Genomic DNA, 55335 nt, shown 5'->3' with positions numbered 1-55335 from the left:
CCGCCAGGTCGTGCATGACACCGACTACCTGGAGCTGGCGCAGCTGCGCTGGGAGATCGCCTTCGGCGACGCGGCCGCCTGCCTGCCGCGGCTGCGCGACGAGTTCGAGGAAGCCAAGAAGAGCCGCCTGCACCGCCGCGCGCTGAAGCTGATGCTGCTGATGGCGCTGGCCCGCGAGCGCGCCGGCGAGGCGCAGCGCGCCACCGAGGTGATGCGGCACACGCTGGAGATGTCCAGCCAGGAGGGCTTCATCCGCCTGATCCTGGACGAGGGCCCCGCCGTGGCGCCGCTGATCCAGCGCGTGCTGGCCGAGGTGGACGGCCCCGAGCACGACGGCGATCCGATCTTCATCGACTACCTGCAGCGCCTGCTGAAGCACCTGGGCCCGCAGGCGCTGGAAGCGCTGGACCACGAGGGCGCCGATGCGGGCGCCCTGTCCGCCCCGGTGGAGCCGCTGACCCGCAAGGAGCTGCGCGTGCTGGAGCTGCTGGCCGAGGGCTATTCCAACGGCGCGATGGCGGAGAAGCTCTTCGTCTCGGACAGCACGGTGCGCACGCATCTGCGCAACCTGAACATGAAGCTCGACGCGAAGAGCCGGACGCAGGCGGTGGCCATTGCCCGCCGCCTGCGCCTGATCCGCTGAACGAGTTCAGTCCAGCGCGCGGATCAGGTCGGCCGCCCGCCAAGCCAGCGCCAGCGTCGGGCCGTGGGTGTTGCCGGCAAGCACGAAGGGGGCGATGGACAGGTCCACCACATGCAGGCCGTCAACGCCGCGCACCCGGGTCATCGGGTCCACGACGGCAACCTCGTCCGAGCCCATTCGGCAGGTGCCGACGGCGTGGTAGCCCGGTGTCACGCAGCGGGCGTAGCCGGCCAGGATCTGCTCGTCGCTTACGCAGTCCGCGCCGATCCGGGTCTCGTGCTCGACCAGCTCGCCGATCGGTGACCGGGCCATCATCCGGCGCGTCCAGCGCACCAGGTCGACCAGCTGGCGGCGGTCCTCGGCATCGGCGAAGTAGTCCAGCGTCACGTCCGGCAGGGCCAGCGGATCGCGCGAGGTGATGTTGATCTCGCCCTGCGAGTTCGGCCGCAGCGGGTAGATCACCATCTGCATGCCGGGCAGCTTCTCGACCGCCGGCTTGGTCGCGCTGTAGTCCGCCGTATATGCCGATGCGAGGAACTGGGCGTCGGGCCGCTCCAGGTCGGGCCGGGTCTTCAGCCAGCCGCCGACCTCGAAGGTGGCGTTGGACATCACGCCGTCCCTGCGCAGCAGGTAGCGCAGCAGGTTCTTCACCAGGCGCAGACCGCGGTATTCGCGGTTCTCCGAGGGCACCGGGCCGCGAGTGCGCCACTGCATGACGGTGCCGCAGTGCTCGCGCAAGTTCCGGCCGACCTGCGGCCGGTCGGCCACGACCGGAATGCCGAGGTCTTCGAGCAGCTTGCGAGGGCCGATGCCCGAGCGTTGCAGGATGCCCGGCGAGGCCATCGTGCCGGCGCTGACGATGACACGGCGCGCGCGGAATTCCTCGGCCGCCGGGCCGGCGCAGCGCACGCCGACCGCGCGCTTGCCCTCGAACAGCACCCGGTCCACCGTCTTGCCTGAGAGGATCGTCAGGTTAGGCCGCTTGCGCACCTGCTCGTTAAGGAAGCTCGTGGCGGCGCTCTGGCGGCGGCCCTTCCAGATCGTGCGTGGCGCGTAGCCGACCTTCTCGGCGTTGTCCGGCGCATTGACGTCGCGCTGCTCGGGCAGGCCCATGGCGGTGGCGCTCGCGATCAGGCGGTCCAGCAGCGGGTCGCGCCGGGCCGGCATCGAGATGCGCTGCGGGCCGGCATCGCCGCGGGTGTCGCCCTTGCCGAGCTCGTGGTTCTCCATTGCCGCGTAGGCGGCGCCGATGCGGGCCCAGTTCCAGTCGGCGCTGGTCGTCGAGGCCAGCAGATCGAAGTCCGCCGGCTGGCCGCGCACCCACATCAGCCCGTTGATGGACGTGGAGCCGCCCATCACCCGGCCGCGCACCCAGGGCGCCGGCGGGTTCAGCCCGTGCTTGTCGCGCAGCTGGTAGGGCCAGGTCAGGCGCGGGTCGAACATCGCCTCGCCGATGCCCTTGGGCATGTGGATCATCGGGCTCGTGTCGGCGCCGCCGGCCTCCAGCAGCAGCACCTTGCAGTGCGGCGATTCGGACAGGCGGTGGGCCAGCACGCAGCCAGCGGCGCCGGCGCCGACGATGATGAAATCGAAATCCTTGTCGCTCATGGGACCTTGCGCAGCAGGAAATGGGAGAGGGCAGGAATCAGCACGAGCGCGCCGACCATGTTCCACAGGAACATGAAGGTCAGCAGGATGCCCATGTCGGCCTGGAACTTGATCGGCGAGAGCACCCAGGTCACGACGCCCAGGGCCAGCATCACGCCGACCAGCGCGACGATCTTGCCGACGAACTGCAGCGAGCGGCCGTAGGCCTCGGCCAGCGCGAGGCCCTGGCGCTGCGCGGCGAGCTGCACGCTGAGGAGATAGAGCGCGTAGTCCACGCCGATGCCCACGCCCAGCGCCACGACCGGCAGCGTGGACACCTTGAGCCCGATGCCCAGCAGCACCATCAGCGCCTCCGCCAGGATCGAGGTCAGCGCCAGCGGCAGCACGGCGACGACGACGGCGCGCCAGCTGCGAAAGGTGATCGCGCACAGCAGGATCACCGCACCGTAGACGTAGAGCAGCATGCGGCGGTTGGCCTCGCGCACGACGATGTTCGTCGTCGCCTCGATGCCGGCCGAGCCCGCGGCCAGCAGGAACTCGCGCTCCGGCCCGTTGTGCTGCGCCGCGAAGGCGCTGACGGTCGTGACGATGCGGTCCAGCGTGGCCGAGCGGTGGTCGCCCAGGTAGGCCACCAGGGGCACGATCGAGCAGTCCGCCGACAGGAACTCCGAGTTCCAGCGCCCGGCGTTGGTGACCTGGCTGTTGACGATGTCCTGGCTGGTCGGGATCGTCAGCCACTTCGGATTGCCTTCGAAGGAACCGATCGTGTAGGCGCGCACCGTGTCGGCCAGCGTGGCGGTCGTCTGCACGCCGGGGAGCTGGCGCAGCGCCCAGCCGAGCCGGTCCGCCTCGACCAGCGCCTCGTAGCTGCCGCAGCCCTCCTTGGGCGTCCTGACGATCACCGCGAACACGTCGCTGGAGGTGTTGTAGTGGGCCGAGATGAAGGCGTTGTCGCGGTTGTAGCGCGAGTCGGGCCGCAGCTCCGGCGCGCCGGCGTCGAGGTCGCCGACCTGCAGCCGCTCGGACACGACGAAGCCCGCCACGCCCAGCGCCAGGGCGGCGGCCACGACGGTGGCGGCCGGGCGCGGCCGGGTCAGACCTTGCAACACGTGAGCAAGACCTGACCCCGCTCCGGCCTGCGCATCGAGGCTGCGCCGCGCCGAGCGCTCGCTGACGCCGACATAGGACAGCAGCACCGGCAGCAGCACCAGGTTCGTGAAGATCAGCGCGCCGACGCCGAGGCTGGCCGCCAGCGCGAGCTCGCGGATCACAGGGATGTCCACCACCATCAGCACAGCGAAGCCGACCACGTCGGCCAGCAGGGCCGTGAGCCCGGCCAGGAACAGGCGGCGGAAGGTCAGCCGCGCGGCGCTCAGCTTGTCCAGGCCGCGGCCGATGTCCTGCATGATGCCGTTCATCTTCTGCGCCCCGTGGCTCACGCCGATGGCGAAGACCAGGAAGGGCACCAGCACGCTGAACGGGTCCAGCGCGTAGTGCAGCAAGCTCACCGCGCCGAGTTGCCAGACGACGGCGACCAGCGAGCAGGCGATCACCAGCAGGGTGGAGCGCAGCGAGCGGGTGTACATGAGCAGCACGCCCGCCACGATGGCGGCGGCCACGCCGAAGAACATCGCCACCTGCATCAGGCCGTCGATCAGGTCACCGACCAGCTTGGCGAAGCCGACGATCTGGATGCCGACCTTGCCGGTCCCCTCGTGCTTCTGGCGGATCTGCTCCAGGCTGGTAGCCAGGCGGTGATAGTCCAGCGCCTTGCCGTCGGCATCGGTGCCGCGCAGCGGCACGACGATCATCGTCGAGCTGAAGTCCGTGGCCACCAGGCTGCCGATCACGCCGGCGCGGCCGATGTTCTGCCGCAGCTGCGCGATGGCCGCCGGCGAGCCGTCGTAGTCGACCGGCATCACCGGGCCGCCGACGAAACCCTCCTCGGTCACCTCGGTCCAGCGCACGACCGGCGTCCAGATGGACTTCATCCACGTGCGGTCCACGCCGGGCAGCATGTAGATCTCATCGTTGACCTGGCGCATCGTGTCCAGCCAGGCGGGATCGAAGACATCGCCCTTCGGGTTGGCCACCACGATGCGCACCGCGTCGTCGAGGCCGCGCAGCTTGTCGCGGTTTTCCAGGTAGTTGCGGATGTACGGATGGCCCTGCGGCAGCATCTTCTCGTAGCTGGCGCTGATGTCCAGGTGGCGCAGCTGCGCCCCGAGGAAGAGACTCAGCAGCCCGCACAGCAGCAGGATCCAGGCGCGGTGGCCGAAGATCAGCCGTTCGACCAGGGAGCCCGAGCCCGCGGTGGGCGCGGGCGGGGCGGCGGGAGGGATCGTCGTGGAGGCCATCATGGAGCTTGATCCGTCGAACGTCAGAGTTAGGGCAGGGCCTGGCCCAGCAGGCCGATCGGGCCGCCGGTCACCACGCGGCCGGGCGCGCCGGGGCTGAGCGCGAAGATCGGCGCCGGCACCTGCGCCGCCGTGCGGCTGAAGCTGTGCCCGCCGTCGCGGCTGACCAGCAGATTGCCGGCCGAGTCGGCGAGCAGCAGGCGGCCGTCGGGCGCCTCGGCGGCCGAGGTCAGGCCGGCCGTCGTGCCGGCCTTGATGGCGGTCCAGCTCGCGCCTTCATCCAGGCTGCGCAGCAGGGCGCCGCGCATGCCGTAGGCGAGCAGCCGGCCCGGCTCGCCCACCAGCAGGCCGAACAGGGTGCCGGGGTAGGGCGTGCTGAGCATGGCGAAGCGCTGGGAATGAGGGTCGAGCCGCCAGACCTTGCCCTGTTCGCCGGCGATGAAGACGCGCTCGCCCTGGCCGCGCACGGCGAAGAGGTTCAGGCCGTCCGGGTTGTCCATGCGGTCCATCCAGGGCTGCCAGGACCTGCCGCCGTCGTCGGTGCGGAACAGGCTGCCGAAGGTGCCGGCGATGAAGCCGGACTTCTCGTTCCAGAAGTAGACGTCCAGGAAGGGCTCGCCCCGGCCCGTGGCGAGCTGCCGGTGCCAGGTCCTGCCCCCGTCTGCGCTGTGCAGCACGACGCCGCCGTGCCCCACGGCCCATCCCTGCGCCGGCGTCGGGAAGCTCAAGCCCACCAGGTCGCTGCTGACCGGCACCTGCGCCTGGTGCCAGGTCTTGCCGTCATCGTCCGAGAACAGGATGTGGCCGCGCACGCCCGCCGCCACCAGGCGCGCGCCGGCGCGGGCCAGCGCCATCACCGGCGAGCGGGCCGCCAGCGGGCTCATTTGCGCCTGCTGCTCGACCGGGTCGGTGAAGGGCTGCGGCGCGGCCAAGGAGGAAGCCGCCAGCAGGGCCAGCCCCGCCGCCCGGATGCAAGGCATCAGCATCGCCATGGCCGGCCTCAGAAGGTGGTCTTGAAGGTCAGCGACAGCCAGCCGCGGTCCCACTGCGCGCCGATGCCGCCGACGCCGGTCACCGAGGGCGCGCCGCCGAGCTGCGCATTGGGCCCGACGTGGTGCTTGGCGAAGGAGTCGTTGTAGGCCAGGGCCACCGAGTACTTCTCCTTCACCGACAGCGACAGGCCGACGCTGTACGAGCCGTTGCCCTCGTAGCCGCCGAACAGCACCGAGGACGTGCCCTTGATGCCGTCCGTCACGACGATGGGCATGGACAGGTCGGCGCCGCCGAAGACCTGGAACCAGGTCGGCTCGAACTTCACCGCCAGGCCCCAGGCGTCCTTGGTGGCGCAGCCCAGCGTGTCAGCGGTCGGGCAACTCACGGCGTCGTAGCCGAAGGCGCGGAAGTTGCCCGCGTTCTGCTTGACCTTGTCGATGCGGCTGTAGCTCAGCTCGGTCGTCAGCGCGGCGCTGTCGAAGACCGGCGTCTTGCCGATGAAGGCGATCGCATTGACCAAAGCGTGCCAGGTGTCGCCGACCGGCTCGGCGCCGACGAAGGTGGCGTCGCCCATCAGCAGGTTCGTGTTGCTGCGGTGGGTCAGCTCGCCACTGACGCTGAGGCCGGCGATCTGCGTGGTGACGCTGGCGCCGGCCAGCGTGGCCCGCGCGTCGCGGTAGCTGAGCCCGAAGGACGTGGGGACGACGTTCGGGTAGGCGGGCAGCGTCGAGGCCTGGATGCCGCCCAGCACCAGCTGCGGCAGCTTGTCGGTGTACTTGCGGTAGTACGCGCCGAAGGTGGTGGCGCCGCCCAGCGCGGCGGGTGTCCAGCGGGCCATCAGGCCCCAGTCGCCGCGTTTCTTCGGGTCGCCATAGCTCTTGACGAACGGAACCGCGGCGACCGGCACGCCCAGCGCGGCGGAGGTCACGGCCGCCGTCGCGGGGTTGATCAGCCAGGTGCCGCCGCCGCCGGAGATCGGGTCCAGAACGCCGAAGTAGGTGCCGCCGTCCGGGAAGACGCTGGGCCGCCAGTCGAGGAAGTACTGGCCGGCGAAGGAGAGCTGCTCATTGACCTGGAAGGTCGCCGAGATCTGCGGCAGCGGCTTGAACACCTCCTTGGCCTCGACGCCCGGGTTGCTCAGCGCCTTGCGGATGTCGATCGGCCCCTGGCCGTAGGACACGCCGTGCACGAAGGAGAACAGCGATTCGCCCCAGTACAGCGTGTACTGGCCCACGCGAACGTTCAGCGGCATGCCGGCGATGTCGGTGCCGGCGAAGACGAAGGCATCGAGGAACTCGCCTGACAGGCCGCGGTTCCAGCGCCTCGTGTAGTGCGTGTACTCGTTGTCCGGATAGGCCGAGCTGAGGTTGCCGATCGGCGTGTCGAACAGCGGGCCGGTCTTGACGCTGCTGTCGTGATAGGCCTGGTCGTACCAGGCGGCGGCGCTCAGCCGCGCGCCGAAGCGCTGCCTGTAGACCACGTCCAGCTCGGACAGCAGATCCACACGGTCCATCACGATGCTGCCGCGCTTGAACTTGGCGTCGGAGTCGTCGTAGCTGCTGCTGTTGAGGATCGCTTCGTCCTGCTTGTCCACGCGCACGCCGAGGTTGTAGCGCACGGTGTTGTCCCAGCGCATGCTGAGGTCCGGGTTGTCGGTGCCGATCGGGAAGGCTTGGGCGCCGAGGGCGCAGGTCAGCAGGCAGGCGCCGGCCACCGCGCTCCGGGTGAAGGATGAAAAGGATTGCATTGCTTCGTCCCTGTCAGATGGTGGATGCCGAGCTCAGCGCACGCCGCCGGCGGCCAGTGCGTCGCCGGTGAAGAACAGCGGCGGCTTCGGCTGTGCCGACGGGTAGAAGTAGCCGCCATAGGCCGTGTCGGAGTTGACGACGTAGGTGCCGGACTGCAGGTCGAAGAAGAAGTTCAGCTCGCTGTGGCCCTGGTCGGAGGTCTCGTACCAGGGCGTGTACACGCAGGTGGCCACGCGCCAGATCTTGCCGGCGGCGTCGTAGCCCTCGCCGATGCCGCAGCCGGGGCTGTCCTCGTCGAAGAAGAACTTGCGGGTCTTGTAGGCGTGGCGCAGGCCGGGCTTCAGTGTGGCCTCCACCTCCCACACGCGGCGCAGTTCCCAGCGCATCACATCGGGGTTGGGGAAGCTCTTCGTGTACTTCTTCTCCACGGGCAGGCTGCCGTCGGAGAAGCGGTACGGGTTCGCCAGGACCAGCAGCTCGCGCTTGCCGACCAGCTTGAAGTCGAAGCGGTCCATCGCGCCCATGAAGGCATAGGACTCGTCCATCAGCGCGCCGCCGGAGGACTGCGGGTTGGGCGTGTCGTAGGCGAGGTCGGGCGCCAGCTTCACGCGGCGCTGGCCGGGCAGGTATTGCCAGACCTTGGCCGGGTACTTCTTCGCATCGACCGAGGTAACGAACACACCCTTCTCGCCGACCTTGCGCGCCGGCGCCACGTTCTCGTAGAAGGTGCGCCAGACGACAGAATCGGGGCCGACCGGCTTGCCGATGTTCTCCGGCAGGTAGATCGGGTACTGGTAGAAGCCGGGCGACTCGCCCACCAGCGTGACGCCGCCGCCGGCATCCACCGTGTAGCTGCTCCAGCGGGCGTCCATCGACGGCGAGGTGTAGCGCAGCGTGTGGTTCCAGACCACCTCGGCGCCGGTCTTCGGAATCGGGAAGGGCACGCCGGGCAGGCAGCCTTCGAGCATCTGGCCGTCGGGCGTGGTCTTGCAGGCGGTGGCGTTCTTCAGCGAGTTCTCGATCACCGCCTTGGGGTAGCGCTGCATCCGGTGCGTCGGGTACACGTCCAGGCGGAAGCCCGGGTACTTGTGCAGCATCTCCTGGATGCCCGGGCTCACGACGTCCTTGTACTGCGCAAGATTGGCCGCGGTCACCGAGTACAGGGGCTTCTCGTCCGCGAACGGGTCCGGCCGCACGCCGGGCTTCTTCGCGTCATACGCGGGCGACGCCGGGCGCTTGGCGTCGGAGAAGGCCGGGATGGTGCCGGCCTTGTTGCCGGCGGCCTCGGCCCCCCAGGGCGTGAGCTGCCGGCCGAGCTGCGCGGCCTCGTCGGCGCCGACCGCCGCCGTGGCCATGCATGCATTGCACGCCAGGCCGAGGCCGATGGCGATGCGGGGGACTGCTGCGTTCTTTCTCATGCTTGTCTCCTGTGGGTCAATGTTCTTTGCGGACCGCGCCGGCTTCGAAAGTGGGCGAAGGATAGGAAGCGCCGATTCGTCGCGGCATCGTCGGAAGCGACGATTGCATCGAGGCCTACCGGCGATCAAGTAAACAGACGGTTATTTGATGGGCGAAGGCATTCCGCATCGGCGATTCGCGTCGATGCGGAGGGCGGGACGGCGTGGCTTCAGCGCTGCGTCGCGGGCACGCTGGCGGCGAGGCCGGCGAGCGAAGGCTCCATGCGGAGCTGGCAGGACAGGCGCGCGCGTGGATGCGGCTCGGGCACGCCCTCGAGAATCATCTGTTCCATCTCGCAGGGCGGCGGCAGCCGGGCGAACCACGCCTCGTCGACGATCACATGGCAGGTGCCGCAGACCATGCTGCCGCCGCAATCGGCCTCGACGCCGGGCACGCCGCCGGACTTGGCGGCCTGCATCAGGGTCTGGCCCGGAGGCGCCGCGATCTCGCAGCGTTCGCCCGAGGCCAGGCGCAAGACCACGTGGCTCATGACCACTCCAGCGGCAGATGCTTGAGCCCGAAGGTCGTGCCCGTCGTGTACTCCTGGCGCGCGCCGGACTGCAGGCGGAAGCTCGGCACGCGCTGGAGCCACTCCTCGGTCAGGATGCGGATTTCCGAGCGCGCGAGGAAGTGGCCGACGCACAGGTGCGGGCCCCTGGAGAAGGTCATGATCTCGCGCGGCTTGCGGTCGAGGTCGAAGCGGTGGGGATCGGGATTGGCGGCGGCGTCGCGGCTGGCCATCGGCAGCATGCACAGCAGCATCTCGCCCTGCTTGAAGCTGGCGCCGAATCGCTCGGTGTCCTTCGCGACGATGCGCGGCGTGTTGATGACGCCGAACAGCCGCGTACTCTCCTCGACGAAGTCCGGAATGCGCTCGGGATGCTGCACCAGCGTCCGCTGCAGCTCGGGATGCTCGGCCAGATGCCAGTAGGCGAAGCCGGCGAGGTTGGTCACCGTGTGCAGGCCGCCCGCGAAGAGCAGCAGGCACATGTTCTGGATCTCCTCCATCGCGATCGGCCGGCCCTGGATCTGCGCCTGGCAGAGCTGGCTGATCAGCGAATCGTCCGGTTGGCGCTGCTTGGCGACGATGTACTCGGTCATGATGCCGACGATCGCGCCGACCGCCTTCTCCATCTCGGGCGCGTTGTCGAGGTTCTCGAAGAAGTGCTCGGCCACCAGGCGGAACTCGCGCACGCGGCCGAGGTCCATGCCCATCAGCTCCATGAAGACCGAGACGGGGAACAGTTCAGTCACGTCGTAGACGAAGTCGCACTGGCCCTTCGGGCCCTTGGCGACGGCCTCGTCGATGATCGTGCGCGCCCAGTGGCGGATCTTGTCCTCCAGCGCGCGCACCGCCTTGGGCGAGAAGGCCGGCATCAGCGCGGCGCGATAGGGCTGGTTGTCCGGCGGGTCCAGGCTCAGCGGGATGAAGGTCGGCGGATGCGGCACGCGCGGGATCTGCATCTCGCGCACCGAGAAGTGCTCCGGGTCCATCACCACCTGCTGGATGTCCTCGGCCCGGGTGAGCACCCAGTGCCCGCCGTTGCGCGGCGTCCAGAACAGCGGCGGTGCCGCCTGCCCGAGGCGGGCCAGGCTCTCGTGCAACTGTTCGCCGAAGCGCTGGTCGCGGTAGATGTCGAAGTCGAAGACCTGGGCCGTGGCCACGTGGTCGGGGACGGGGGGCGGCAAGCTGCTCATGGTGAGTGTCCTTGGATGGGGTGATCAGGCCGCGGCCTTGGGCATGAAGACGGCCTTGGTCTGCGTGAACGCGAGCAGGCCGTCGAGACCGTTCTCGACGCCCAGGCCCGATTGCTTGTGGCCGCCCAGCGGCGTGGCCGGCGTCGATTGCAGGATCTGGTTGATCTGCACGGTGCCGGCGTCCAGCCGCAGGCCGATGGCGCGTGCCAGTTCGAGGTCGCGCGACCAGACCGAGCTCGACAGGCCGTAGGCCGTGCCGTTGGCGCGGGCGATCACGTCCTCGATGTCGGAGAAGCGCAGCAGCGGCACGATGGGGCCGAAGGCTTCCTCGGCGACGACGCGCGAATCCTCGGGCGGGTTGTCCACCAGCGTCAGCGGCAGGAAGTAGCCGTGCTCGGGCACCGGGGCGCCCTGCAGCATCGTGCAGCCCAGCGCGCGCGTCTCCTCGAACAGCGCCTTGACGCGGCGGTATTGCGGCTCGTTCTGGATCGGGCCGAACATCGTGCCGGGCTCGGCGCCGTCGCCGACCTTCGCGTCGAGGATCAGCGCGTGCAGCCGGTCGCGCAGCGGCTCGTAGATGTCCTCGTGGATGTAGATGCGCTTGGCCGCCACGCAGACCTGGCCGCTGTTGACGAAGGCGCCGAACAGCAGCTGCTGCGCCACGGCGTCCACGTCCACGTCGGGCAGCACGATGGCGGGATCGTTGCCACCGAGCTCCAGCGTCAGCCGGGTCAGCAGCGGTGCGGCCGAGGCCATGATGCGCCGGCCGGTGGCGGTGGAGCCCGTGAAGGTGATCTTGGCGAAGCCCGGGTGGGCGCTCATCAGCGGCCCGAGTTCATCGCCGCCCGCAATGATGTTGAGAACGCCGCGCGGGAACACGTCCTTCAGCAGCTCGCCCAGGCGCAGTGTCGTCAGCGGCGTGAACGGCGAAGGCTTGAGGACCAGCGTGTTGCCCGTCAGCAGCGCATGGGCGATCTTCCAGGCCGCCAGCAGGACCGGGAAGTTCCAGGGCACCAGGCCGCAGACGACGCCCAGTGGCTCGCGGTGGACCTCGACGCGACGCGCCGGCGAATCCTCTGTCACCTCGACGGGGATCTCGATCTTTGCCAGTTCGCCCATCCACCAGGCCGCGCCGAGGATCTCTTCCTTCGCGAAGGCGAGCGGCCGGCCGTTCTCGCGGGTGAGCAGCGGCGCCAGCGCGTCCGCGTGTTCGGCGATCAGGCGGCCCGCAAGCTCGACGCAGGCGCGCCGCTCGGGCTGCGCCGTCCTGCGCCAGGCCGGGAAGGCGCGCTGCGCGGCCGCCATGGCGCGCTCAAGGTCCTCGGGCGAGGCCGCTGGCGCCTGGGCGAAGGGCTCGCCGGTGGCGGGGTTGACGACGTCGAGCTGGCGCCGGGTCGCCACGGCTTCCCCGTCGATCAGCATCGTGCAGGGTGCATCCATGCTTGTCTCCTTGTCTTTTTGATGACCCAGTTTTGTACATTTGGCGAAATATGTAAAGCGTAAAGTATTGGATCGGGCCAAAGCAAGGGAAAGCACCGAAGGCGGCGGCCTTCGATGGACAGACGCAGGAACGCCCTTCGACACCGGCCGGGGCGGGCGACGAAGGGCGTTCGAGAGGGGCTTTGTAGAGGCGTGCCGCTCAGGACCTGTGCAGCAGCGGCACGATGATGAAGCGACGCACCAGGCGCTCGATCTCGCTCTTGTCGAGCTGCTCCAGGTCGAAGCGCAGCACCAGCATCATCTGCGCCATCGTCAGCCAGGCGACGATCTCGTCGAGCTGCAGGTCCGGCGCGATGCGGCCGTCCTCGATGGCAGGCACGAGCAGCGGCGCCCAGCGTTCGCGCTGTGCGGCGTGGATCGGGTCGCTCGGGTCGGTGGCGCGCTGGCGGATGTCGGCCGGCTCGATCAGGCGGCGGATGTAGGGGTTGGTGATGCCCAGGCGCAGCGTGGCCATGATGCTCTCGGTGATCTTGCCCTCCAGCGTGCGCTTGGTGCGCACGCTGCGCATGACCGTCTCGTTGAGCTTGGCCGCCTCGATCTCGCAGATGGCGGTGATGATGTCGGCCTTGGTGGCGAAGTTGTTGTAGACCGTCTGGCGCGAGCAGCCGGCCGCGACGGCCACGTCGTCCATCGTCGTCTTCTGCAGGCCGTAGCGGTCGAAGCAGCTGTAGGCGGCAGCGATGAGCCGATCGCGCACCGTGGCCTTCGGGGCTGCTGTTGCTTCCTTCTCTTGCTTGGTCTTCATCAACGCGGGTGTCAGGGCGTGCCGGGGTGGGCCATTCTTCCACGGGTCCATCGGCGGGTCGTCGCCGGGCGGCCCAAATCGTCGGTTCGGACGAACCGGCGCTGCGAGCCGCATGTGAGCATCAGGCCGCATGAACTTGCAGATCCACGTCGAAGGCCAGGTCGCCTGGCTCACGCTGAATCGGCCGGAGCGCCTGAACGCACTGGACCCCGCGCTGATCGCCGCGCTGAAGGACTACTTCGTCGGGCTGCACGCTCGCTCGCCCGAGCGCGTTGTCGTGCTGCGCGGTGCCGGCGCGTCCTTCTGCGCCGGCCTGGACCTGAAGGCGATGCAGGCGGACGGTGGCGCGGGCCGCGACGTCAGCGAGATGCTGGAGTCGCAGAAGAACGTGCGCGACATCATGCTGGCGATGCGTCGCTGTCCGCAGCCCATCATCAGCCTCGTTCAGGGCGCGGCCAGCGGCGGCGGCTTCGCGCTGGCGCTGGCCTCCGACATCCGCCTGGCCACGCCGGACGCGCGCATGAACGCCGCCTTCATCCGCATCGGGCTGAGCGCCTGCGATGTCGGGCTCAGCTACTTCCTGCCGCGTATGGTCGGCGCCTCGGTGGCGGCGGAATACATGCTGACCGGGCGCTTCATCGATGCTCCGCGTGCGGCGGCGCTGGGCCTGGTCAGCCGTGTCGGGCCGCTGGCCGAGATCGAGGCGCAGGCGCGCGAGATGGCCGAGGACATGCTGCGGGCCACGCCGCTGGGCCTGCGCCTGAGCAAGGAGGCGCTGGGCCTGGCCATCGATGCGCCGTCGATGGAAGCGGCCATCGCGATGGAGGATCGCAACCAGGTGCTGTGCCTTCAGGGGCCGGATTTCGCCGAGGGCGTGGCCGCCTTCCTGGAAAGGCGCCGGCCGCGCTACGCGGGGCGATGAGCGTGGAGATCGACACGCCACTGCTGCGCGTCGAGCGCCCCTTCGCCGGTTGCGTGCTGCTGACGCTGGACCGGCCCACGGCGCGCAATGCGCTGTCCCGGGCGCTGCGGCTCGCGCTGGCGGGGGCCTTCCGGCGTTGCCAGGACGATCCGGAGGTCCGCGTCGTCGTGCTCACCGGCGCGGGTGCCGCCTTCTGCGCCGGCCTCGACCTGAAGGAGCTGGGCGCCGCGGCCGAGGTCTCGGCCTCCATCATGCAGCCCGAGGCCGAAGACCCGGTGCTGGCGATGGAGCGTTTCGACGGGCCGATCATCGGCGCCATCAACGGTGCGGCGGTGACCGGCGGCTTCGAGCTGGCGCTGGCCTGCGACGTGCTGATCGCCTCCACGCAAGCGGTGTTCGCCGACACCCATGCGCGCGTCGGCGTGCTGCCCGGCTGGGGCTTGTCGCAGAAGCTGCCGCGGATGATCGGGCCGGGGCGGGCCAAGAGCCTGTCGCTGACCGGCAACTTCCTCGACGCCCGGCGGGCCGGGGACTGGGGCCTGGTCAGCGAGGTGGTCGACCCCGGGCAACTGCTGCCGCGCGCGCTCCAGCTGGCCGCCGACATGGCCTCCGTGCTGCCCGAGGCGCTGCCTGCCTACAAGCGGCTGATCGACGACGGGCTGCGCGGCAGCCTGGCCGAGGGCCTGCATCTGGAGAAGCAGCGCTCGGCCGAATGGGCCGCACAGCTCGCGGCTGCCGACATCGAACAGCGCCGCGACGCCGTGATGGCTCGCGGCCGACAACGGAAACCCGAGGACTACTGACCGTGAACGCCACCGAGCCCATCGTCATCGTGGGTGCCGGCCATGCCGGCAGCCAGCTCGCCTTCTCGCTGCGCCAGGCTGGCCACGCCGGCCGCATCGTGCTGCTCGACGCGCACGGGCATCTGCCCTACCAGCGCCCGCCGCTGTCCAAGGCCTACCTGACCGGCAAGCTCACGGCCCAGGACCTGGCCTTCCGCCCGGCGGCCTTCTACGAGGAACAGGACATCGAGCGGCGCGTCGGCGAGGCCGTGCGCATACACCGCGCCGACCGGCGCCTGCATCTCGCGGACGGCGACGCCATCGCCTACGGCCACCTGGTGCTCGCGATGGGCGGCCAGGCGCGCGCGTTGCCCCTGCCCGGCGCGGAGCTGGCCGGCGTACACGCGCTGCGCACGCTGGACGATGCGCGCCGGCTGCAGCCGCAACTGGCCGCCACCCGGCGCGTTCTCGTCGTCGGCGCCGGCTTCATCGGCCTGGAGTTCGCCGCCGTAGCCGTGCAGCAGGGCCTGCCGGTCACCGTCGTCGAGGCGCTGGCCCGGCCGATGGTGCGAGCCGTCTCGCCGGTGGTGTCGGCCTGGGTGCAGGAGGCCCATGCGGCGCAGGGCGTGCAGTGGCGACTGGGTTGTTCGCTCGCTGAAGTGATCGCCCGCGACGGGCGTGTCGCCGGCCTGCGCTGCGCCGACGGCACGGTGCTGGACGGCGACCTGCTCGTCTATGGCATCGGCATGCTGCCGCATCTCGACCTGGCCCGCGATGCCGGCCTGGACGTGGCGAACGGCATCGTCGTGGACGAGTACCTGTCGACCAGCGATGTCCACATCTCGGCCATCGGCGACGGTGCCGTCTTTCCCTGCGCCTACGCGGGCCGGGCGATGCGGTACGAGTCGGTGCAGAACGCGGCCGACCAGGCGCGCCACCTCGCGAAGCGGCTGGCCGGTGCAGAGACGCTGCCCTACACCGCCTGCCCGTGGTTCTGGTCCGACCAGGGCGAGATGAAGCTGCAGATCGCCGGCCTGCCGTCGCTGTGCGACGAGTTCATCGCGCCGACCGAGGGGCTGGTTCTGGGCTTCGCTCAAGGCCGGCTGCGGGCCGTCGAGACGATCGACCGGCCGGCCGATCACCTGATGGCCCGGCGCGTGCTCGCAGCGGGCAAGTCGCCGGCGCCGGCCGAGGCCCACGCACCGGGTTTCGACTTCAAGTCCTGGGCTCGCGCAGCCTGATCGAGGCGACGCAGGCGGCCGCGACGACCATCGGCAGAGCGAACACCTGCAGCATCGTCGAGGCGGACATGCCGGCGCCGATCAGCATGCCGGCGATCACCGGGCTGGCGACCGCGCCGCCCCGCCCCAGGCCGATGCACCAACCGAGTCCAGTGCTGCGCACCTGGGCCGGGTAGAGCGCCAGCGAGACCGAATAGAGATTCGCGAAGGCGCCGCTGAGCAGCAGGCCGATCAGGAAGATCAGCGACCACAGCACGCCCGGCGGCATGCCCCGCACCTCATGGATGAAGAGGCTGAAGGCGCCCATCAAGGCGGTGCCCAGGCCGAAGGCCAGCGTGATCAGGAGGTTCAGCCGCCAGCGGCGCGAGAGGCCCGCCACGAGCACCGTGCCGGCGATCGCGCCCGCCGTCAGCACGACGGTGCCCTGGATGCCCTGCTGCTGCGACAGGCCCGCATCCACCAGCATCTTGGGCAGCCAGCTCGAGAGGAAATAGATCGTCGCGTAGGAGAAGAAGAACGCCGCCCAGGCGAGCAGCGTGTTGAGCCGGCGCGCCGGCGTCAGCAGCGACATCACGCTGGCGGATTCCTGCGCCTGCGCGGCCGCGGCCGCGGGCAGCGACGACAGCTGCGGATGACCGAGGTACCTGAGGATGCGATTGATCCGGGGCAACGCGTCGCCGCTCCTGCTGCGGCCGCGCCCCGCGATGAAGGGCATAGACTCCGGCACGACGAGCTGGAACAGCGCGCCGATCACCATCGTCAGCACGCCGGCCCACAGGAAGATCGCGCGCCATCCGAACTGCGCCGCGAGCGAGGCTGTCAGCATGCCGCCGACGACGCCGCCCACCGAGGTGCCGGCCATCAGCAGCGCCACCGTCAGGTTGCGTTGCCGGGCCGGGCTGAATTCGCGCGTCAGTGTCGGCAGCGCGGAGAGCAGCGTGCCCAGGCCCAGGCCGGACACGAAGCGCAGCGCCACCAGCTGCTCGACGCCGCCCGCCCCATGGACGCCGGCGGTGCCCAGGCCCGCGAGCAGCAGCGAGGCGCTGCAGACGATGCGCCGACCGAACACGTCAGCCGCCGCGCCGAGGAACATCGAGCCCAGCGTCATGCCCAGCAGGCCTGCGCTGAAGATCACGCCCATCTGGCCCGGTGGCAGGCCCCACTCGTGGATGATCGCCGGCGCCGTGTAGGCGATCACGAGGATGTCGAAGCCGTCGATCATCGCGGCGCAGAAGCACAGCAGCAGGATCAGCAGCTGCACCGCGCTGAAGCGCGCGGGCGGAAGGAATTCTCCGGATGCGTCGTCGCTTGTCATGGGGTCCTCCGGGTCAGATCAGGGCCGCGGCCTGGCGCGCGAACGAGGCCGCCAGTGCGCCGACTTCATGGGCATCCTCGCCGGCTGCATTGCCCTCGCGCGCCCGCGCCGCGATGCCTTCGAGGATCACGGCGAAGCGGAACATCGCGAAGGCCAGGTGGAAGGCCGTCACCGGCTCCTCGCGGCCGCTGCAGCGCCGGTAGTGCGCCAGCATCTCGGCCTGGTCGGGCAGGCCCAGGGCGGCAAGGTCCAGTCCGCGCAGGCCGTGGAATTCATGCGGCTGCATGTGCCAGGCCATGCAGGCGTAGGCGACATCGGCCAGCGGGTGGCCCAGCGTGGAGAGTTCCCAGTCCAGCAGCGCCACCACGCGCGGCTCGGTCGGGTGGAACATCAGGTTGCCCAGGCGCAGGTCGCCATGGGCGATGCAGGTCTCGTCGCCGGGCGGGATGTTGTCGGGCAGCCAGGCGATCAGGCGCTGGATGTCGGCGTTGTCGGCCTGGGGGGAACCCTGGCTGGAGGCCTGCCACTGGCGCGTCCAGCGGGCGATCTGTCGCTGGTAGAAGTTGCCCGGCCGGCCGTAGTCGGCCAGGCCCAGCGCTGCCCAGTCCACCGCATGCAGTCGCGCCATCAGTTCGGCCATCGCCAGCAGGTAGGCGCGGCGCTCCGTGCGCGGCATCTGCGGCAGCGCGTAGTCGGGCAAGACCCGACCCTCGAGCCTGTCCATCAGGTAGAAGGGCGTGCCGATGACGGTGCGGTCTTCGCAGAAGGCGCGGGCCGTGGGCACGGGCACGTCTGTCGTGGCCAGCGCGCGCAGGATGCGGTACTCGCGGTCGATCGCATGGGCCGAGGGCAGCAGCTCGCCCGGCGGCTGCTTGCGCAGCACGAGGCTGCGGCCGGGGGCGGCGTCGAAGTCGACGAAGAAGGTCGGGTTGGACTGGCCGCCGCCGATCCGCTCCAGTCGCATGGCGCCACCGCCATGCAGGCCCTGGCCGCGCAGCCAGGCCTCCAGGCGTTCGGGGTCGAAACCGCCACTCATCGCCCGCGCCCGAAGTCCGGCTCGCGCTTCTCGCCGAAGGCCTTGACGCCTTCGGCGAACTCGGGCCGGTCGATCAGCTCGCGCTGCCGCTGGGCCTCGTAGGCCAGCTGCTCGGCCAGCGTGTGACGGCGGGCGGCGTCGAAGGCGCGGCGGGCTTCCAGCGCGGCATGGGCCGGCAGGCGGGCCAGGCGCCGGGCGAGCTTGAGCGCCTCGTCCATCAGCACGGCATCGTCGTGCGCGGCATAGGCCAGGCCCTGCCGGACCGCGCTGTCGGCGTCGATGCGGTCACCGGTCAGCGCATGGGCCAGCGCCCGGCTGCTGCCGACGAAGCGTTCCAGGAACCAGGTGGAGCCGGCGTCCGGCACGATGCCCAGCTTGGGCAGGAAGGGCAGGTAGAAGTAGGCCGAGCTGCCCATCAGCACGATGTCGGCCGCCAGCGCCAGGCCGACGCCGGCGCCGGCGCAGGGGCCGTTGACGGCGGCGAGGACCGGCATCGGCAGCGCGCGCAGGTCCAGCACGAGCGGGTTGGTCAGTTCCTGCATCAGGCCGGCCGTGCGTTCGCCCAGCGACTGGGTCTCGTCCGGCGCGGCCCGCATGCTGCCCAGGTCCGCACCCACGCAGAAGGCCTTGCCGGCGCCGGTGAGCAGCAGGCAGCCCAGATCCCGCTCCTCGCCCAGCCGCGCCAGCAGCGCGCGCAACGCCTGCTGCAGGCCGATGCTCAGCGGATTGAGCCGCGCGGGCTGGTTGAAGGTGGCGATGCCGACGCCGCCGACGCGCTCGAAGCGCAGGATATCCGTGTCCATCGCGTTCACAGCCGTTCGATGATCGTGACGTTGGCCAGGCCGCCGCCCTCGCACATCGTCTGCAGGCCGTAGCGCTTGCCCTGGCGATGCAGCGCATGGACCAGCGTCGTCATCAGCTTGGTGCCGGTCGCGCCCAGCGGATGGCCCAGCGCGATGGCGCCGCCGTGCACGTTCAGCCGCGCCGGGTCGGCGCCCAGCGCCTGCAGCCAGGCCAGCGGGATCGGGGCGAAGGCCTCGTTCACCTCGTAGAAATCGATGTCCTCGATCTTCAGCCCGGCCTTGCGCAGCGCGCGCTCGGTCGCGGGCACCGGCGCCTCCAGCATGATCACCGGGTCGTGGCCCAGCACGCTCATGTGATGGATGCGGGCCAAGGGTGCCACACCCAGCGTCTTCAGGCCGCGTTCGTTGACGACCATCACGCCGCTGGCGCCGTCGCAGATCTGGCTGGCGCTGGCGGCCGTGCAGAGCCCGCCTTCGGTGATCAGCTTGACGCCGGCGATGCCGTCCAGCGTGGCGTTGAGGCGCACGCCTTCGTCGGCGGTGTGCAGTTCACCGAGATCGCCGGCCTCGGCCGAGCGCGCCTGGACCGGCACGATCTCGGCGGCGAAGGCGCCCTCGCGCAGCGCCGCCGCGGCGCGCTGGTGGCTCAGCAGCGCGAAGGCGTCGAGCTGCTCCTTGCTCATGCCGTACTTGCGGGCGATGGCGTCCGCGCCGGCGAACTGGCTGAACTCGGCGCCCGGGTAGCGGCGCTGGATGCCAGGGCTGACGTAGTGGCCCAGCCCTTCCTTCAAGGGCAGCGCATGCGGCATGCCCATGGGTACGCGGCTCATGCTCTCGACGCCGCCGGCGATCACGATGTCCATCGTGCCCGACATCACCGCCTGCGCCGCGAAATGCAGCGCCTGCTGCGAGGAGCCGCACTGCCGGTCGATGGTCGTGCCCGGCACCGACTCGGGCAGCCGCGAGGCCAGCACTGCATTGCGCGCCATGTTCGTGCTCTGCTCGCCGGCCTGGCTGACGCAGCCCAGGATCACGTCGTCGACGGCGGCCGGGTCGGCGCCGCTGCGATCCAGCAATGCGTTCAGCACTTGGGCGCCGAGGTCGGCGGGATGCCAGCCGGAGAGCCGGCCCTTGCGGCGGCCGCCGGCGGTGCGGGCGGCGGCGACGATGAATGCTTCTGCCATGGTGGGTGCCTCAGCGAGGAGCCATGCGGATGGCGCCGTCCAGACGGACGCTCTCGCCATTGAAATACCCGAGCACGAGCATCGTCTCTGCGAGCACCGCGAACTCCTCCGGCTCGCCCAGGCGCTTCGGGAAGGGCACCGAGGCGGCCAGCGCGGCCTTGACGTTGTCTGGCGCGGCGGCCAGCAGCGGTGTGTTGAAGATGCCCGGCAGGATCGTGTTGATGCGGATGCCTTCGCCCATCAAGTCGCGGGCGATCGGCAGCGTCATGCCGACGACGGCGGCCTTGGACGCGGCGTAGGCGGCCTGGCCCATCTGCCCGTCCTGCGCCGCGACGGAGGCGGTGTTGACGATCGCGCCGCGCTCGCCGTCGTCCAGCGGCGCCAGCGACAGCATGCCGGCGGCTGACTTGGAGACGCAGCGGAAGGTGCCCAGCAGGTTGATGCGGATGATGCGTTCGAAGTCTTCCATCGGGAAGGCCTGGGCCTGGCCGGTGGCCTTGTTGCGGCTGGCCGTCTTGATCGCGTTGCCGGTGCCGGCGCAGTTCACCAGGATGCGCTCCTGGCCGTGGGCCGCGCGGGCCTTGGCGAAGCCGGCGTCGACCTGCGCGTCGGAGGTCACGTCGACCTTGCAGAACACGCCGCCCAGCTCGGCGGCCAGTGCCTCGCCCTGGGCCTCGTTGAGATCGAACAGTGCGACCTTGACGCCCTGCGCAGCCAGGCGGCGCGCGGTGGCGGCGCCGAGGCCGGAGGCGCCGCCGGTGATGACGGCGGAAACGGTGGAGTCGAGCTTCATGCTTGGGTGTCCTTGTGGTCGTAATAGCGTTGATCGGCGGCGGCCATCCGGCGCATCCGCTCGGTCGGGTGGTAGGCCGCGCCCAGCGCCTCGTAGCGGGCGCAGCGGTCGACGACATGGGCCAGGCCCAGCCAGTCGGCGTACTTCAGCGCGCCGCCGAGATAGGCCGGGAAGCCGATGCCCAGCAGCAGCGCCATGTCCAGCTCCACCGGCGTGGCGACGACGCCGTCCTCCAGTGCGCGGGCGGCTTCCAGCACCAGCGGCAGCATCAGCCGCTCGACGATTTCCTCGTCGCTGAACTCGCGCGGGCCGCCCGGCTGCACCGCGGCCAGCAGCGCGCGCGTGTCTTCGGCGGCGCTGCGGCGCGGCTTGCCCTGCGGATCGGTCTCGTAGCGGTAGAAGCCGAGGCCGGTCTTCTGGCCGAAGCGCCGTTCCCTCACCATCAGTTTCAGCGGATCGTGCGCGATCGGCGGCATGCGCTCCGGATAGCCGGCCGAGATCACGTCGGTCACGTGGCTGCCCACATCCATGCCGACGACGTCCTGCAGATAGGCCGGGCCCATCGGCCAGCCGAAGGCTTCCATCACGCGGTCCACGCGCTCGAAGTCCGCACCGTCGGCCACCAGTTGCAGGAAGCCGCGCATGTAGGCGGTGAGGATGCGGTTGACCAGGAAGCCCGGGCAGTCCTTGACGACGATCGGCGTCTTGCCCATCGCCACCGCCTGGCCCACGGCGGTGGACACCGCGACATCGCTGCTGCGGCTGCCGCGGATCACCTCGACCAGCGGCATCACCGGCACCGGGTTGAAGAAGTGCATGCCGACGAAGTTCTCCGGCCGGGCCAGCGGCGCGGCGATGTCGTCGATGCGCAGGCTGGAGGTGTTGCTGGCGAGGACGGCATCGGGCCGCACCTTGCCCTCCAGATCGGCCAGCACGCGCTGCTTGACGGCGAGGTTCTCGACGACCGCCTCGATCACGAGATCGGCCTCGTCGAAGCCGGCATGGTCCAGCTGCGGCGTGATCGCGCCCAGGATGTGGCCGGCCTGCGCATCGCTCTTGCGCCCGCTGCGCACCAGCTTGCCGAGCAGCTTCTGCGCCTCGCCGATGCCCAGATCCAGGGCGCCCTGGGCGATATCGCTCATGCGAACCGGCACGCCGCGCAGCGCGCTGGTGTAGGCGATGCCGCCGCCCATGATGCCGGCGCCGACGACGGCCAGCTGCTTCACCGCGCGGCCCTGCTTCGCGTGGCGCTTGAACAGCTTCTTCAGCTGCTGCTCGGACAGGAAGGTCTGCACCATCGCATCGGCCGCCTGCGTCTTGGCGACGCGGGCGAAGCCGCGGGCCTCTGCGGTCAGCGCGTCGGCGCGGTGCATCGTCGCGGCTTCGGCCATCACCTGCACGGCGATCAGCGCGGCCGGCTGGTGCTTGGGCGAGCTGGCCTGCACCTTGGCCAGTGCGGCGGTGAACAGCGCCTCGCGGGTGGCGGCGGCTAGCGGCAAGGCCTCGCGCTTGCGCTGCTGGCGGGCGCGCCAGTCGATGTCGCCGGTGACGGCCCGGCGCAGCAGCGCCAGCGCCTGGTCGCGCAGTTCCTCGGGCTCGCACACTTCGTCCACGACATGGCCGGCCAGCGCGGCCGGCGCGCCCGCGGGCTTGCCGCTGCTGACCCAGTCGATCGCCAGCTGCGCATCGGCCACGCGCGGCAGCCGCACGGTGCCGCCGAAGCCGGGGTAGAGCCCCAGCTTCACCTCGGGCACGCCGACCTGCGCGGCGGTGGACATCACGCGCAGCGCGTTCGCCAGCACGAACTCCAGGCCGCCGCCGAGCGCATAGCCGTTGACCGCGACGACGCTGGGAATGGGCAGGTCCTCGAAGGCATTGAAGATCTCGTTGGACTGGCGCACGTCGGCGGCCAGCACGGCCTCGTCGAGCTTGAAGCGCTTGCCGAATTCGGTGATGTCCGCGCCGACGATGAAGACCGGCTTGGCGCTGGTGACGAGCAGGCCGGTGGCGTTGCGGTCAGCCGCGATCAGCGCGGTGACTTCCTTCAGTTCGGCGACGGTGCGCTGGTCGAGCTTGTTGATCGTGTCGCCTTCGCGGTCGAAGACCAGTTCGAGCAGGCCGTCGCCGAGGGCCTGCAGGCGCAGGCTTTTACCGGAATACATGATGGTGGGGTTCCTTTGAGATCAGGCGGCCATGCGGGCCACGCGTTGCAACTGTTCGCGGCAGTCGCCGACCATGCGTTCGATCAGCGCGGCGCAGGTCGGGATGTCGTCGATCAGCCCGATGCACTGGCCGGCGGTGATGACGCCGCCGTCCACCTCGCCGCTGGCCAGCGCGGCCCGGCCGCGGGCGCCGGCCACCAGCGGGCGGATCTCCTCGAACTCGCAGCCGCCGGGGCGCTGCTCGGTGGCGACGACTTCCCGGGCGATCGCATTGCCGAAGACGCGCGCCGTGTTGCGCAGGCTGCGGAAGATCAGCCGCGTGTCGCGTTCGCTGGCGGCGACCAGCGCCTGCTTGATCTGCGGATGCATCGGCGCCTCCTGCGTGACGCAGAAGCGCGTGCCCATGTTCACGCCCTCGGCGCCGAGCATCAGCGCGGCGGCCATGCCGTGGCCGTCGGCGATGCCGCCGGAGGCGATCACCGGGATCTTCAGCGCGCGCGCCGCGGCGGGGATCAGCACCAGGCCGCCGACGTCGTCCTCGCCCGGATGGCCGGCGCATTCCAGCCCGTCGATGGAGACCATGTCCACGCCGCTGCGCTCGGCCGACTGCGCGTGGCGCACCGAGGTGCACTTGTGGACGATGGTCACGCCGGCCTCTTTGAAGCGCTCGATGAACTCGGCGGGGCTGCGGCCGGCCGTCTCGACGATCTTCACGCCGCCTTCGATGATGGCGCCGACGTACTCCGCATACGGCGGCGGCTTGATGGCCGGCAGGATCGTGAGGTTGACGCCGAAGGGCTGGTCCGTCATTGCGCGGCAGCGCTCGATCTCGGCCCGCAGCGCGTTGGGCGTGGGCTGGGTGAGGGCGGTCAGGATGCCCAGGCCACCGGCATTGGAGACGGCCGAGGCCAGCTCGGCCAGGCCCAGCCACTGCATGCCGCCCTGGATGATCGGGTAGCGAATGCCCAGGGCCTGGGTGACACGGTTGTCGAAGCCACGAGAGTGGGTGTCAGAGCGCACGGGCAATTACCTCCTTCATGATCTCGCTGGCGCCGCCGTAGATGCGCTGGATCCGCGCATCGCCGTACATGCGGCCGACGAGGTATTCGTTCATGTAGCCGTAGCCGCCGAAGAGCTGCACGCAGTCGTCGATCACGCGGCCCTGCGCCTCCGACACCCACAGCTTGGCCATGGAGGCGGTGGCGGTGTCGAGTTCTCCGGCGACGAGTTGCTCGATGCAGCGGTCGACGAAGGCACGGCCGACCTGGATCTGCGTGGCGATCTCGGCCAGCTTGAAGCGTGTGTTCTGCAGTTCGAAGAGTGTCTTGCCGAAGGCCCTGCGATCGCGCACATGGTCCAGCGTCGCCTGGTAGGCGCCCTCCATCGCGGCCATGCCGATGACGGCGATGGCGAGGCGCTCGTAGGGCAGGTCGCTCATCAGCTGGAAGAAGCCCTTGCCCGGCTCGCCGCCGAGCAGGTTTTCCGCGGGCACGCTGACCGCGTCGAAGAACAGCTCCGAGGTGTCCTGCGCCTTCATGCCCACCTTGTCCAGCAGGCGGCCGACGCGGTAGCCGGGCGTGCTCTTCGTCTCGACGATCAGGATCGAGATGCCGCGCGCGCGCTCGTTCGGGTCCGTCTTGCAGACGACCAGCACCAGGCCGGCCAGGAAGCCGTTGGAGATGAAAGTCTTGGCGCCGTTGATCACGTAGCGCCCGCCGTGCGGCTCGGCCTTGGTGCGGATGGCCTGAAGGTCGGAGCCGGCCCCGGGCTCGGTCATCGCGATGGCGCCGACCAGTTCGCCGCTGGCCATGCGTGGCAGGTAGCGGCGCTTCTGCTCCTCGGTGCCGTGGTTCAGCAGGTAGTGGGCGACGATGCTGTGCACCGAGACGTTCATGCCGCTCAGCGAGCGCTTGAACATCTCCTCGTAGAGCACGAACTCGTGGCGGGCATCGCCGCCGGCGCCGCCGTACTGCTCGGGAATGTCCGCGCAGAGCAGGCCCAGGGCACCGGCGCGGCGCCAGATCTCGTGGCCGACGTGGCCGCGCGCGCGCGAGGGCTCTTCGTTGGGCAGCACCTCGTCCTCGACGAAGCGGGCGGCGGTGTCCCGGTACATCGCCAGGTCGGCATCGGACCAGGAGCGCTTGAATTCGATGGGCATGGGGTCAGGTCTTTCAGGTGGAACGGGCGATGCGGTTGCCGATGCTCCAGCGATGGACCTCGGACGGACCGTCGTAGATGCGGAAGGCGCGCATATCCCTGTAGATGCGCGAGACGATGCTGGCATCGGTCACGCCGCTGCCGCCCAGCACCTGCACGCTGCGGTCGGCCACGCGCCACAGCGCCTCCGAGCAGAGCACCTTGGCGACGCTCGACTCGTGCCGGCCCTTGTGGCCCTGGTCCAGCAGCCAGGCGCAATGCCAGATGGCCAGCCGCGCCACGTGCAGGTCCATCTCGTTGTCGGCCAGCATGAAGCTCACGCCCTCGTGCGCGGCCAGCGGCTGGCCGAAGGCATGGCGCTGGCGGGCATAGGCGGCGGCTACGTCGTGCGCGCGCCGCGCCTGGCCGAGCCAGCGCATGCAGTGCGTCAGCCGCGCCGGCGCCAGGCGCACCTGGGCGTAGCGCAAGCCCTGGCCGATCTCGCCGAGCACATCGCTCGCCGGCACGCGCAGGCCGTCGAAGCGCACGACCGCATGGCCGCCGGTGAAGCAGGAATCCAGTGCCTCCATCTGGCGCTCGATGACGATGCCGGGCTGGTCCATGTCGGCCAGGAACATCGTGGCGGCGCCGTCATCGGTGCGGGCCATGATGATGGCGAAGCCGGCGCCGACCGCCCCGGTGATGTACATCTTCAGCCCGTCGATCACGTAGTGCCCGCCATCGCGGCGGGCGGTGGTGCGCAGCATGGACGGGTCGGAGCCGGCGCCGGGCGGCGGCTCGGTCATGCAGAAGCAGGAGCGCAGCGTGCCGGCCACCAGCGGGCGCAGCCAGCGCTCGCGCTGGGCCGGTGTGGCGACCAGCTCCAGCAGGTGGACGTTGCCTTCGTCGGGTGCGTGGATGTTCAGCGCCGTGGGGCCCAGCGGCGAGTAGCCGGCCTCCTCGAAGAGGATGGCCTTGTCCTGGTGCGACAGGCCCAGGCCGCCCAGCTCGACGCTGGCATGCGGCGTCAGCAGACCGGCGCGGCGGCCCAGCGCCACGAGTTCGTTGCGCAGGTCTTCGGTCGGGCCGTGGGGCGTCTGCCGCGCATCGTGCTCGAAGGGCATGACCCCGCGGGCGATGAAGGCGCGGGTGCGTTCCTGCAGTTCCTGTTGCCGGGCGGTGAGCGAGAAGTCCATGAGGGTTTGAGCCAGCCTTGTTCGATGCGGAGCGAGTCTAGGAACGGGCCTCCCGGCCAACCATCGTCCGAAGCGACGAATTGCGGGCCGCTCGATTCCAGCTGCGAATTCATCGCTTCCGACGAGTGCCGCGCCGAGGGCGCTGCCTAGACTGAAATTCCCGTACTGACGATGACCCGAGGCCCTATGGATCTGGCTTGGAGTGAAGACGAACTGGCGTTTCGCGACGAGGTGCGCCGCTTCTTCGACGCGAATCTCACCGACGAGTTGCGCGAGGCTGGTCGCCGGATGACCAGCGTCTACGTGGACCACGACGCCTCGCTGGCGTGGCTCAAGGTGCTGGACCGGCGCGGCTGGGCGGCGCCCTCCTGGCCGGTGGAACACGGCGGCTGCGCCTGGAGCGTGGCGCAGCGCTACCTGTTCGGACGCGAGCGCCTGGCCGCCGGCGCGCCGCCGGCGCCGCTGGGCATCCAGATGTGCGGCCCGGCGCTGCTGCGCTACGGCAGCGAGGCGCAGAAGGCCTTCTTCCTGCCGCGCATGCTCAACGGCGAGCACTTCTGGTGCCAGGGCTACTCGGAGCCGAACTCCGGCTCCGACCTCGCCTCGCTGCAGATGCGCGCCGAGGATGCCGGCGACGACCTGCTGCTCAACGGCTCCAAGATATGGGTCACCCACGCCAATATCGCCAACTGGATGTTCTGCCTGGTGCGCACCGAGAAGCGCGAGAAACCGCAGCAGGGCATCAGCTTCGTGCTGATCGACATGGCCACGCCGGGCATCAGCGTGCGGCCGATCATCGCGCCCTCCGGCGAGCACATCCAGAACCAGGTGTTCTTCGACAACGTGCGCGTGCCCAAGGCGCAGATCGTCGGCACGCCGGGGCAGGGCTGGTCGGTGGCCAAGTACCTGCTGGAGCACGAGCGTGGCGGCGTGGCCTATGCGCCGGAGCTGCAGGTGCGGCTGGACCGGCTCGCCGCCTTCGCCGATGAGGCGCCCGGCGACGCGGGCGGGCGCCTGAGCGACGATGCCGGCTTCATGCGCCGGCTGGCCGCTGCGCGCATCCGCGTGCAGGCGCTGGAGGTCTACGAATTCCGCGCGATGAGCGGCGACGCGCATTGCGGCACGCCGGCGCTGAGCTCATCGGTGATGAAGGTGCTGGGCACCGAACTGAGCCAGCACCTGACCGAGCTGGCCCTGGAGGCCGCCGGTCACTACGGCATCGCCTACCAGCCGCAGGCCGGCCGCGCGGGCGGGCCGGTCGTCGTGCCGCACACGCCGGGCGAAGTCGTCGGCCCGGAGTTCGCTGCCATCGCGCCACTGCACTACCTGAACGATCGCGCCGGAACGATCTATGCCGGGTCCAACGAGATCCAGCGCAACGTCATCGCCAAGCTCGGCCTGGGACTCTGAACCACCATGGACTTCAACTTCACATCCGAACAGGTCTTGCTGCGCGACAGCCTGCGCGCCTTCCTCGCCGACTGCTGCCCGCTGGAGGCCCGCCACGAGGCGGCCCGGCAGGGGCCCGGCTGGCGGCCCGAACTGTGGCGGCGCCTGGGCACCGAGCTGGGCATCCTCGGCGCCGCGTTTCCCGAAGCGCTGGGCGGCAGCGGAGGCGGCGCGTACGAGCACCTGGTGATCATGGAAGAACTGGGCGCGGCGCTGGCGCTGGAGCCTTATGTCGAGTCCATCGTCCTGGCCGGCGGCTTGCTGCAGCGGGCCGGCGGCGCCGCGGCGCGCGACCTGCTGCCCGGGCTGCTGGCGGGCGAGCGCGCGCTGGCCGTCGGCCTGCTGGAGCCTGGCGCGCGACAGGCGCCGGCGCGCGTCGAGACTTCGGCCCGCCGCGAGGGCGAGGGCTGGCGGCTGGACGGGCACAAGGCCGCCGTCGTCGCCGCGCCCTGGGCCTCGCACCTGATCGTCAGTGCGCGCACCAGCGGCGGCCTTGCCGACGAGCGCGGCATCTCGCTGTTCCTCGTCGAGCGTGAGCGCGCGGGTCTCACGCTGCGCCCCTTCCACACGATCGACGGCCGCCGCGCGGCGGATGTCGTCCTCGACGGCGTGCGGCTGCCGCCGACGGCGCTGCTGGGCGAGGAGGGCGATGCACTGGGCCTGATCGAGCAGGCCAACGACGAGGCGATCGCGGCCCAGTGCGCGGAGGCCGTGGGTCTGATGTCGCGCATGCTCGCGGACACGGTCGCCTACACGCGCGAGCGCAAGCAGTTCGGCCAGGTGATCGCCTCGTTCCAGGCCTTGCAGCACCGCATGGCGGACATGCTGATGCAGCTCGAGCTGGCCCGCTCGGCGGTCTACCGTGCCACGCAGGCGGTGGCCAGCGCCCCGGCGAACGAGCGCGCAATGGCGGTCTCCGCCGCCAAGGTCACCGTCGACCAGGCACTGCGCTACCTGGGCCAGAACGCGGTGCAGCTGCACGGCGGCATGGGCATGAGCGACGAGGTGGCCGTGACCACCTGCTTCCGCCGCGCGACGGTGCTCGGCGGTACGCGGGGCAGCGTCGAGCATCACCTCGATCGCTTCTCGCGCCTGGAAAGGAATCTGCATCGATGAACACCACCGCCGAACGCTTCGTCCCCACGCTGGCCACGCTGAGCGCCAGTCAGATCCGGGCCATTCGCAGCCTGCCGCCGCTGGGGCAGACGCCGGCTCGCACCGATGAATCGAGCCGGCCCGCCGCCAGCTTCACCGACCCGGCCGTGTACGCGCAGGAGCAGCGTGAGGTCTTCAGGCGCGTGCCGGTGCCGGTGGCGCTGTCGGTGCAGGTGCCCGAGCCGCAGATGTTCCTGGCGCTCGAGGCCTACGGGCTGCCGCTGCTGCTGAGCCGCGACGCGAAGGGGCAGGTGCATGTCTTCCTCAACGCCTGCCAGCACAAGGGCTCCAAGCTGGTCGAGCGCAGCGATGCGCACAAGGCCGGGCGGGTGAGCTGCCCGTACCACGCGTGGACCTACAGCAGCGAGGGCAAGCTGGTCGGCGTGCCGCGGCAGGAGGTGTTTCCCTCGCTGCGCAAGGAAGAGCGTGGCCTGACCGAGCTGCCGAGCCGCGAGGCGGGCGGCTTCATCTGGGCGATCCTCGACGCAGAGGCCGAGACCGCCGACTTCTCGGCGGTCAACGACGAGCTGGTCGCCGACCTCGATGCCTTCAGGATCGGCTCCCAGCACCTCTACGGCCACAAGACCTTCCATCTCGATGCGAACTGGAAGCTGGTGATCGAGCCCTTCCTGGAGCCGTATCACATCCAGCGCCTGCACGCGACGACGGTGGCGGCGATGTTCGCCGACGTGCCCAACATCACCGACCGTCTCGGCGACCACCTGCGCCAGGTGTCGGGCAAGGCCAACTTCGAGCCGGCCCAGCTCGAAGGCATGAGGCACGAGAACATCCACAAGACCATCACCCACGCCTACGTGCTGTTCCCGAGCACGGTGATCATCACGAGCCCCTACTACATCAGCGTGATGATCATCCAGCCGCGCGGCCCCGCGACATCGACGGTGGAGTACTTCAACCTGACCCGCGAGCCGGCCGACAACGACAAGGCCCGCGAGCTCTTCGCCCGGTCCTTCGAGATGATCCTCAACGTCTTCGGCAACGAGGACTTCCGCGCCGCCTGCCTGTCGCAAGCGGGCCTGGAGTCCGGTGCGCTGAAGGAGGTCCTCTACGGCGGGCTGGAAACGCCGATCCCGATGTTCTACGCCATCCTCGACAAACACCTCGCCAGGAGCACTTCCACATGACCGACGCATACATCATCGACGCCTGCCGCACCCCGCGCGGGATCGGCAAAGTGGGCAAGGGCGCCCTGGCGGACCTCCATCCGCAGCACCTCGCGGCCACCGTGCTGCGCGCGATCGCCGATCGCAACGGCCTGGATACGGCCGAGGTGGACGACGTGATCTGGGGCACCTCCACGCAGCGCGGCAAGCAGGGCTTCGACCTGGCCCGCATGGCGCTGCTGGACGCCGGCTACAGCGAGCGCGCCAGCGGCGTCACGCTGGACCGCTTCTGCGGCTCGGGCATCACGACGGTCAACCTCGCCGCGGCCAGCGTGGCCTCGGGCTTCGAGGACCTGGTGATCGCCGGCGGCACCGAGATGATGTCGTACACGGCCTCCATCGCCGACCCGGCCGAGCCGCCGATGATGGACGCGGGCAACCTGCGCCTGCGCCGCACGGTGCCGCAGTCGCACCAGGGCATCTGCGCGGACGCGATCGCCACGCTGGAAGGCATCCCGCGCGAGGCGCTGGACGACCTGGCGTTTGTGAGCCAGCAGCGCGCCGCCGCGGCCATCGAAGGTGGGCATTTCCGGCGCAGCCTGGTGCCGGTGCTGCGCGAGGACGGCAGCGTCGCGCTGGACCACGAGGAGTTCCCGCGCCCGCAGACCACCCGCGAGGGCCTGGCGGGCCTGAAGCCGGCCTTCCCGGCCCTGGCCGAGATGGCGCTGGATGCGGAAGGCAACACCTATGGCGGCTACATCCGCAAGGCCTTCCCGGACCTGCGCATCCAGCATGTGCACCACGCCGGCAACAGCAGTGGCGTCGTCGACGGCGCGGGCGCCGTGCTGCTCGCCTCGGGGGCCTATGTGAAGAAGCGCGGCCTGAAGCCGCGGGCGCGCATCGTCGCGATGGCGAACATTGGCGACAACCCGACGCTGATGCTCAACGCGCCCGTGCCGGCGACACGCAAAGTGCTCGCCAGGGCGGGCCTGACGGTGGACGACATCGACCTGTTCGAAATCAACGAGGCCTTCGCCGTGGTGGCCGAGAAGTACATCCGCGACCTGCGCCTGAACCGCGACAAGGTCAACGTCAATGGCGGCGCGATGGCGCTGGGCCATCCGATCGGCGCCACCGGCAGCCTCCTGATCGGCACGCTGCTCGATGAGCTGGAGCGGCGCGACCTGCGGCGCGGCCTGGTCACCATGTGCGCGGCGGGCGGCATGGCGCCGGCCATCATCATCGAACGGCTCTGAGGCGGCGATGGACCATTCCGACGACGACATCCTGCTGGAGCGGCAGGCCGAACAGCCGCAGGTGGCCGTGCTGCGGCTGAACCGCCCCACGGTGCTCAACGCGCTGCGCCACGACACCGTACGGCGGCTGACCGCGCTGCTGGATGAACTGGCCGCCGACGAGGACGTGCGCGTGGTCGTCCTGACCGGCGCCGGCCGCGGCTTCTGCGCCGGCTGGGACCTGCGGAGCACGTTGACTGACGCGGCCGGCGAGCCCTTGCAGCACGAGCCCGGTGTGACCGACTACATCCGCGGCCAGGAACTGTTCGCCGGCATGGTCAAGCGCCTGCGCGGGCTGGACAAGGTCGTGATCGCCGCGGTCAACGGCGTGGCCGTCGGCGCCGGTTTCGCGATGACCCTGGCGGCCGACGTGCGCCTCGCCTCGCGCTCGGCCAGCTTCCACATCGGTGCCGTTCGCATCGGCCTGACGGCCGGTGAGTGCGGCATCAGCTACCACCTGCCGCGCCTGATCGGCGCCTCGCGAGCCTTCGAGCTGATGCTGACCGGCCGGCCCCTGGATGCGGCCGAGGCCGAGCGGGCCGGCCTCGTGTCGGCGCTGGTCGACGACGCCGACCTGATGCCCCGCGCGCTGACCCTCGCCCAGCAGGTGCTGGCCAACAGTCCGTACGCGACACGCCACACCAAGCAGCTGATGTGGGCCAACCTGGCTGCGCCGAACCTCGAGGCGGCGCTGGAAGTCGAGAACCGCGCCCAGGTGCTGGCGCTCATGACGGAGGACTTCCGCGAGGCCTCGGCGGCGTTCGTGGAAAAGCGGGCGCCGCGTTACGTCGGGCGTTGAGGGCTGCGCGGGACGGTGAGGCCTGTCGGGATGCCCTGTCGCGGCACAAGGCATCCGGCCAAGGTCCGAAGATGGGATGGAGGGCGCTCGAAGCGGACTTTCGCCGCTGCCCGCTCCTGTTCAGGTTCGTCCGACACCTGCCCGTCGCGGCAGACGGCTCATCTCGACGGGCGCCTCGAAGAGGGGCGGGCCACGCACCCGCCGCTCTTCAATGTCATGGACGGACTGGATTCATTCGTCGCAGCCGCAACGCAAGACAGCCTCAAGGGGCCTGAGCCGGATGACACATCGGCTCACGCCATGCCGGTCGACGTCCTCATCGCTCTCGCCTGCAACTTGATGTTTCGACGACACCAAATCGGCAACTGCGGCCCATGGCCGCACCCTTAAGCGTTCCCCGGAATTCGGCGAAGAACCAAAAAAAGACCGCCTCTCGGGCGGTCTTTGACTTACTTGGATTGTTCATTTGGCGGAGCAGGCGGGATTCGAACCCGCGGTGGGCTATTAACCCACACACGCTTTCCAGGCGTGCGACTTAAACCACTCATCCACCGCTCCGTGAAGCCTCACATCATAGCGCACTTTTCGGGGCCTTCATCAGGCCCATGGCCGTGCCGATGAGCGCGCCGACCTCCGTCATGTTGCCCGGCACGATCATCGTGTTGTTCTTCTGGGCCAGCTGCGCGTAGGCGTCGACCGCCTTCTCCGCCACCTTCAGCTGCACGGCCTGGTCGCCGCCGGGCTGCTGGATCGCCTCGGCGATCTTGCGGATGGCGCCGGCCGTGGCCTCGGCCACCGCGGTGATGGCGGCGGCCTCGCCCTGGGCCTTGTTGATCTCCGACTGCTTCTCGCCCTCGGAGCGGGCGATCTTGGCCTCGCGCTCGCCGGTGGCGATGTTGATCTGCTCCTGGCGGCGGCCTTCCGATGCGGCGATCAGCGCACGCTTCTCGCGCTCGGCGGTGATCTGCGCCTGCATCGCGTGCAGGATGGCCGGCGGCGGCGTCAGGTCCTTGATCTCGTAGCGCAGCACCTTGACGCCCCAGTTCAGCGCCGCCTCGTCCAGCGACTGCACGACGTGGCTGTTGATCGAGTCGCGCTCCTCGAAGGTGCGATCCAGTTCCATGCGCCCGATCACCGAGCGCAGCGTGGTCTGCGCCAGCTGCGTGATCGCCACGATGTAGTTGCTGGAGCCGTAGCTGGCCCGCATCGGGTCGGTGACCTGGAAGTAGAGGATGCCGTCGACCGTGAGCTGCGTGTTGTCCTTGGTGATGCAGACCTGGCTGGGCACGTCCAGCGGGATCTCCTTCAGCGAATGCTTGTAGGCGAGGCGGTCGACGAAGGGCACCAGGATGTTGAGGCCCGGCGTCAGCGTCGCGTGGTAGCGGCCCAGCCGTTCGACGACCCAGGCATGCTGCTGGGGCACGACCTTGAGCGCCTGGACGACGAAGATGGCGGCGACGACGAGGATGATCAGTGCGATTTCCATGTGGGCTCTTTCAGCGGTCGAGAATCAGGCAGCTGCCGTCGATGGCACGGATCACGTAGGTGCCCGCGTCGGGCGCTCCGGCACCGGCATAACGCGCACGCCAAGCGGCACCGCGATAGCGCACGCTGGCGGTGCCGTCGGCGCTCCAGGCCTCGACCTGCACGGCCTGGCCGATATCGATGTTGACGTCCGGGTTGGCGGCCGCCGGCGCGCGCAGGTTGCGGCTGCCGCGCAGGCGATGCCACGCGAGCACCGCGCCGCCTCCGATCAGCGCCGCGATGATCATCTGCACGCTGGAGCCGAGGCCCAGCCAGCCGGCGATCGCTCCGCCCGCCGCACCCGCAGCCAGCATCAGCAGATAGAAGGTGCCGGTGGCGAGTTCGGCGGCCACCAGGACGCCGCAGGTGATCCACCAGACGGTCGTCATTTCCATGTCGTCTCCCCGGGGCAAGCTGTCGGGTCAGTTTAGCGGCCTTGCCCTACACTTCGCGCCTTCCATTTCCGTCCCGGCCCGCTGGAGGCTCCCAAGATGCTGCGCTTTCGTTTCCCCATCGTCATCATCGACGAGGACTACCGCTCCGAGAACACCTCGGGCCTGGGCATCCGTGCGCTGGCCGAGGCGATCCAGAAGGAAGGCTTCGAGGTCCTGGGCGTGACCAGCTATGGCGATCTGAGCCAGTTTGCCCAGCAACAGAGCCGCGCCAGCGCCTTCATCCTGTCCATCGACGACAACGAGTTCACGCCCGGTCCCGAGGAGGACCCCGCGGTGCTGAGCCTGCGCAAGTTCATCGAAGAGATCCGCTTCAAGAACGCTGACATACCGATTTACGTGTACGGAGAGACGCGTACCTCGCAGCACCTCCCGAACGACGTGCTGCGCGAACTGCACGGCTTCATCCACATGTTCGAGGACACGCCGGAATTCGTGGCCCGCCACATCATCCGCGAGGCGCGCAGCTACCTCGACGGCCTGGCGCCGCCCTTCTTCAAGGCGCTGATGGACTACGCTCAGGATGGCAGTTATTCCTGGCACTGCCCGGGCCACTCCGGCGGCGTGGCCTTCCTGAAGAGCCCGGTGGGGCAGATGTTCCACCAGTTCTTCGGCGAGAACATGCTGCGCGCGGACGTGTGCAACGCGGTCGAGGAACTGGGCCAGCTGCTGGACCACACCGGGCCGGTCGCGGCCTCCGAGAAGAATGCCGCGCGCATCTTCAATGCCGACCACTGCTTCTTCGTCACCAACGGCACCAGCACGTCCAACAAGATGGTCTGGCACCACACGGTGGCGCCGGGCGACATCGTCGTGGTGGACCGCAACTGCCACAAGAGCATCCTGCACTCGATCATCATGACCGGCGCGGTGCCGGTGTTCATGACGCCGACGCGCAACCACTACGGCATCATCGGCCCGATCCCGGAGAGCGAGTTCTCGCCCGAGTCGATCAGGAAGAAGATCGCGAAGAATCCGCTGCTCAAGGGTGTGGACGCCAAGAAGGCCAAGCCGCGCATCATGACGCTGACGCAGAGCACCTACGACGGCGTGCTCTACAACACCGAGACGATCAAGGCCAAGCTGGACGGCTGGATCGACACGCTGCATTTCGACGAGGCCTGGCTGCCGCACGCGGCCTTCCACAACTTCTACGGCTCCTACCACGCGATGGGCAAGCATCGCGCGCGCCCGAAGACCTCGATGGTGTACGCCACGCAGTCCACGCACAAGCTGCTGGCGGGCCTCTCGCAGGCCTCGCAGGTGCTGGTGCAGGATTCGCAGAACGTGAAGCTGGACAGGCACCTCTTCAACGAGGCCTATCTGATGCACACGTCCACCAGCCCGCAGTACAGCATCATCGCCAGCTGCGACGTGGCCGCCGCGATGATGGAGCCGCCCGGCGGCACGGCGCTGGTGGAGGAGAGCCTCTCGGAGGCGCTGGACTTCCGTCGCGCGATGCGCAAGGTCGAGAAGGATTACGGCAAGAAGGACTGGTGGTTCAAGGTCTGGGGCCCGGACAAGGTGGCGGCCGAGGGCATCGGCAAGGCGGCCGACTGGATGCTGCATGCCAACGAGAAGTGGCACGGCTTCGGCCCGATCGAGGCCGGCTTCAACATGCTGGACCCGATCAAGTCCACCATCATCACGCCGGGCCTGGACATGAGCGGCAAGTTCGCCAAGTCGGGCATCCCGGCCAGCATCGTCACCAAGTTCCTGGCCGAGCATGGCGTGGTGGTCGAGAAGACGGGCCTGTACTCCTTCTTCATCATGTTCACCATCGGCATCACCAAGGGCCGCTGGAACACGCTGCTGACCGCGCTGCAGCAGTTCAAGGACGACTACGACAAGAACGCGCCGATCTGGCGCATCCTGCCCGAGTTCACCGCCGCCCATCCGCGCTACGAGCGCATGGGCCTGCGCGACCTCTGCCAGAGCATCCACGAGGCCTATGCCAAGGGCGACATCGCGCGGCTGACCACCGAGGTCTACCTCTCCGAACTGGAGCCGGCAATGAAGCCGAGCGACGCCTATGCCTGCATCGCGCACCGCAAGACGGAGCGCGTCGCCATCGACGAGCTGGAGGGCCGCGTCACGACCTCGCTGCTGACGCCGTATCCGCCCGGCATCCCGCTGCTGATTCCGGGCGAGCGCTTCAACAAGAGGATCGTGGACTATCTGAAGTTCACGCGCGAGTTCAATGCCCGCTTCCCGGGCTTTGCCACTGACGTGCACGGGCTGGTGGCGGAGGCTGGCGAGGACGGCAAGCTCAGCTACTACGTGGACTGCGTGGCGTGACGGTTAGGCAGGCTGAGGCCCAGCCTGCGGTCGGAGGCGCAGCGCTGCGCCATCTGGACTATCTGGATGGCTGGCGCGGCGTTGCCATCGTGACGCTGCTGGTGGGTCATTTCGCTCCAGTGCCGGGTCTGAATCTCGGTGAGATCGGCGTCGGCCTGTTTTTCGTCCTGTCGGGCTTGCTGATGGGGCGGCTGCTGTTTGTCCGGCGCACTGACATCGGGCTGTTCTACCGCCGACGCATTTCTCGCATCCTGCCGGCGCACCTGGCATTCATCGTCGTGATCGCGCTGTGCGTCAGCCTGAATGTCGGGCCGTGGCGTTTCAGTTGGCGGGAGTTCTGGGCGGCAAGCCTGTTTCTCAACAACTATGTCGTTCCGCAGGCCGGGCCTGGCCACGCCGCCATGCCCTATGGCCATGTCTGGTCGCTGGCGGTCGAGGAGCATGGCTACGTCCTGATGGCCTCGCTGGCGTGGCTGGCGCGCCGAGGAATATTTACGGAACGTCGCGGGCTCCAGATTGCACTTGCCCTGTGTGTGCTGATCAACCTCGCCTATGGCGCATGGAATCCCCGGCAACTTGAATTCACGTATTGGCTCCACAGCGAAGCGGCCGTCTTCGGCGTGCTCGCTTCGGCCTGTCTGACGACGGGTGGCCTGCCTGATGGCCTGCTGAGCCGGCGCCTCGCCGCCGGCTTTCCGATCTTGATGCTGGCGGGTGTTCTGGCCCATTGGTGGTCTTTGCCCCCTGCGCTGCACCGGTTGCTTGGCCTGGGCTTGTTCGTCCTTGCGCTGCACCTTTTGCCGCAGGCGCCTGTACTGTGGCGCAACGTGCTCAGTTGGCTGCCGCTCCGTCGCATGGGTGAATGGTCGTTCTCGGTCTATCTGTGGCAGCAGCCCTTCTATCTCTGGGTTCGTCAAGGCGAGGCGCCGGCCTGGGTCGGTCTTGCGGCTGCGATGACGGCGGGCCTGATTTCCTACTATGGGCTGGAGCGCCCGGTGCGAAGCTACTTGAATCGCGGCTGGGCGCGAGCTTGAGCGCCCGGATTGCCTGCGGTTGGTTGTGCAGGTGCAACATTGCATAGATCTTGGCCGAAGGTGAGGAGGCGTTCCGGGCCAGCGTACGCAGATGGGGATTGCGGAATTGATAATGATCGTATGCCGCTTCCACGAATTCACGACGCTGCTGACCACGGCGATCAGCCATTTCCAAGAATGCGAACACCTGCTGCGCCAATCTGGGCCCAGGCCGAGATGGCGTGGGGAGCCCTGTGAGCCTTGAGCATGCAGATCGGCCGAAGGTGGCGACGGTTGCACCGGCTGCTGCCGAAGCTGTGCGGCCTGTGCGGCCCGTGCGGATCGGATTCGTGTTGCTCTCGCGCCTGGATGCGGCGATACCGAGCACGCGCGTCTCCGTCGTCAATGTGCTGCCCTTCCTGCGCGAGGCAGGCTTTGAAACCAGCATCGCCTTCGAGCCGGACGCGCCGACGGAGCGACCCGACCTGAGCGAGTGCGCCGAGCGCATCCGCGCCGCTGGCTTCGACATCGTCTACTTCCAGAAGGTTCACGGCCCGAGCGTGCTGTCACTCGTGGCCGCGCTGCGCAGCGATGGCGTCAGGTGCGTCTACGGGGTTTGCGATCATGTCAACGATTCGATGGTCGCCGCCTGCGATGCCACGGTCGTCATCACCGACTACCTGAAGAGCCTGCATGCCACCGAACTGCAGTCGCGGATCCATGTCGTGCATGACGGCATCGAGCGGCCGGAAGTCTTCAAGGTCGCCTATCGTGCCGATCGTGGCAGTTGGTGGCGGCCGCTGCGGGCCGTGCTGGTCACTTCGACGGCGCCCTGGCATCTGCCGGGCTTGCAGTCCTTGCCGGCCTGGCTGAGCGTCGAGGTTGTCGGCGCCTTCCCGCCGAACTCCGACTGGGTGGCGCGCTTGAAGCTGCGCTACTGGCAGTTCCGGGCCCATCGGACGTGGCGTGATCGCTGGAACCTGTTGCGCTGGATCGCGAATCCGCGCATCTCGTGCGTCAGGTGGGATCCCGATGACGTCTATCGACGCATGCTCGCGGCGGACATCGGCATCATTCCGGTCGGTACGAGCGTCGGCACCGACCCCAAGGCGGTGTGGCGCCTGAAGTCGGAGAATCGCCTGACCTTGATGATGAGCCTGGGGCTGCCCGTCGTGGCGACGCCCATTCCGGCCTACGAAACCGTTGTCGAGCAGGGGCGGAACGGCTATTTGGCGAATGATCGTCGGGAATGGCTGTCGGCCTTGCGATGGCTGCGCGACCCCGTGGCGCGCCGCGATTGCGGGCAGAGGGCACGCGACGATGTAGCCCATGTCTTCTCGACCGAGCGCCAAGCCGCCTTGCTGGCTGGCATCCTGCGCTCGCTCGTCGGCGGTGCCGACAGGGATCTAGGCTGATTCGAACGTCGCGCCCAGGGCGAATTGGTAGGTCAGGAACTCGCGCACCGGAGCAATCCGGGGGGCGACGGGCCCCAGTAGACGGTTCAGCAGCCGATTGGCCCTGCCGCCACCCTTGCTGCCCCAGCGCAGGCTGCAGACGACTTTGTCCGTCGCGAATCCGGCATCGCCCAGCAACTGGCGCCCGTCGCGCAGCGTGAACCAACGCAGATGGGTGTCGTCGAAGATGCCTCGGGACTCTCGCGGAAAGGTGCCGCGCAGATAGATCGAGCCGAGGGCCGATACGTGCCGGATGTTCGGCAGGCTGATCACCAGCCTCGCGCCCGGCGCCAGCATCGGGCGAAGGCGGGCCAGCAGGTCCCAAGGGTGCTGGAGGTGTTCGAGCACGTCCGCGCAAACGACGCAGTCGAACTGCTGGCCAGCCAGTTCGTCCAGTGCATCGGGCCGGTTGAGATCCGTCTGGATGATCTGGTCCAGGTTCGCGACGGCGCGCTGCGCGAGATCGGCCGAGTACTCCACGCCAACCACATGGCGGTCTGGGCGCTGTTCCTTCAGCACCCGCCCGAGCGTGCCGTCGCTACAGCCCAGGTCCAGCACGCGGCCGACTTCCGCCGGCACCAGCTCAACGATGTCCCACCGGACGTTGGTATAGGCGGCAAGCCTTTCGCTGCTGAGCGAGGCGGGCGTCTTCTGCATGGTCGGGGTGGAATGTGTGGCGACGCAGCTATGGTAGCGGCACGGCGCTGAATCTCGGGGTTAGCCGCGACTTCAGCCCTCGCCCGCCATCGCCACGTGCGAGAACCCGCCATCCACATAGATGATCTCCGAGCTGATCCCGCCCGCCAGGTCCGAGAACAGGAAGGCGGCGGTGTTGCCCACGTCGTCGATCGTCACGTTGCGGCGGATCGGGGCGCTGGCGGCGAACTGGTTCAGCAGCTTGCCGAAGTCCTTGATGCCGGAGGCGGCCAGCGTCTTGATCGGGCCGGCCGAGATGCCGTTGACGCGCACGCCCTTGGCGCCCAGGTCGTAGGCCAGGTAGCGCACGCTGGCTTCCAGCGAGGCCTTGGCCAGGCCCATCGTGTTGTAGTTGGGCACGAAGCGGTCGGCGCCCAGGTAGGACAGCGTCAGCAGCGAGGCACCCGGGCGCAGCATCGGCGCCGCCAGCTTGGCCATGGCCGGGAAGCTGTAGGCCGAGATGTCGTGGGCGATGCGGAAGTTCTCGCGCGTCAGGCCGCCGAGGAAGTCACCGGCGATCGCGTCGCGCGGCGCGAAGCCGATCGAGTGGACGAAGCCGTCGAACTCGCCCCAGGCGTCCTTCAGGCCGGCGAACAGGGCTTCCATCTGCGCGTCGTCGGTGACATCGCAGTCGAACACCAGCGTGGAGCCGAACTCGGCGGCGAACTCGGTGATGCGCTCCTTGAAGCGCTCGCCCTGGTAGCTGAAGGCCAGCTCGGCCCCTTCACGGTGGCAGGCCCGGGCGATGCCGTAGGCGATCGAGCGGTTGGACAGCACGCCCGTGATCAGCAGTCGCTTGCCAGCGAGAAAACCCATGATGGCTCCTTGTCTTGTCAGAAATCAGCCCGCGATTCTGTCACGCCTGAGCCGTCGCCTTGCCCGAGTGTTCTGCACATAGTACAATCCCTCCTTTGCTGCAGGACGGGCTCACCGGGTGAGCTTGTTGATTGACAGCGAACTGAGTCGGCCGCTCGTGAATGGTTGCCGACGCAGCTGGTGTTTGGGCGGATTCATCCAGCCCATTTTTTTTGCTCGAACGATTTTGGGTGCATGACGACTAACAGCTGGCAAGCTGCTGTGGAAACGACCGTGACCGGCCTCGGTTACGACATGGTGGACTGCGAACGCAGTGCCGCCGGGCTCTTGCGCGTCTATATCGACAAGCTGGCCGAACAGGCCGCCGCCGGCGAGGTGATCACGGTGGATGACTGCGAGCGCGTCACCCGCCAGCTGCAGTATGTGCTGGAAGTCGAGAACGTGCCCTACGAGCGGCTTGAGGTGTCCTCGCCCGGCATGGATCGCCCGCTGAAGAAGGCGGCCGACTACGCGCGCTTCGCCGGCCAGGAAGTCGCGCTGACCTTGAAGGTCCCGTTCCAGGGCCGCAAGAAGTATCAGGGCCTGCTCTCGGCTGAAGGTGAGGGCTGGCGCATCGTGTTCAACGATGGCACGGCCGATCAGGCCATGGATTTTTCCCTTGAAGAGGTGCGCGACGCGCGGCTGGTGCCCGTCACGCCGTTCAAGGGACGCAACAGCGGTGGGCCGGCGAAGACGAAGAAGCCGGCGGCTGGCGGTGGCAACGACAACAAGCCCGCAGCCAAGAAGAAGCCCGGCGAGAAGCAGGCCGCCAAGGCCCTGGGGCGCAAGACGAATGACAAGGTACACGGAGGTCTAGATCAATGAACCGCGAACTGTTGATGCTGGTGGACGCGATTTCGCGCGAGAAGAGCGTGGAGCGCGATGTGGTGTTCGGCGCTGTGGAAGCGGCGCTGGCATCGGCCACCAAGAAGCTTTATGGCGGCGAGGCCGATATCCGTGTGGCCATCGATCGTGACTCCGGCGAGTACGAGACCTTCCGCCGCTGGCACGTCGTGCCCAACGAGGCCGGCCTGCAGAACGCCGATGCCGAGATCCTGCTGTTCGAAGCCCAGGAGCAGATCGCCGATATCGAGGTGGACGACCACATCGAGGAGCCGGTCGAGTCCGTGCCGATCGGCCGCATCGGCGCCCAGGCCGCCAAGCAGGTGATCCTGCAGAAGATCCGCGACGCCGAGCGCGAGCAGCTGCTGAACGATTTCCTGTCGCGCGGTGACAAGATCTTCGTCGGCACCGTCAAGCGCCTGGACAAGGGCGACATCATCTGCGAGTCGGGCCGGGTCGAAGGCCGCCTGAAGCGCGGCGAGATGATCCCCAAGGAAAACCTGCGCACCGGCGACCGCGTGCGCGCCGTCATCCTCGGCGTGGACCCCACGCAGCGCGGCCCGCAGATCATGCTCTCGCGCTCCTCGCCCGAGTTCATGAAGGAGCTGTTCGCCCAGGAAGTGCCCGAGATCGAGCAGGGCCTGCTGGAGATCAAGAGCTGCGCCCGCGATGCCGGCAGCCGCGCCAAGATCGCCGTGCTGAGCCACGACAAGCGCGTGGACCCGATCGGCACCTGCGTCGGCGTGCGCGGTTCGCGCGTCAACGGCGTGACCAACGAACTGGCCGGCGAGCGCGTGGACATCGTGCTGTGGTCGGAAGACCCGGCGCAGTTCGTCATCGGCGCGCTGGCCCCGGCCAATGTGCAGTCGATCGTCGTGGACGAAGAGCGCCACGCGATGGACGTGGTGGTGGACGAGGAGAACCTCGCCATCGCCATCGGCCGCGGCGGCCAGAACGTGCGCCTGGCTTCGGACCTGACCGGCTGGCGAATCAACATCATGTCGGCCGAGGAATCCGCGGCCAAGCATGAGCTGGAAACCGAATCCGTGCGCAAGCTCTTCGTCGAGAAGCTCGACGTGGACGCCGAAGTGGCTGACATCCTCATCGCCGAGGGCTTCACCAGCCTGGAGGAAGTCGCCTACGTGCCGATGCAGGAAATGCTGGAAGTCGAGGCCTTCGACGAGGACACCGTCAACGAGCTGCGCACCCGTGCCAAGGACGCGTTGCTGACGATGGAAATCGCTCGCGAGGAAAAGGTCGAGGAGGTCTCTCAGGACCTGCGCGACCTGGAGGGCGTGACGCCCGAGCTGGTGGCCAAGCTGGCCGCGAGCGACATCCACACCCGTGACGACCTGGCCGATCTGGCCGTCGACGAACTCGTCGAGATGGCCGGCATGGACGAAGGCGCCGCGCGCGCCATGATCATGAAGGCCCGCGAGCACTGGTTCACCGCTTGAGCGCACTACTAACGCCAGCCCCCGACCAGCACCTCGCCCAGCATACGAATTCAAGGAAACCCACAATGGCTGTGACCACCGTCGCCCAGTTTGCCGCAGAGCTTCAGCGCCCTGCGAGCACGCTGCTTGAGCAGCTTCAAGCAGCAGGCGTCAAGAAGGCGTCCACCGATGACGCCCTCAACGAGGCCGACAAGGAACGGCTGCTCGACTACCTGCGCACCGCCCACGGCACGACCGGCGGCGACCGCAAGAAGATCACGCTGACCCGCAAGTCCACCAGCGAGATCAAGCAGGCCGATGCCAGCGGCAAGGCCCGCACGATCCAGGTCGAGGTCCGCAAGAAGCGCACCTTCGTCAAGCGTGACGAAGGTTCGGGCGTGGATGACGCCGCCGCGGCCGCCGCCGAGGAAGCCGACCTGCAGCGCCGCGAGGCAGAAGCCAAGGCGCAAGCCGCGGCGCTGCGCCGCCCGGCCGCGGCTCGCCCCGCCCCGGCTGCCGCCGCCGCGCCGGCTGCGCCCGCACCGGCCCCGGCCGAGGAGCCGGTCGCCTCCGCCGCCCCGGCTGCGCCCGTCGCGCCGCCGGCCCCCGTCGAGCCGCCCAAGCCCGCGCTGCGCGTGGTGAAGGCCGTCGACGCCGGCGCCGAGGAGAAGCAGAAGCAGGCCGACCTGGAGCGCCGCCGCAAGGCCGCCGAGGCCGAGGCTGCTGCCATCCGGGCGATGATGAACAAGCCCAAGGCGGTCATGGTCGCCAAGAAGGAAGAGCCGGCCAAGCCGGCCGAACCGGCGGCTGGCATCAAGGGCACGATCCACAAGAAGCCGGGCACGCCTGGCGCGCCGGGCACGGCTGCGGCCGCTCCGGGCGCCGCCAAGCCGGGCGACAAGAAGTCGCTGAAGTCCGAGAAGCTGTCCTCCAGCTGGGCCGACGATGCCAAGAAGCGCGGCGCCAAGCCGGGCGCCCCCGCGCCTTCGGCTCCGGGCCGTCCGGGTGCCGGTGGCTGGCGCGCGCCGACCCGTGGTGGTGCCGGTGGCCGTCGTGGCCGTGGCGATGACCGCAACGGCTCGCAGTCCAACTTCCAGGCTCCGGCCGAGCAGCAGGTGCAGGAGGTCCACGTGCCCGAGACGATCTCGGTCGCCGACCTGGCTCACAAGATGTCGATCAAGGCTTCCGAGGTCATCAAGCAATTGATGAAGCTGGGCCAGATGGTCACCATCAACCAGCAGCTGGACCAGGAAACGGCCATGATCGTGGTCGAGGAAATGGGCCACAAGGCCTTCCCGGCCAAGCTGGACGATCCGGATGCCTTCCTCGAGGAAGAGGGCGTGGGCGCCGAGCAGCAGCACGAGTCGCTGCCGCGCGCTCCGGTCGTCACCGTCATGGGTCACGTCGACCACGGCAAGACCTCGCTGCTGGACTACATCCGCCGTGCCCGCGTGGCCGCGGGCGAAGCCGGCGGCATCACGCAGCACATCGGCGCGTACCACGTGCAGACGCCGCGTGGCATGGTCACCTTCCTGGACACCCCGGGTCACGCGGCCTTCACGGCCATGCGTGCCCGCGGCGCCACCGCGACCGACATCGTCATCCTCGTCTGCGCTGCCGACGACGGCGTGATGCCGCAGACCAAGGAAGCCATCCACCATGCCAAGGCGGCGGGCGTGCCCATCGTCGTGGCCATGACCAAGGCGGACAAGCCGGAAGCCAACATCGATCGCGTCAAGAGCGAGCTGGTGGCCGAAGAGGTCGTGCCGGAAGACTTCGGTGGTGACTCGCCGTTCGTGGCCGTGTCGAGCAAGACCGGCCAGGGCGTGGACGAGCTGCTGGAGCAGGTGCTGCTGCAGGCCGAAGTGCTGGAGCTGAAGGCGCCGGTCGAGTCGATGGCCAAGGGCCTCGTGATCGAAGCCAAGCTGGACAAGGGCCGCGGCCCGGTCGCGACCATCCTGGTGCAGAGCGGCACGCTCAAGCGCGGCGACGTCGTGCTGGCCGGCTCCACCTACGGCCGTGTGCGCGCCATGCTGGACGAGGACGGCAAGGTCACCCAGTCCGCCGGTCCCTCGATCCCGGTCGAGATCCAGGGCCTCACCGAGGTGCCGCAGGCGGGCGACGAGTTCATGGTGCTGTCCGACGAACGTCGTGCCCGTGAAATCGCCACCTTCCGTTCGGGCAAGTACCGCGACGTCAAGCTGGCCCGCCAGCAGGCCGCCAAGCTGGAGAACATGTTCTCCGACATGGCTGCCGGCGACGTGCAGACCCTGCCGCTGATCATCAAGGCCGACGTGCAGGGCTCGCAGGAGGCGCTGGCCACCTCGCTGCTCAAGCTGTCGACCGACGAGGTCAAGGTGCAGGTGGTGCACGCGGCGGTGGGCGGTATCAGCGAGTCCGACGTCAACCTGGCGATCGCCTCCAAGGCCATCATCATCGGCTTCAACGTGCGTGCCGATGCCGGCGCGCGCAAGCTGGCCGAAGGCAATGGCGTGGACCTGCGCTACTACAACATCATCTACGACGCCGTGGACGAGGTGAAGGCAGCGATGGGCGGCATGCTGGCGCCGGAGCAGCGCGAGGAAGCGCTGGGTACCGCCGAGATCCGTACCGTGTTCGTGGCCTCGAAGATCGGCACGGTGGCCGGCTCGATGGTCACCTCGGGCCTGGTCCGTCGTGGCGCCCGCTTCCGCCTGCTGCGCGAGAATGTGGTCATCTACACCGGCGAGATCGAATCGGTCCGCCGCATGAAGGACGACGTCCGCGAAGTCAAGGAAGGCTTCGAGTGCGGTATCAAGCTGAAGAACTACAACGACATCGCCGAAGGCGACCAGCTGGAAGTCTTCGAGATCAAGGAAGTCGCTCGTACGCTGTAAGAGCCGCTTCTGCCTAAGTGATAACCCCGCCCCTGGGCGGGGTTGTCCACTTCAGGAGCCTGACGAACATGAGACACAAGAGAGCCATTCCGAACCGCGGTTTCCGCATCGCCGACCAGATCCAGCGCGACCTGGCCGAGCTGATCCGCGAGCTGAAGGATCCGCGCATCAAGATGCCGACGATCTCGGCCGTCGAAGTGACGCCGGACTACGCCCACGCCAAGGTTTTCTTCTCGGTGCTGGTCGGCGAGCCGCAGGAGACGCAGGAGGCGCTCAACGAGGCCGCCGGCTTCCTGCGCAACGGCCTGTTCAAGCGCCTGGCCATCCACACGGTCCCGACGCTGCATTTCCACTTCGACCGCACGACCGAGCGCGCCGCCGAGATGGGCGCCTTGATCAGCAAGGCCAACTCGCAGCGCGCGCTGGACGACGACGAAGACCGCAATGACTGAACAGAAGGTCCGCATCCAGCGCCGCCCGGTCCACGGGGTGCTGCTGCTCGACAAGCCGCTGGGCCTGTCGAGCAACGATGCATTGCAGAAGGCCAAATGGCTGCTGCGCGCCGAGAAGGCCGGCCACACCGGCACGCTCGACCCGCTGGCCACCGGCCTGCTGCCGCTGTGCTTCGGCGCGGCGACGAAATTCAGCCAGGTCAGCCTGGAGGCGGACAAGGCCTACGAGGCGACGCTGAAGCTCGGCGTTACGACGACGACCGGCGATGCCGAGGGCGAGGTCGTGAAGACCCGCGAGGTTGGCGTGCTCGATGCCTCGAAGCTGATGGCCGTGCTTGAGCAGTTCACCGGCGAGATCGAGCAACTGCCGCCGATGCATTCGGCGCTGAAGCACGAGGGCAAGGCGCTGTACGAGTACGCGCGGCAGGGCATCGAGATCGAGCGCGAGAAGCGCAAGGTCACGATCCACGAGATCCGCGTGCTGGGCGGCGAGGGCGACGAGCTGAAGATCGCCGTCCGCTGCACCAAGGGCACCTACATCCGCACGCTGGCCGAGGACATCGGCGAGCAACTCGGCTGCGGCGCCCACCTGTCCGCGCTGCGCCGCACCGCCAGCGGCCCGGTGAAGGTGGACAATGCGGTCAGCCTGGATCGCCTGGCAGAGATGAACGAGGTCGAGCGCGAATCGCTGCTCCACCCACCCGACCTGCTGCTGGCCGACTGGCCCGCGGTGCAACTGGCCGGCGAGGACGCGCTGCGTTTCCTCAACGGCCTCAAGCGCCGGGTCCAGTCCGGCGACGCGCCCCAGGTGCGCGTCTACGAGGACAAGTCGCTGCTCGGCAGCGCATCCATCAAGGCTGGTGAACTGATTCCCAGCCGCCTGCTCAGCCAGCAGGAAGTCGAATTCTTGAAAGCAACGCCATGAGTAGCCACAACCAGATCCGCAACATCGCCATCATTGCCCACGTTGACCACGGCAAGACCACCATGGTCGACCAGCTGCTGCGCCAGAGCGGCACCTTCGCGGCCCACGAGAAGGTCGTCGACACCGTGATGGACAGCAACGCCATCGAACGCGAGCGCGGCATCACCATCCTGGCCAAGAACTGCGCCGTGGCCTGGGAAGGCACCCACATCAACATCGTGGACACCCCGGGACACGCGGACTTCGGCGGTGAAGTCGAGCGCGCGCTGTCGATGGTCGACGGCGTGGTGCTGCTGATCGACGCCCAGGAAGGCCCGATGCCGCAGACCCGCTTCGTCACGAAGAAGGCCCTGGCCCTGGGCCTGAAGCCGATCGTCGTGGTGAACAAGGTCGACAAGCCGGGTGCCAAGCCCGACGCCGTCATCAACGCCGCCTTCGACCTGTTCGACAAGCTCGGCGCCACCGACGAGCAGCTCGACTTCCCCGTCGTCTACGCCTCCGGCATCAACGGCTGGACCTCGCTGGAAGAAGGCGCACCGGGCGAGCAGTGGGGCAAGGACATGTCCGCCCTGTTCAACACGGTGCTGAAGCACGTGCCCTCGCAGAAGGGTGACCCGGCCGCCCCGCTGCAGCTGCAGATCTCGGCGCTGGACTACTCCACCTTCGTCGGCCGCATCGGCGTGGGCCGCATCACCCAGGGCACGATCAAGCCCGGCATGGACGTGGCCGTGATGGAAGGCCCGGACGGCAAGAGCAGCAAGGGCCGCATCAACCAGGTGCTGACCTTCCAGGGCCTGGACCGCATGCAGACCCCGGAAGCCGGCCCCGGCGACATCGTGCTGATCAACGGCATCGAGGAGATCGGCATCGGCGTCACCGTCACCAGCCTGACCGAGCCGGCCCCGCTGCCGATGCTGAAGGTCGACGAGCCGACGCTGACGATGAACTTCTGCGTCAACACCAGCCCGCTGGCCGGCCGCGAAGGCAAGTTCGTCACCAGCCGCCAGATCTGGGACCGCCTGCAGAAGGAACTGCAGAGCAACGTCGCGCTGCGCGTGTCGGAAACCGACGAAGACGGCATCTTCGAGGTGATGGGCCGCGGCGAACTGCACCTGACCATCCTGCTGGAGAACATGCGTCGCGAAGGCTACGAGCTGGCCGTGTCCAAGCCGCGCGTGGTGTTCCGCACCGTTGACGGCGAGAAGCACGAGCCGATCGAACTGGTCACCGCCGACGTGGAAGAGAACCACCAGGGCGGCGTGATGCAGGCGCTGGGCGAGCGCAAGGGTGAGCTGGTCAATATGGAACCGGACGGCCGTGGCCGCGTGCGCCTCGAGTACCGCATCCCGGCGCGGGGCCTGATCGGCTTCACCAACGAGTTCCTGAACCTGACGCGTGGTTCCGGCCTGATCTCGAACATCTTCGACGGCTACGAGCCGCACAAGGGCGAGATCGCCGGCCGCAAGAACGGTGTGCTGATCTCGATGGACGCCGGCGAGATCTTCACCTACGCGCTGGGCAAGCTGGACGACCGCGGCCGCATGTTCGTCAAGCCGAACGACCCGGTGTACGAAGGCATGATCGTCGGCATCCACAGCCGCGAGAACGACCTGGTCGTGAACGCCACGCGCACCAAGCAGCTGACCAACTTCCGCGTCAGCGGCAAGGAAGACGCGATCAAGATCACGCCGCCGATCGAGCTGACGCTGGAGTACGGTGTCGAGTTCATCGAGGATGACGAGCTGGTCGAGATCACGCCGAAGTCGGTTCGCGTCCGCAAACGCTTCCTGACCGAAAACGAACGCAAGCGCGCTTCGCGCGCCTAACGGCACGCTCCGCGCGCAGCGCGGGACATTGAGCTCCCCCCAGCCCCCTCCGAGAGGGGGCTCCAGTCAGACAGACGCCCGCGGCCCCTTTGGGGCCGCTCTTACATGAGCCACCGTCGCGCCGTATTGCTGATGATCCTGGTCACCCTGCTGTGGAGTTCGGCGGGCGTGGTCACGCGCCAGCTCGAGCAGGCGCGCAGCTTCGAGGTCACCTTCTGGCGCAGCGGCTTCAATGCGCTGTTTCTTGCCGGCATCCTGGCCTGGCAGCGCGGGCCGGCCTTGCTGCGTCAGCTGCGCGAGGCGCCGGCCGCCGTCTGGGTGTCAGGTCTTGCCTGGAGCGTGATGTACACCGCTTTCATGGTGGCGATGACACTGACGACGATCGCCAATGTGCTGGTGACGATGGCGCTCGGTCCGCTGCTGACGGCGCTGTTCTCCCGCGTCTTCCTGCACCACCGGCTGCCGCTGCGGACCTGGGTGGCGATCCTGGTCGGCTCCGCGGGCATCGCCTGGATGTTCGGCCAGGGCTTTGCCGCCGGGGCGGGCATGCTAGGGGTGTTCGTCGCGCTGGGCGTGCCGATCGCCGCGGCCACGAACTGGACCGTGCTGCAACACGCCAGCGGCCACGACGATGCCGAACCGGACGAACCGGCGCCCAACGATATGCCGCTGGCCGTGCTGATCGGGGCGACGATCTCCGCGCTGGTGACGCTGCCGCTGGCCTGGCCGCTGCAGGCCGGCGCGCATGACCTGACCCTGCTGGCCGGCCTCGGCCTGTTCCAGCTCGCCTTGCCCTGTCTGTTAGTCGTTCAACTGACCCGCGTGCTGGCCGGCCCCGAGGTGGCGCTGCTCGGCCTGCTGGAGGTGATCTTTGGCGTGCTCTGGGCCTGGCTCTTCGCCGGGGAGAATCCCTCGTCCGCGACAATCACCGGCGGCCTGCTGGTCCTGGCGGCACTGGTCGGCAATGAACTGCTGGCCTGGAGACAAAAGACATGACGACGAACCTGATCCCCGAACTCATCTCCGAAGGCCAGATCACGGCCGAAGTGAACGGCTGCCTCGGCCTGATCACGCTGAACCGCCCGCAGGCGCTGAACGCCCTGTCGCTGGCCATGATCCACGACCTGCTGAGCCTGCTGCGCCACTGGGCCGCCGCGCCCGAGATCCAGGCGGTCGCGATCCTGGGCGCCGGCCGCGAGGGCAAGGCCCCGGCCTTCTGCGCCGGCGGCGACATCCGCTACTTCCACCAGGCCGTGCTGGCCGGCGACGATTCCATCGAGGCCTTCTTCACCGAGGAATACACGCTCAACCACCTGATCCACGAGTACCCGAAGCCGGTCGTCGCGCTGATGGACGGGATCGTGATGGGCGGCGGCATGGGCATCAGCCAGGGCGCGAAGATGCGCGTGCTGACCGAGCGCTCGAAGCTCGCGATGCCGGAGACGAACATCGGACTGTTCCCCGACGTCGGCGGCGGCCACTTCCTGGCGAACTGCCCGGGTCATAGCGGTGAATGGCTGGCGCTGACCGGCCAGGCGATCGGCGTGGCCGATGCGGTCGAGATGGGCCTGGGCGACGTCTACGTGCCCGGCGCGCAGATGGCCGGCCTGGTCGACGCGCTGCGCACCGGCGATATGCCCAGTGCCGAGCATGTCGTGGCCGCCGTGATGGAGCGGGTGGACGTGACGCCCGAGGCCGAACACGGTGATCGCCTGGCCCAGATCGACCGCCACTTCGGCCAGGCCGACGTACCGGCCATCCTGGCCTCGCTGGCCGCCGATGCCGACCCCTGGGCGCAGCAGGCCCACGCCATGTTGCTCAAGCGCTCTCCGCTGATGCTGGCCGTTACTCTCGAACAGGTGCGCCGCGCCCGTGAGATGAGCCTGGCCGACGACCTGCGCATGGAGCGCGACATCGTCTTCCGCTGCTTCCACCTGCGCCCAGGCATCGCCAGCGAGACGATGGAAGGCATCCGCGCGCTGGCCGTGGACAAGGACCACGCGCCGCGCTGGAATCCGCCGACGATAGCCGGCGTCACCCGCGAGCAGGTGCTGGCCTTCTTCGAGAGCCCGTGGAGCGCCGCCGAGCATCCGCTGAAGGAGCTGTCATGACCGTCAAAGTCATTTACGACACCGACCCCGGCATCGACGATGCGATGGCCTTGTGGCTGCTCGCCCGCAGCCCCGAGATCGACCTGCGCGCGATCACGACGGTGTTCGGCAATGCCTCGGTCGAAACCACCACACGTAACGCGTTGGTTCTGAGCACCCTCTACGGGCTGAAGCTGCCGGTGGCTGCAGGAGCCAGCAAGGCGATCGCCGCGGCGGACGAGGGCGACTATCCCGCCCACGTCCACGGCGATGACGGCCTCGGCGGCATGTCCGCCGTCGCCGAGCCGGCCAAGGAACTGCTCGACCCGCGGCCTGCCCACCAACTGATCTGCGACATGGTCAACGCCGAGCCCGGTGCGATCACGCTGATCGCCGTCGGCCCCTTCACCAACCTCGCGCTGGCGTTGCGGCACGACCCGTCCATCGTCAACAAGGTCCGCCAGGTGATCCTGATGGGCGGCGCCTTCGGCACGCTGGGCCACGGTGGCAACGTGACACCGGTGGCCGAGGCCAATGTGATCAACGACCCCGAGGCGGCCGACCTGGTGCTGACGGCGGCCTGGCCCATCGTCGTCGTCGGGCTCGACGTGACGCAGCAGGTGGTGATGACGGAAGACTACCTGTCGAGCCAGCAGGGCCGCGGCGGCAAGGTCGGCGATTTCCTCTGGCAGGCCACTCGCCATTACCAGGACTTCTACAGCGAAGTTGCCGGCATCCGCGGCGTTTACTCGCACGATGCCAGTGCGGTCGCCTACGCGATCGACCCGTCCGCCTTCACGCTGCGCCGCGGCCCGATCCGCGTCGTCTGCGAAGGCATGGCCCGCGGCCAGACCATCCAGGACCATCGCAACCTCGGCCTGCCCGGTGGCCATCCGGGTCGTGCGGCCTGGACCGGTCGTCCCGTCCAGCAGGCCTGCATCGGTGTCGACGCGCAGCGCGTCATCGACATCTTCGACCAAGCATTCAATTGAGGAAGCCAGACATGACGAAGATCCTGAAGCCCAAGTGGATGGTCACGCTCGCCCCAGGCAGCGCCGACGTGCTGGAGGGCCACGCGCTGGTCATCGACGGCGAGCGCATCGCCGCTGTGCTGCCGGTTGCCGAAGCCGAAGCGAAGTATCCGAACGCCGAGTCCGTCGAACTTGGCAGTCATGTGCTGATCCCCGGCCTGATCAACGGCCACACCCACTCGGCCATGTCGCTGCTGCGCGGCGTCGCCGACGACCTGCCGCTGATGGACTGGCTCAACCATCACATCTGGCCGCTGGAGAAGAAGTGGGTCACCGAGGAGTGGACTCACACCGGCTCGCTGCTGTCCGCCGCCGAGGCGCTGCGTGGCGGCGTGACCTATCTCAACGACATGTACTTCTTCCCGACCGCGATGGCCCGCGCCGCGGTCGATGCGGGCATCCGCGCCGGCGTGTCCATCAACGTCATCGACTTCCCGACCGGCTACGCCGCCAACGCGCAGGACTACATCGCCAAGGGCCTGGCCGCCTACGAGCAGTTCAAGGGCGAGACGCTGCTCGACTGGACCAGCGCGCCGCACGCGCCCTACACGGTCTCGGACGACACCTTCGTGCAACTGCGCGAATTGTCCGAGAAGCACGGCCTGCAGATGCACTGCCACATCCACGAGACGCTCGATGAGATCGAGGGCAGCATCAAGCAATACGGCGTGCGCCCGCTGGAGCGTCTGAACAAGCTGGGCCTGCTGAACGAGCGGATGATGGCCGTCCACATGGTCCACCTCACCGAGGACGAGATCGCGATGCTGGCCGCGCAGAAGGTGCACCTGGTCCACAACCCGAACTCCAACCTGAAGCTGGCATCGGGCATCTGCCCGGTGACGGCGCTGGAGGCGGCCGGCGTCAACACGATCCTCGGCACTGACGGCGCCGCGTCCAACAACCGCCAGGACATGTTCGGCGAGGTCCGCTCGGCCGCGCTGCTGGCCAAGGGCTCGACGAAGAACCCGACCACCGTGTCGGCCCGCACGGCGCTGGAGATGGCGACGATCCGCGCGGCCAAGGCGATGGGCCGTGGCGATGACCTGGGCTCGCTGGAGGCCGGCAAGCTGGCCGACGTGACGGCCGTCTCGCTGGATGCAATCGAATGCCGCCCGGTCTACAACGCGCTGGCCCAATTGGTCTACGTGGCCGGCCGGGAGCACGTCAGCGACGTCTGGGTCGGCGGCCGCCAGGTGCTGAAGAACCGCGAGCTGACGACCATCGACACCGGCGCGCTGCTCGAGCGCACCGAGGCGATCGTGCAGCGGATGAAGACCGAGCGCTAAGGCGTCTGTTGCTGCTTGCGCGCTGCCGGCGGCGGCGCGAAGGGGTCGAGCAGCAAGCCCGCCAGCGACGGCGACAGCGGCTCGCCGATGCCATAGGCCCTGGGCAGCCGGTCGGGCAGGTGCTGCGTGCCGAACAGACGGTCCAGCCAGGGCAGCACCGCCGCGTAGTTCTTGTCGTTCGTCGCCGGGCCCTCGTTGGCATGGTGCCAATGGTGGAAGGCCGGCGTCGTGATCAGCTGTTCCAGCCAGCCGAAGCGCCAGCGTACATTGGAGTGGATGAAGAAGGCCCACAGCACGTTGAAGGCGACGATGGCGAACACCATCGCGCCGGAGCCGGTGGCCGCATGGGTCTTCAGCCCGATCAGGATCAGCGGCGCGCTGCCCAGCGTGCGGGTGACGATCAGGTCCAGCGGATGGGCTCGGGTGTTGACCAGCCAGTCCATCTGCTCGGCGCTGTGATGGATCGCGTGGAAGCGCCACAGCAGCGGGATCTGGTGGCTCAGGCGATGCGCCCAGTAGTAGAAGAAGTCGCCCAGCACGACCAGCGCCGGCACGACGACCCAGGGGCTCAGCCCGCCCAGCCAGCGGAAGTAGCTGGCCGGCAGCAGGGCATCCGCAATCGCCACGAAGACTGCGCTGATCACCGCGCCTGCCAGCGGCGGCAGCCAGCCGCCGAGGAAATAGAACGCCAGGTCATTGCCCCATTGCGGCCGCAGCAGCGGCTTGAGCCTGGCCGCGAACCAGCGCTCCAGCGGGACGAAGATCGCAGCAGCCAGCAGCAGCCAGGCCAGCAGCGAGACGGTCGATTGGAGCCAGGAATTGAGCATGGCAGCGAGGCTATTGCAGTTGGCCCGGTCGGGATACCCGCGGCTCCGGGAGGAGCGCGTCCATTTTTCACGGCACGCCCGGCGCTGCTACGCTTGATGGCCTAACTGCGGAGTTCGACGCCATGAGCCCCATGCCCCCGTTCCACCTCGCCTTCCCGGTCCACGACCTGGCTGCGGCCCGCGCCTTCTATGGCGGCCTGCTCGGCTGTTCCGAGGGGCGCAGCTCGCCCGAGTGGATCGACTTCGACTTCTACGGCCACCAGATCGTCGCCCACCTGGCGCCCGAGGAATGCGGCCACAAGGCCACCAGCGCGGTCGATTCGCACAATGTGCCGGTACGCCACTTCGGCGCCGTGCTGTCCATGGACCAGTGGCATGCGCTGGCGGACAAGCTGCGCGCCGCCGGCACGCAGTTCGTCATCGAGCCCTACATCCGCTTCAAGGGCGAGGTCGGCGAACAGGCCACGATGTTCTTCCTCGACCCATCGGGCAACGCGATCGAGTTCAAGGCCTTCAAGGACATGGCTTCCCTGTTCGCCAAATAGCGCGCGGGGCGCGATCAGGCCTGCTGGCCCTTGCGGCGGCGCTTCGCCAGGAAGCCCACGGCGAGCAGCCCGCCCAGGCTCAGCGCCGCAGTGGCCGGTTCCGGCACGGCCGATACCTTCAGCGTGATGCCGTCCAGGTTCAGGACTTCGGGTGTGGCGCCGGGCGTGTAGCCCAGGAAGATGCCCGCGAAGCTCAGGCGCTGCGTGCTGCTCGTGGCGGTGAAGGTCAAGGTGTCCTTGACCCAGACGCCGTTGGTGGAGATGGTGGTGCTCTGCAGCGTCTGGTTGCCGAAGGCGACGTCCCAGTGTTCGGTGGCCTTCGGGTCGTCGGTGTGGTTGACCAGCGAATAGAAACTCAGCTCATATTGCGCGCCGACGGTCAGCCCGCCGATGTCCTGGAACACGCCGCCGGCGTTCTTGCGGCCGCCCCAGCCGTCGAGCTGCTGGACGCCGAAATTCGTCGTGCCGGCCAGGTTGCCCGAGCGGGCCGGAGCGAACCCGGTGAAGTATTCGCCGGTCGGGTTGATCAGCGACCAGCCGGTGATGCCATTGAACTCACCATTGGTCACCGGGACCATGTCGCCGACGGCCAGGGCCGAGGCCGACAGCGACAGCGTCAGCGCCGCGGTGGCGGCCAGCAAGGAGAACAAGGGGCGGCCGATGGACGAGTGCTTGGGCATGATTTTCCTTGAGGGAGGGGTGGGCTAGAGAAGCCCGGCGAGCCTATCCAGGCGCCGCTTGCGGTCTAAGGCCTAGTGTTTGGG

46 protein-coding genes, 1 tRNA gene and 1 pseudogene are annotated in these 55335 nt (G+C 68.7%); 23 read left to right on the top strand and 25 right to left on the bottom strand.

The genetic code is table 11. The features are described 5' to 3' along the window. Nucleotides 1–643, top strand: a 643-nt coding sequence (locus tag B0W88_RS01775; RefSeq protein WP_233151591.1) for a response regulator transcription factor, incomplete at its 5' end; no start/stop codon positions are given. Nucleotides 644–649: 6 nt separating this feature from the next. On the opposite strand, the gene B0W88_RS01770 is transcribed toward B0W88_RS01775, so the two are convergent. The 9 genes from B0W88_RS01770 to B0W88_RS01730 all read right to left on the bottom strand — a co-directional run bounded on the left by B0W88_RS01770 (nucleotide 650) and on the right by B0W88_RS01730 (nucleotide 12750). Then, nucleotides 650–2251 (bottom strand): GMC family oxidoreductase, encoded by a 1602-nt coding sequence (locus tag B0W88_RS01770; RefSeq protein WP_077032929.1) that lies wholly within the window; start codon nucleotides 2249–2251, stop codon nucleotides 650–652. Continuing rightward, a complete protein-coding gene (locus B0W88_RS01765; protein ID WP_077032928.1) occupies nucleotides 2248–4611 on the bottom strand; it encodes an RND family transporter in 2364 nt (787 codons plus the stop codon). The genes B0W88_RS01770 and B0W88_RS01765 overlap by 4 nt, the downstream gene beginning before the upstream one ends. Before the next feature lie 26 nt (nucleotides 4612–4637). Further along, nucleotides 4638–5600, bottom strand: a complete 963-nt coding sequence (locus B0W88_RS01760) for a YCF48-related protein (protein WP_077032927.1) — start codon at nucleotides 5598–5600, stop codon at nucleotides 4638–4640. 8 nt (nucleotides 5601–5608) lie between these two features. Continuing rightward, entirely contained in the window at nucleotides 5609–7348 is a 1740-nt protein-coding gene (locus tag B0W88_RS01755; protein WP_077032926.1) for a DUF1302 domain-containing protein, read from the bottom strand. Nucleotides 7349–7381: 33 nt separating this feature from the next. After that, a complete protein-coding gene (locus B0W88_RS01750; RefSeq protein WP_077032925.1) occupies nucleotides 7382–8767 on the bottom strand; it encodes a DUF1329 domain-containing protein in 1386 nt (461 codons plus the stop codon). A gap of 209 nt (nucleotides 8768–8976) precedes the next feature. Then, on the bottom strand, nucleotides 8977–9297 hold the full coding sequence (locus tag B0W88_RS01745; RefSeq protein ID WP_077032924.1) for a 2Fe-2S iron-sulfur cluster-binding protein: 321 nt from the start codon (nucleotides 9295–9297) through the stop codon (nucleotides 8977–8979). Further along, on the bottom strand, nucleotides 9294–10505 hold the full coding sequence (locus B0W88_RS01740; protein WP_077032923.1) for a cytochrome P450: 1212 nt from the start codon (nucleotides 10503–10505) through the stop codon (nucleotides 9294–9296). Before B0W88_RS01740 ends, B0W88_RS01745 begins: the two co-directional genes overlap by 4 nt. Nucleotides 10506–10529: 24 nt before the next feature. Continuing rightward, complete coding sequence (locus tag B0W88_RS01735; protein ID WP_077032922.1) at nucleotides 10530–11945, bottom strand: aldehyde dehydrogenase family protein; 1416 nt, start codon at nucleotides 11943–11945, stop codon at nucleotides 10530–10532. A gap of 199 nt (nucleotides 11946–12144) precedes the next feature. Continuing rightward, on the bottom strand, nucleotides 12145–12750 hold the full coding sequence (locus B0W88_RS01730) for a TetR/AcrR family transcriptional regulator (RefSeq protein ID WP_077032921.1): 606 nt from the start codon (nucleotides 12748–12750) through the stop codon (nucleotides 12145–12147). A 130-nt stretch (nucleotides 12751–12880) separates the two neighbouring features. On the opposite strand from B0W88_RS01730, the gene B0W88_RS01725 reads away from it, so the two are divergent. From B0W88_RS01725 to B0W88_RS01715, 3 genes are read left to right on the top strand one after another with little or no spacing between them, the layout of a single operon-like run. Further along, nucleotides 12881–13672: an enoyl-CoA hydratase/isomerase family protein gene (locus B0W88_RS01725; RefSeq protein ID WP_077032920.1), complete on the top strand. Its 792-nt coding sequence runs from the start codon at nucleotides 12881–12883 to the stop codon at nucleotides 13670–13672. Continuing rightward, on the top strand, nucleotides 13669–14475 hold the full coding sequence (locus B0W88_RS01720) for an enoyl-CoA hydratase (protein ID WP_198937740.1): 807 nt from the start codon (nucleotides 13669–13671) through the stop codon (nucleotides 14473–14475). The genes B0W88_RS01725 and B0W88_RS01720 overlap by 4 nt, the downstream gene beginning before the upstream one ends. 2 nt (nucleotides 14476–14477) lie before the next feature. Beyond that, nucleotides 14478–15695 (top strand): NAD(P)/FAD-dependent oxidoreductase, encoded by a 1218-nt coding sequence (locus tag B0W88_RS01715; RefSeq protein ID WP_077032919.1) that lies wholly within the window; start codon nucleotides 14478–14480, stop codon nucleotides 15693–15695. Here the strand turns inward: B0W88_RS01715 and B0W88_RS01710 are convergent. The 9 genes from B0W88_RS01710 to B0W88_RS01670 are packed head-to-tail and all read right to left on the bottom strand — an operon-like array spanning nucleotide 15670 to nucleotide 26320. Then, nucleotides 15670–17010, bottom strand: a complete 1341-nt coding sequence (locus B0W88_RS01710) for an MFS transporter (RefSeq protein WP_077032918.1) — start codon at nucleotides 17008–17010, stop codon at nucleotides 15670–15672. The genes B0W88_RS01715 and B0W88_RS01710 overlap by 26 nt on opposite strands. A gap of 13 nt (nucleotides 17011–17023) precedes the next feature. After that, a complete protein-coding gene (locus B0W88_RS01705; protein ID WP_077032917.1) occupies nucleotides 17024–18046 on the bottom strand; it encodes a phosphotransferase family protein in 1023 nt (340 codons plus the stop codon). Beyond that, entirely contained in the window at nucleotides 18043–18849 is an 807-nt protein-coding gene (locus tag B0W88_RS01700; protein WP_144006536.1) for an enoyl-CoA hydratase/isomerase family protein, read from the bottom strand. Before B0W88_RS01700 ends, B0W88_RS01705 begins: the two co-directional genes overlap by 4 nt. A gap of 5 nt (nucleotides 18850–18854) precedes the next feature. Continuing rightward, entirely contained in the window at nucleotides 18855–20033 is a 1179-nt protein-coding gene (locus B0W88_RS01695) for an acetyl-CoA C-acetyltransferase (protein ID WP_077032915.1), read from the bottom strand. A 10-nt stretch (nucleotides 20034–20043) separates the two neighbouring features. Continuing rightward, nucleotides 20044–20826, bottom strand: a complete 783-nt coding sequence (locus B0W88_RS01690) for an SDR family NAD(P)-dependent oxidoreductase (RefSeq protein ID WP_077032914.1) — start codon at nucleotides 20824–20826, stop codon at nucleotides 20044–20046. Beyond that, nucleotides 20823–22988 (bottom strand): fatty acid oxidation complex subunit alpha FadB, encoded by a 2166-nt coding sequence (fadB, locus tag B0W88_RS01685; RefSeq protein WP_077032913.1) that lies wholly within the window; start codon nucleotides 22986–22988, stop codon nucleotides 20823–20825. The genes B0W88_RS01690 and fadB overlap by 4 nt, the downstream gene beginning before the upstream one ends. Before the next feature lie 21 nt (nucleotides 22989–23009). Continuing rightward, a complete protein-coding gene (locus tag B0W88_RS01680; protein WP_077032930.1) occupies nucleotides 23010–24008 on the bottom strand; it encodes a nitronate monooxygenase family protein in 999 nt (332 codons plus the stop codon). After that, nucleotides 23998–25146, bottom strand: a complete 1149-nt coding sequence (locus B0W88_RS01675) for an acyl-CoA dehydrogenase family protein (RefSeq protein ID WP_077032912.1) — start codon at nucleotides 25144–25146, stop codon at nucleotides 23998–24000. Before B0W88_RS01675 ends, B0W88_RS01680 begins: the two co-directional genes overlap by 11 nt. A gap of 13 nt (nucleotides 25147–25159) precedes the next feature. Further along, nucleotides 25160–26320: an acyl-CoA dehydrogenase family protein gene (locus tag B0W88_RS01670; protein ID WP_077032911.1), complete on the bottom strand. Its 1161-nt coding sequence runs from the start codon at nucleotides 26318–26320 to the stop codon at nucleotides 25160–25162. A gap of 171 nt (nucleotides 26321–26491) precedes the next feature. Here B0W88_RS01670 and B0W88_RS01665 point away from each other — a divergent pair, with 171 nt between their 5' ends. The 5 genes from B0W88_RS01665 to B0W88_RS01645 are packed head-to-tail and all read left to right on the top strand — an operon-like array spanning nucleotide 26492 to nucleotide 32142. Beyond that, a complete protein-coding gene (locus B0W88_RS01665; protein ID WP_233151590.1) occupies nucleotides 26492–27730 on the top strand; it encodes an acyl-CoA dehydrogenase family protein in 1239 nt (412 codons plus the stop codon). 6 nt (nucleotides 27731–27736) lie between these two features. Continuing rightward, nucleotides 27737–28885 carry an acyl-CoA dehydrogenase family protein gene (locus tag B0W88_RS01660; RefSeq protein ID WP_077032909.1) on the top strand — a complete coding sequence of 383 codons (1149 nt, stop codon included), beginning with the start codon at nucleotides 27737–27739 and terminating at the stop codon, nucleotides 28883–28885. Further along, the gene (locus B0W88_RS01655; RefSeq protein WP_077032908.1) at nucleotides 28882–30069 is read left to right on the top strand and encodes an aromatic ring-hydroxylating dioxygenase subunit alpha; all 1188 of its coding nucleotides are present in this window, start codon (nucleotides 28882–28884) and stop codon (nucleotides 30067–30069) included. The genes B0W88_RS01660 and B0W88_RS01655 overlap by 4 nt, the downstream gene beginning before the upstream one ends. After that, nucleotides 30066–31304 (top strand): acetyl-CoA C-acetyltransferase, encoded by a 1239-nt coding sequence (locus B0W88_RS01650; protein ID WP_077032907.1) that lies wholly within the window; start codon nucleotides 30066–30068, stop codon nucleotides 31302–31304. Before B0W88_RS01655 ends, B0W88_RS01650 begins: the two co-directional genes overlap by 4 nt. Nucleotides 31305–31311: 7 nt before the next feature. Continuing rightward, nucleotides 31312–32142, top strand: coding sequence for an enoyl-CoA hydratase/isomerase family protein (locus B0W88_RS01645; RefSeq protein ID WP_077032906.1), 831 nt, complete (start codon nucleotides 31312–31314; stop codon nucleotides 32140–32142). 467 nt (nucleotides 32143–32609) lie between these two features. Here the strand turns inward: B0W88_RS01645 and B0W88_RS01640 are convergent. The 3 genes from B0W88_RS01640 to B0W88_RS01630 form a co-directional block, all read right to left on the bottom strand. Next, nucleotides 32610–32700 (bottom strand) — tRNA-Ser (locus B0W88_RS01640). Between the two features lie 13 nt (nucleotides 32701–32713). Further along, nucleotides 32714–33628: an SPFH domain-containing protein gene (locus B0W88_RS01635; RefSeq protein ID WP_077032905.1), complete on the bottom strand. Its 915-nt coding sequence runs from the start codon at nucleotides 33626–33628 to the stop codon at nucleotides 32714–32716. A gap of 10 nt (nucleotides 33629–33638) precedes the next feature. Next, nucleotides 33639–34061, bottom strand: a complete 423-nt coding sequence (locus B0W88_RS01630; RefSeq protein ID WP_077032904.1) for an NfeD family protein — start codon at nucleotides 34059–34061, stop codon at nucleotides 33639–33641. A gap of 96 nt (nucleotides 34062–34157) precedes the next feature. Here B0W88_RS01630 and B0W88_RS01625 point away from each other — a divergent pair, with 96 nt between their 5' ends. The 3 genes from B0W88_RS01625 to B0W88_RS01615 all read left to right on the top strand — a co-directional run bounded on the left by B0W88_RS01625 (nucleotide 34158) and on the right by B0W88_RS01615 (nucleotide 38844). Further along, nucleotides 34158–36416, top strand: a complete 2259-nt coding sequence (locus B0W88_RS01625) for an arginine/lysine/ornithine decarboxylase (RefSeq protein WP_077032903.1) — start codon at nucleotides 34158–34160, stop codon at nucleotides 36414–36416. Next, on the top strand, nucleotides 36413–37450 hold the full coding sequence (locus tag B0W88_RS01620) for an acyltransferase (RefSeq protein WP_077032902.1): 1038 nt from the start codon (nucleotides 36413–36415) through the stop codon (nucleotides 37448–37450). The genes B0W88_RS01625 and B0W88_RS01620 overlap by 4 nt, the downstream gene beginning before the upstream one ends. Before the next feature lie 233 nt (nucleotides 37451–37683). Beyond that, nucleotides 37684–38844, top strand: a complete 1161-nt coding sequence (locus B0W88_RS01615; protein ID WP_144006534.1) for a glycosyltransferase — start codon at nucleotides 37684–37686, stop codon at nucleotides 38842–38844. Here the strand turns inward: B0W88_RS01615 and B0W88_RS01610 are convergent. After that, the gene (locus B0W88_RS01610; protein ID WP_077032900.1) at nucleotides 38836–39540 is read right to left on the bottom strand and encodes a bifunctional 2-polyprenyl-6-hydroxyphenol methylase/3-demethylubiquinol 3-O-methyltransferase UbiG; all 705 of its coding nucleotides are present in this window, start codon (nucleotides 39538–39540) and stop codon (nucleotides 38836–38838) included. The two genes, B0W88_RS01615 and B0W88_RS01610, sit on opposite strands and share 9 nt — an antisense overlap. A 72-nt stretch (nucleotides 39541–39612) precedes the next feature. Continuing rightward, on the bottom strand, nucleotides 39613–40395 hold the full coding sequence (gene fabI / locus B0W88_RS01605) for an enoyl-ACP reductase FabI (RefSeq protein ID WP_077032899.1): 783 nt from the start codon (nucleotides 40393–40395) through the stop codon (nucleotides 39613–39615). A 234-nt stretch (nucleotides 40396–40629) separates the two neighbouring features. Between fabI and rimP the strand changes: the two are divergent. The 10 genes and pseudogenes from rimP to B0W88_RS01555 form a co-directional block, all read left to right on the top strand. After that, a pseudogene (gene rimP / locus B0W88_RS01600) lies at nucleotides 40630–41106 on the top strand (ribosome maturation factor RimP); the annotation flags it as partial. A 149-nt stretch (nucleotides 41107–41255) separates the two neighbouring features. After that, nucleotides 41256–42734, top strand: coding sequence for a transcription termination factor NusA (gene nusA / locus B0W88_RS01595; RefSeq protein ID WP_077032897.1), 1479 nt, complete (start codon nucleotides 41256–41258; stop codon nucleotides 42732–42734). A gap of 65 nt (nucleotides 42735–42799) precedes the next feature. Continuing rightward, entirely contained in the window at nucleotides 42800–45589 is a 2790-nt protein-coding gene (gene infB / locus B0W88_RS01590) for a translation initiation factor IF-2 (protein WP_077032896.1), read from the top strand. Between the two features lie 68 nt (nucleotides 45590–45657). Then, nucleotides 45658–46041, top strand: coding sequence for a 30S ribosome-binding factor RbfA (rbfA, locus tag B0W88_RS01585; RefSeq protein ID WP_077032895.1), 384 nt, complete (start codon nucleotides 45658–45660; stop codon nucleotides 46039–46041). After that, nucleotides 46034–46966: a tRNA pseudouridine(55) synthase TruB gene (gene truB / locus B0W88_RS01580; protein WP_077032894.1), complete on the top strand. Its 933-nt coding sequence runs from the start codon at nucleotides 46034–46036 to the stop codon at nucleotides 46964–46966. Before rbfA ends, truB begins: the two co-directional genes overlap by 8 nt. Continuing rightward, nucleotides 46963–48792: a translational GTPase TypA gene (gene typA / locus B0W88_RS01575; RefSeq protein ID WP_077032893.1), complete on the top strand. Its 1830-nt coding sequence runs from the start codon at nucleotides 46963–46965 to the stop codon at nucleotides 48790–48792. The genes truB and typA overlap by 4 nt, the downstream gene beginning before the upstream one ends. A 105-nt stretch (nucleotides 48793–48897) precedes the next feature. Next, on the top strand, nucleotides 48898–49788 hold the full coding sequence (locus B0W88_RS01570) for a DMT family transporter (RefSeq protein WP_077032892.1): 891 nt from the start codon (nucleotides 48898–48900) through the stop codon (nucleotides 49786–49788). Continuing rightward, nucleotides 49785–50903 carry an enoyl-CoA hydratase/isomerase family protein gene (locus B0W88_RS01565; RefSeq protein ID WP_077032891.1) on the top strand — a complete coding sequence of 373 codons (1119 nt, stop codon included), beginning with the start codon at nucleotides 49785–49787 and terminating at the stop codon, nucleotides 50901–50903. The genes B0W88_RS01570 and B0W88_RS01565 overlap by 4 nt, the downstream gene beginning before the upstream one ends. Then, nucleotides 50900–51874 carry a nucleoside hydrolase gene (locus tag B0W88_RS01560; RefSeq protein ID WP_077032890.1) on the top strand — a complete coding sequence of 325 codons (975 nt, stop codon included), beginning with the start codon at nucleotides 50900–50902 and terminating at the stop codon, nucleotides 51872–51874. The genes B0W88_RS01565 and B0W88_RS01560 overlap by 4 nt, the downstream gene beginning before the upstream one ends. 11 nt (nucleotides 51875–51885) lie before the next feature. Further along, nucleotides 51886–53199, top strand: a complete 1314-nt coding sequence (locus tag B0W88_RS01555) for a TRZ/ATZ family hydrolase (protein WP_077032889.1) — start codon at nucleotides 51886–51888, stop codon at nucleotides 53197–53199. Here the strand turns inward: B0W88_RS01555 and B0W88_RS01550 are convergent. Continuing rightward, nucleotides 53196–54026 carry a sterol desaturase family protein gene (locus B0W88_RS01550; RefSeq protein WP_077032888.1) on the bottom strand — a complete coding sequence of 277 codons (831 nt, stop codon included), beginning with the start codon at nucleotides 54024–54026 and terminating at the stop codon, nucleotides 53196–53198. The two genes, B0W88_RS01555 and B0W88_RS01550, sit on opposite strands and share 4 nt — an antisense overlap. A gap of 122 nt (nucleotides 54027–54148) precedes the next feature. On the opposite strand from B0W88_RS01550, the gene B0W88_RS01545 reads away from it, so the two are divergent. Then, entirely contained in the window at nucleotides 54149–54571 is a 423-nt protein-coding gene (locus tag B0W88_RS01545) for a VOC family protein (RefSeq protein WP_077032887.1), read from the top strand. A 14-nt stretch (nucleotides 54572–54585) separates the two neighbouring features. Here the strand turns inward: B0W88_RS01545 and B0W88_RS01540 are convergent, their stop codons facing one another. Further along, nucleotides 54586–55251 carry a PEP-CTERM sorting domain-containing protein gene (locus B0W88_RS01540; protein WP_077032886.1) on the bottom strand — a complete coding sequence of 222 codons (666 nt, stop codon included), beginning with the start codon at nucleotides 55249–55251 and terminating at the stop codon, nucleotides 54586–54588. Between the last annotated feature and the right edge of the window lie 84 nt (nucleotides 55252–55335).

The organism is Pelomonas sp. KK5, assembly GCF_001984095.1.
Classification (GTDB): Bacteria; Pseudomonadota; Gammaproteobacteria; order Burkholderiales; family Burkholderiaceae_C; genus KK5.
The sequence above is the reverse complement of the archived record's forward strand: the minus strand, read 5'-3'. Positions and strand labels throughout refer to the sequence as shown.

Excerpts from the sequence above, each read along its gene's own strand:
- B0W88_RS01770 (WP_077032929.1), bottom strand. The coding sequence starts at position 2,251 with ATGAGCGACAAGGATTTCGATTTCATCATCGTCGGCGCCGGCGCCGCT.
- B0W88_RS01765 (WP_077032928.1), bottom strand. The coding sequence starts at position 4,611 with ATGATGGCCTCCACGACGATCCCTCCCGCCGCCCCGCCCGCGCCCACC.
- B0W88_RS01760 (WP_077032927.1), bottom strand. The coding sequence starts at position 5,600 with ATGGCGATGCTGATGCCTTGCATCCGGGCGGCGGGGCTGGCCCTGCTG.
- B0W88_RS01755 (WP_077032926.1), bottom strand. The coding sequence starts at position 7,348 with ATGCAATCCTTTTCATCCTTCACCCGGAGCGCGGTGGCCGGCGCCTGC.
- B0W88_RS01750 (WP_077032925.1), bottom strand. The coding sequence starts at position 8,767 with ATGAGAAAGAACGCAGCAGTCCCCCGCATCGCCATCGGCCTCGGCCTG.
- B0W88_RS01745 (WP_077032924.1), bottom strand. The coding sequence starts at position 9,297 with ATGAGCCACGTGGTCTTGCGCCTGGCCTCGGGCGAACGCTGCGAGATC.
- B0W88_RS01740 (WP_077032923.1), bottom strand. The coding sequence starts at position 10,505 with ATGAGCAGCTTGCCGCCCCCCGTCCCCGACCACGTGGCCACGGCCCAG.
- B0W88_RS01735 (WP_077032922.1), bottom strand. The coding sequence starts at position 11,945 with ATGGATGCACCCTGCACGATGCTGATCGACGGGGAAGCCGTGGCGACC.
- B0W88_RS01730 (WP_077032921.1), bottom strand. The coding sequence starts at position 12,750 with ATGAAGACCAAGCAAGAGAAGGAAGCAACAGCAGCCCCGAAGGCCACG.
- B0W88_RS01725 (WP_077032920.1), top strand. The coding sequence starts at position 12,881 with ATGAACTTGCAGATCCACGTCGAAGGCCAGGTCGCCTGGCTCACGCTG.
- B0W88_RS01720 (WP_198937740.1), top strand. The coding sequence starts at position 13,669 with ATGAGCGTGGAGATCGACACGCCACTGCTGCGCGTCGAGCGCCCCTTC.
- B0W88_RS01710 (WP_077032918.1), bottom strand. The coding sequence starts at position 17,010 with ATGACAAGCGACGACGCATCCGGAGAATTCCTTCCGCCCGCGCGCTTC.
- B0W88_RS01705 (WP_077032917.1), bottom strand. The coding sequence starts at position 18,046 with ATGAGTGGCGGTTTCGACCCCGAACGCCTGGAGGCCTGGCTGCGCGGC.
- B0W88_RS01700 (WP_144006536.1), bottom strand. The coding sequence starts at position 18,849 with ATGGACACGGATATCCTGCGCTTCGAGCGCGTCGGCGGCGTCGGCATC.
- B0W88_RS01695 (WP_077032915.1), bottom strand. The coding sequence starts at position 20,033 with ATGGCAGAAGCATTCATCGTCGCCGCCGCCCGCACCGCCGGCGGCCGC.
- B0W88_RS01690 (WP_077032914.1), bottom strand. The coding sequence starts at position 20,826 with ATGAAGCTCGACTCCACCGTTTCCGCCGTCATCACCGGCGGCGCCTCC.
- fadB (WP_077032913.1), bottom strand. The coding sequence starts at position 22,988 with ATGTATTCCGGTAAAAGCCTGCGCCTGCAGGCCCTCGGCGACGGCCTG.
- B0W88_RS01675 (WP_077032912.1), bottom strand. The coding sequence starts at position 25,146 with ATGCCCATCGAATTCAAGCGCTCCTGGTCCGATGCCGACCTGGCGATG.
- B0W88_RS01670 (WP_077032911.1), bottom strand. The coding sequence starts at position 26,320 with ATGGACTTCTCGCTCACCGCCCGGCAACAGGAACTGCAGGAACGCACC.
- B0W88_RS01665 (WP_233151590.1), top strand. The coding sequence starts at position 26,492 with ATGACCCGAGGCCCTATGGATCTGGCTTGGAGTGAAGACGAACTGGCG.
- B0W88_RS01660 (WP_077032909.1), top strand. The coding sequence starts at position 27,737 with ATGGACTTCAACTTCACATCCGAACAGGTCTTGCTGCGCGACAGCCTG.
- B0W88_RS01655 (WP_077032908.1), top strand. The coding sequence starts at position 28,882 with ATGAACACCACCGCCGAACGCTTCGTCCCCACGCTGGCCACGCTGAGC.
- B0W88_RS01650 (WP_077032907.1), top strand. The coding sequence starts at position 30,066 with ATGACCGACGCATACATCATCGACGCCTGCCGCACCCCGCGCGGGATC.
- B0W88_RS01645 (WP_077032906.1), top strand. The coding sequence starts at position 31,312 with ATGGACCATTCCGACGACGACATCCTGCTGGAGCGGCAGGCCGAACAG.
- B0W88_RS01635 (WP_077032905.1), bottom strand. The coding sequence starts at position 33,628 with ATGGAAATCGCACTGATCATCCTCGTCGTCGCCGCCATCTTCGTCGTC.
- B0W88_RS01630 (WP_077032904.1), bottom strand. The coding sequence starts at position 34,061 with ATGGAAATGACGACCGTCTGGTGGATCACCTGCGGCGTCCTGGTGGCC.
- B0W88_RS01625 (WP_077032903.1), top strand. The coding sequence starts at position 34,158 with ATGCTGCGCTTTCGTTTCCCCATCGTCATCATCGACGAGGACTACCGC.
- B0W88_RS01610 (WP_077032900.1), bottom strand. The coding sequence starts at position 39,540 with ATGCAGAAGACGCCCGCCTCGCTCAGCAGCGAAAGGCTTGCCGCCTAT.
- fabI (WP_077032899.1), bottom strand. The coding sequence starts at position 40,395 with ATGGGTTTTCTCGCTGGCAAGCGACTGCTGATCACGGGCGTGCTGTCC.
- nusA (WP_077032897.1), top strand. The coding sequence starts at position 41,256 with ATGAACCGCGAACTGTTGATGCTGGTGGACGCGATTTCGCGCGAGAAG.
- infB (WP_077032896.1), top strand. The coding sequence starts at position 42,800 with ATGGCTGTGACCACCGTCGCCCAGTTTGCCGCAGAGCTTCAGCGCCCT.
- rbfA (WP_077032895.1), top strand. The coding sequence starts at position 45,658 with ATGAGACACAAGAGAGCCATTCCGAACCGCGGTTTCCGCATCGCCGAC.
- truB (WP_077032894.1), top strand. The coding sequence starts at position 46,034 with ATGACTGAACAGAAGGTCCGCATCCAGCGCCGCCCGGTCCACGGGGTG.
- typA (WP_077032893.1), top strand. The coding sequence starts at position 46,963 with ATGAGTAGCCACAACCAGATCCGCAACATCGCCATCATTGCCCACGTT.
- B0W88_RS01570 (WP_077032892.1), top strand. The coding sequence starts at position 48,898 with ATGAGCCACCGTCGCGCCGTATTGCTGATGATCCTGGTCACCCTGCTG.
- B0W88_RS01565 (WP_077032891.1), top strand. The coding sequence starts at position 49,785 with ATGACGACGAACCTGATCCCCGAACTCATCTCCGAAGGCCAGATCACG.
- B0W88_RS01560 (WP_077032890.1), top strand. The coding sequence starts at position 50,900 with ATGACCGTCAAAGTCATTTACGACACCGACCCCGGCATCGACGATGCG.
- B0W88_RS01555 (WP_077032889.1), top strand. The coding sequence starts at position 51,886 with ATGACGAAGATCCTGAAGCCCAAGTGGATGGTCACGCTCGCCCCAGGC.
- B0W88_RS01550 (WP_077032888.1), bottom strand. The coding sequence starts at position 54,026 with ATGCTCAATTCCTGGCTCCAATCGACCGTCTCGCTGCTGGCCTGGCTG.
- B0W88_RS01545 (WP_077032887.1), top strand. The coding sequence starts at position 54,149 with ATGAGCCCCATGCCCCCGTTCCACCTCGCCTTCCCGGTCCACGACCTG.
- B0W88_RS01540 (WP_077032886.1), bottom strand. The coding sequence starts at position 55,251 with ATGCCCAAGCACTCGTCCATCGGCCGCCCCTTGTTCTCCTTGCTGGCC.